This is a genomic window from Veillonella sp. VA141 (genome assembly GCF_003992175.1).
GTDB lineage: Bacteria > Bacillota > Negativicutes > Veillonellales > Veillonellaceae > F0422.
The window spans coordinates 1-57,671 of the sequence record NZ_RQVM01000007.1 but is presented as its reverse complement, the minus strand read 5'-3'; the positions used below and the strand labels follow the sequence as shown (position 1 = coordinate 57,671).

The window sequence follows — 57,671 nt, the reverse complement described above, 5'->3', positions numbered from 1 at the left end:
CAATTTTTTTGAGCTATAAGTCAAGCCGACATCCAGTTGTTTATAGGAAGTGAGAAAGGGATGGAGAATCATTCCGATAAAAATGGCGAAAACAGGTGCTCCCACAACAGGCAGAAAGTCTCCTAAAACCCAAGAGATGATAGAAATGATCAGACAGGCTAACAGTCCTGCCCAATTTTTTGATAGAAATGACATAAAAACCTCCGAAAATAACTACTCCTTATTATAATCTTAATTTATCAGAAAAGTAAAATCGAAAATAGAAAGTAGGAATAAGGTAGTAAATTAACGGAATTTTGCGGTCAGAGAGCTTTTTGTAATATAATAGATAGATCAATTCATCATAAAAAAATGACCAATTTTTGACCTAAATTTATGGGTTAAATTTTTTTTGGCAAATAATATGGATTATACGGATAAAATCTATTGATTTTAAATAATAAATACCTATAAAAAACTAAATAATACATAATAAGAGTTTATGATATAATCAATATATATTTTTATTACTAAATACTATGAGGTACTAACGATGAAATTAATATCTTGGAATGTGAATGGCTTGCGTGCAGCCATGACCAAAGGATTTATGGATGCATTCGATGCATTAGATGCAGATATGTTCTGCTTACAAGAAACAAAATTACAACCAGAACAAATTGAAATGGTCTTGCCAAATCATGAACAATATTGGAATAGTGCGGTAAAAAAAGGGTATAGCGGTACGGCTATTTTCACAAAAGAAAAGCCAATTTCCGTAGTGAATGGCATTGGTATTGAAGAACATGACCAAGAAGGCCGCGTCATCACGGCGGAATATGAAAAGTTCTACTTAGTTACGTGCTATACACCGAATAGCCAACGTGAATTGGCTCGCTTGGAGTACCGCATGGAATGGGAAGTGGCATTCCGTGAGTATTTATTAGCATTAGATGCGAAAAAGCCGGTAATTCTGTGTGGTGACCTTAACGTAGCGCACCAAGAAATCGACTTGAAAAACCCGAAAACTAACCGTAAAAATGCTGGTTTCAGTGATGAAGAACGTGAAAAAATGACAGAACTACTAGCGGCTGGATTTACAGATACATTCCGCTATTTATACCCTGATGCGGTAGATGCCTATAGCTGGTGGTCTTACATGGGCAAAGCTCGTGAACGGAACGTAGGATGGAGAATTGACTACTTTTTAGTATCCAACAGCATTGCTGATAAAATCCAAGAGGCGAAAATCCATGCAGATATTTTTGGATCTGACCATTGCCCAGTAGAACTAGTTATCGATTTATAATGTGTGTGGCGAGCGTATAGTATGTCAGTATTACATTTTGAACATATCTCTTTAGAGATGCATGGTCGTCAGATTTTAAAGGATATTTCTTTTTCTGTCGACGCTGGTGAAAGTATTACCATCGTAGGTCCTTCTGGGAGCGGTAAGAGTACGATATTAAAATTGGCTAGCTCCTTGATATCTCCTACGGGAGGCACGATTTTCTTTCATGGTAGACCTGTAGAAAGCTATGCACCGACGGAGTATCGCCAACGAGTGGCGTATTGTTTCCAACAACCTTACCTGTTTGGACAAACGGTGCGGGGTAATTTAGTATTTCCTTTCACCATGCGAGGTCGTGCTGTTGACGAAATAAGAATCAAAGACCTATTCGATTTGTTTCATATGGATCTACAGTTGTTAGAGAAGTCTAATACAGAGTTATCAGGTGGTGAAATGCAACGAATTTGCTTGATTCGTAGTTTGCTGTTTGCCCCTGACGTGTTGTTATTAGATGAGGTGACGTCTGCCTTGGACACAGAAAATACGGAGTGGGTAGAACAAGGTCTTATGCAGTTGCATAAAGAAGGCTTAACCTTGTTACAGGTGACCCATAATCTAGACCAAAGTGTTCGTATGGGGCAACGTCGTATCACCGTGAAAGATGGTCATATTGCAGATTGTGAGGTGCTACATGGGGAGCTTTAATGCTTTATCGAATGAGTCCTTGTTGATGGCAACAGTACTCATCGCCATGGCTGTCATCGTATCCTATCAGCAAAAAATGCGATTAGAGGTAGAAATCTTACATAGTGCCTTGCGAGCAGTAGTGCAACTAGTGGTGGTAGGCTATGTACTCCATTTCATCTTTGGTGCCGACCATCCGCTCTTTACGGGGGGTGTATTACTGGTGATGCTGATTAGTGCCGCTATCAATGGGGGTAAACGTGGCGTAGGAATCCGGCGTGCATCGTGGATTGCAGGTATTAGTATTGGCATTGGTGCCATCATTACTTTAGTGGTATTGTTGAGTGCAAATGTCTTATCTTTTACTCCCTATCAGATGATTCCCGTAGGTGGTATGGTCATGTCGGGCGCTATGGTGGCAGTAGGACTATGTTTCCGCCAAATTACAACTAGCTTTAAGAGTCGTCAACAAGAGATTCAGATTAAGTTAGCTTTAGGGGCTAGGCCTATGCAAGCTTGTAAAGCCATCTTGCGAGCAGCTCTTATCTTTAGTTTGCAACCTACCATTGATAGTGCGAAAACCTTGGGTATTGTGTCCTTACCGGGGATGATGACAGGCTTAATCTTAGCAGGCATGAGTCCTATGGAGGCCATTAAATACCAGATTATCGTCATTTTCATGTCCTTTTCAACCATATCCATTGCCATTGCTATAGCAGGATACTTGAGTTGTCGACAATTTTTCAATGCAAAAGAACAGCTGATTCTATCTGACTCATGATAGAATCAGCTTCTTTTTTACAATAGTGTTTTTAAAGTTTTAACTTACCTATAAAATAAGTAGGATTTTTTGAAAATTTATAGTCATAAGGAATGAGTTGTGTTACTATTAGGATATACACATTCTATTTATATGTAAAACGAGGTGGTATTATGGCAAATTACAACCCTTATGAAAATATGCTGCAAACATTAGACTTAGCAGCGGACACATTGGGCATTCCACGCAATGACTATGAAGTGTTGCGTCACCCTGAACGTGAAATGAACGTGGCTATTCCAGTACAAATGGATGATGGACATGTGGAAGTATTTACTGGCTACCGCTGCCAACATAGCTCCGTTCTTGGCGCATCTAAAGGTGGTCTTCGCTTTCATCCAGATGCAGATGAAAATGAAGTGCGCGCTTTAGGTGCGTGGATGACCATCAAAAATGCCATTGCTCATTTACCATATGGTGGTGGCAAAGGCGGCATCAAGGTAGATCCGAAAAAACTAAGTGCAAGAGAGTTGGAACGTTTAACACGTGGTTTCGTTCGTAAAATTGCTCCTATCATTGGAGTAGAACGAGATGTGCCAGCTCCTGATGTGAACACAAATCCGCAAATCATGTCTTGGATTGTCGATGAGTACAGTGCGTTAACTGGTCAATGGACACCAGGGATCGTAACAGGTAAACCATTAGCCATCGGTGGTTCTTTAGGTCGTAATGAAGCAACAGGTCGTGGCTGTATGTTTACATTACTTTCCTACTTGGAAAAACAAGGTAAATCTATTAAAGATTTGACGATTGCTGTACAAGGTTTTGGTAATGTAGGATCTGTTGGTGCTTTATTGATGCATCGTGAAGGTGCTAAAATCGTTGCCATCGGTGATGTACATGGATCTCTGTACAATGCAAACGGCATCGATGTAGAAAAAGCTTACGAATATGCAAATTCTCATGGCCGTTCTTTAGAAGGCTACGAAGAGCCAGGTATGACACGAATCCCTAATCCAGATTTATTGTTATTGGACGTAGACGTGCTATACTTAGCGGCCTTAGAAAACCAAGTGAACGAAGCCAATATGAAAGATGTAAAAGCGAAATTAATCTTGGAAGGTGCTAACGGACCATTAACGAAAGATGCAGACTTATACTTCTTTGAAAAAGGTATTCCTGTATTGCCAGATGTATTAGCGAATGGTGGTGGCGTGGTGGTATCCTATTATGAATGGGTACAAAATAAAGCTGGCTTCTACTGGTCTGAGGAAGAAGTAAACGAAAAATTAGCGAAGAATATGAAGAAAAGCTTTGAAGAAGTATGGGCTATGCAAGAAGAATTTAAAGTATACCCAAGGCTGGCTGCGTACATGGTGGCATTGCGTCGTTTAGTAGAAGCATTAAAAATTAAAGGATATAACGGTTAATATATCTGCCCTATCTGCTCATCTTAGATGATGTAATACTTACTAGAGAGCTAGATGTTGTTATCATAACTAGATAGTCAGATGGAAACATAGATTGTAACGGTATATGAGAAAAGGAACTATACAAGATCGAATGATCTTTGCATAGTTCCTTTTTTGTGCTTTGTATAGGTTTTACTAAAGAAGAAAGGTCCTCCGTCTATTTTACAATAGACGGGGACCTATTTAGGTATATATAAGAGTTTTATTTAATATGTTTACTACCACGTTCTGTCATCGGTGTGCCATTTTGGCAAAGTGGGCATGCATCAGCTTCAAATGTTGGTACTGTTAAGTTCAACAAGGCTTGTACTTTTTCTTTTGGCACACCAAAGTCTGCTTTACCACCGCTGCGGTTTACAAGAAGGCCTACGCCAACGATTTCACCGCCAGCTTCGTTTACAACATCTACTACTTCACGAACGGATCCGCCTGTGGTTACGATGTCTTCTACGATAAGAACACGTTGTCCTTTTTCAATGCGGAAACCACGACGCAATGTCATTTTACCTTTTTCTCGTTCTGTAAAGATAGCACGAGTGCCTAAGGCTTTACCTACTTCGTGAGCCAATAAGATGCCACCAGTCATAGGTCCGATCACAAGCTCTACATTTTGATCTTCAAAACGACGAGCTAACTCTTGGCATAATTGTTCTGTATATTTTGGATGAGATAAGACGTTAAATTTTTCTACATACATAGGGCTGTGAAGGCCAGATGTTAGCAAGAAATGTCCTTCTAAAATAGCTTGTGTGTCGATCAATAATTGTTTTACATTCTCTTCTGTCATCATTTTTAAACTGTCTCCATTTCCTCAACAATTAAACGAACTGCTTCTTGTGGACTTTCTGCTTGTGTAATTGGTCGTCCTACCACAATGCGAGAGGCCCCATCTTGTAAAGCGCTACTAGGGGTAGCAATACGTTTTTGGTCGTTAGTAGCGGCAAACGATGGACGGATACCTGGTGTGACGATTAAGAAATCTTCTCCGCAGGCTTCACGAATTAGTTTCGCTTCTAATGGGGAAGCCACAACACCATCTACACCAGCCTCTTTAGCTAGTTTAGCTAGTTTTACTACATGGTCTGAAATTGGTAAAGACCCACCAATAGCGGACCAGTTTTCATCATCAAAGCTAGTTAGCGCTGTAATCGCCAATAGTTTAGGACGCTCAATGCCTAGTTCAGCAGCTTGTTCTTTGGCAGCGTTCATAGCCGCTTCCATCATCACTTTGCCACCTTGACTGTGGATGGTGATTAACTTGGCCCCCAAACGAGTTAATGATTTAATACCATGGGCTACCGTATTTGGAATATCATGTAACTTCAAGTCAAGAAATACGGATTTATTGTGGTCCCGTAAAAATGCTACAGTTTGTTCACCTGCTGCATAAAATAATTCCATACCAACTTTATAATAGCTGACGGAATCGCCTAAGGATGTTACGATGGATTTCATCTCCTCTAGTGAGGACACATCTAAGGCTACAATTAAACGATCATCTGCCATAGGAACCTCCTTGTTTCACAAATCGTACTATTATTTCATAGTTTATAGTGAAAGTCAAGAACTTTATATATTCGTTGAAATTTGAATGACTATAATTTATAATGAAACTACAATTGGATACGTATTTGATAGGAGATGAAACTATGAAATTAGTTGTGACAGTGGTAGGGCAAGACAGAGTAGGTATTATTGCGGGAGTGACTCGTGTATTAGCGGACAATGAAGTAAATGTAGTATCCATTAACCAAACTATTTTGGATGGTATCTTTAATATGATCATGATGTGTGAGGTCAGTGACTCCGCTGATTTAAGTGGTATCCAAAAAGCGTTAGCCGCAGAAGGAGAACGATTAGGGGTTCAAATTTTAGCGCAAAATGCAGCCATCTTTTTAAGCATGCATCGAGTGGGATAAGCGAGGGTACCTATGTTAAGTATTGAAAATATTTTAGAAACGAATCGGATGATTCAAGATAATAAGTTAGATGTGCGGACCATCACGATGGGGATTAGCCTATTAGGATGTATCTCGGAAGATGGGGAGCGTATGTGCACTCGTATTTATGACCATATTACGAAGGAAGCAGAATATTTAGTGAAAACAGGGGAAGATTTAGAGCGTGAACTAGGAGTACCTATCATTAATAAACGTATTTCTGTGACACCAATTTCTTTAATTGGTGGTGCCTCCAACTTACCCAACTATGTGTCCATCGCTCGTGCCTTAGATCAAGCAGCAAAAGCAGTAGGTGTAAATTTCATCGGTGGTTTCTCTGCTTTGGTGTCGAAAGGGTATACAGAGGGAGATCGCAAGCTCATAGCTTCCATTCCTGAAGCGTTAGCTACCACGGATATCGTGTGTAGTTCTGTAGGTATCGGTTCTACAAAGTCTGGTATTAATATGGATGCAGTGGCGGAAATGGGACATATTGTGAAAGAAACAGCTCGCCTCACAGCAGATAGAGATGCGTTGGGTTGCGCGAAATTGGTGATTTTCTGCAATCCTGTAGAAGATAACCCTTTCATGGCAGGCGCTTTCCACGGTGTCACTGAAGGTCAGACAACAATTAGCGTGGGTGTCAGTGGTCCTGGAGTGGTGAAACATGCTTTGGAATCTGTAAAAGGTGAACCATTTGATGTAGTAGCGGAAACGATTAAACGGACAGCTTTCAAAATTACTCGTGTGGGACAATTAGTAGCACAAGAGGCATCACGTAGATTGAATAAACAATTTGGTATTATCGATATTTCTTTAGCACCCACACCTGCCGTAGGGGACTCTGTAGCACATGTGCTAGAAGAAATGGGGTTAGAAGCGTGCGGTACCCATGGTACTACGGCAGCTTTGGCCTTGTTGAACGATGCTGTGAAAAAAGGTGGCCTTATGGCATCTTCTCACGTAGGTGGATTAAGTGGTGCTTTCATTCCTGTCAGCGAAGATAAAGGTATGATTGATGCGGTTACATTAGGCAGTTTGTCCTTAGATAAATTAGAAGCTATGACTTGTGTTTGCTCTGTGGGACTAGATATGATTGCTGTCCCTGGGGATACGTCGGCAGCCACTATCTCAGCTATCATTGCAGACGAGGCAGCTATCGGTATGATTAATAATAAAACGACCGCTGTACGACTCATTCCTGTACCAAATAAGACGGTAGGGGATATTGTAGAGTTTGGTGGACTCTTGGGATATGCACCGATTATAAAAGTGCATCCATTTAGTTCGGAAGAGTTCATTCGTCGTGGTGGTCGTATTCCGGCGCCGGTACGTAGTTTGACTAACTAATACCTGTATACTAAGTATGAAAGTGAGGTTATCTCATGAAACAAATTGTTGTGATGGAACCATTAGGAGTATCCGAAACATTGTTACAATCCCTAGCGGAGCCTTTCAAGGCAGAAGGCTATGAACTAGTCGTATACGGCACAAAGGAAACCAATCAAATAAAATTATTGGACCGTGTTCGTCAGGCGTCTATCATTATCTTGGCGAATCAACCTTTGTCAGGTGAGATCATTCGCCAATGTCCAAAGTTGGAGTTTATTTCAGTGGCTTTCACAGGAGTAGACCATATTGATTTGGCGGCATGTCGTGAAAAAGGTATCGTCGTGAGCAATGCGGCAGGCTATTCCACACAAGCCGTTACAGAATTGGTGTTTGGATTAGCTATTTCCGTACTTCGTCATGTATTGCCTTGCGATGGTCGCACACGGACAGGTGGTACAAAAGATGGATTACCTGGATTTGAGCTACACGGTAAAACTTTTGGCGTCGTAGGAACGGGTGCGATTGGTAGTGCTGTGGCTCGCATTGCGAAAGCTTTTGGCTGTAAGGTTATCGCCTATAACCGTTCAAAAAAACCTGAGTTAGTGGCAGAAGGGATTACTTTTACAGACCTAGACACAGTGGTACAAGAAGCAGATATTCTATCCTTACATGTACCATTAACAGAAGAGACGCGCCATGTAATCGATGCAACACGCATTGATATGATGAAAGATACAGCCGTGTTAATCAATACGGCGCGTGGACCTGTGGTGGATAACGAAGCTTTGGCGAAAAACTTGCATGCCGGTAAATTACGTGGCGCAGGCATCGATGTATTTGAAGTAGAACCGCCAATCCCAACAGACCATCCATTATGCGATGCACCTCGTACAGTATTAACACCGCACATTGCCTTTGCGAGCCAAGAAGCATTTGTTACACGGGCTCATATCGTGATGGATAATATTGTGGCATTCCTAAATGGGGAACCTATGAATCGGGTGTGCTAAGATATTCATAGAAATCACATATAACCATAGCACTATATATACACATCTCCTATAGTGATTGCAATTTCCTTTCAATCGTCCTATAATACTTTGTATTACGTTTTAATATACAATGGTACGCCCTAAATGGACTCATAGAAAGGATGATTGGATGAGACCTGTACATACATTACCAAGCTATAGCTTTGGAGGACACGAAATTTTTGACACCATAGGAGAGTATACGAAACAGTTAGGCAAGAAAACTGTTATTATCGGTGGAGATACATCGTTATCTGTGGCATTACCTTTCTTGCAACCAGCCCTAGAAACAGCTGGAGTTGAAGTACTAGAGGTGGTACATTTTGGCGGTGAATGCGCCTATGCAGTAACGAATGAATTAGCGAAAAAGGAATCTTTGCAGGCAGTGGATTTCCTTATCGGTGTGGGCGGCGGTAAGGCCCTAGATACCACAAAATTAACAAGTATTGCATTAGGGGATATTCCTGTCATCACAGTGCCTACCATTGCCGCTACTTGTGCGGCTACATCCGAGGCGATTGCCATTTATACTTTGGACCATACCTTTGATAGCGTAGCCTTCCTAAAACGTCCTGCAGTGCATACATTTATTGATGCAGACATTTTGGTGAAAGCCCCAAGTCAGTATTTCTGGGCAGGTATGGGTGATACCATAGCGAAGCATTATGAAACGCATATGGCTACACGTGGTCGCGATTTGTCTTACAATGTACAAGTGGGCTTGTCTTTATCCAAGATGTGTGCGGAACCAATTTTCGCACATGGTCGTGAAGCCCTTACGGCTAATGAAAAGGGAGAACGTAACCGCCTTTTTGATGAATTGGTGATGGCCGTTGTACTGACCACTGGTATCGTTTCTGGATGTATGCCGGGAGATTTTAATAGTACCATTGCTCATGCTGTGTGCTATGGCTGCGCCGAAGATCCTCATACGGAAGAACACCACCTTCATGGTGAAATGGTAGCCTATGGTTTATTGGTGTTATTTGCAGCAGACAAGCAAGATGACGAGTTAAGTCGATGGTTGCCAGTGTATCGTCAAATTGGGTGGCCTACGAAACTTTCAGATATGGGATTAACTACAGAACATATCCCGATGATTGTGAAAAAAGCAGCCTCTGTTCGTGATGTGGTCATCAGTCCTTATGTAGTAACAGAAGAATTGCTTACAGAAGCTATTTTGAAAGTAGAAGCCCATAACTAATCATCAACAGGTATCTCTAGTAGAAAGAGGTACCTGTTTGTGCTATGATGGGGGTATGTTTAGGATATACATTGGAATGGTATGGCGTATGTTAGAAACCTGAGTCAGATTTTGGTGCCTATGAAATACTGGTGGTAGATATACAGGTGATGCCTGTTAGTAGAAAGGTTTAAATTCCATGGGATTGATATCTAATGTAGGTAAATTGAAAAGCAGTCTAACAAGCAAATCTAATGAAATTACAATTCAAAGTAGACAGTTTGTACACATTTAGGATACTCAGTGCAAAAAAACGAGAAGAAAGGAGCAGTAAATGACGATGGAACGCATAACATGGAATGAAATAGATTTTGTAAAGGTAGGAAATGCTACAGATGCTGTAGGTAAAACGGGTTTGACCGTATTGCGCTTTCCTCAGGGTGCCCAAGGGGGACTGCATATCAGTGGTGGAGGTCCTGCGGCTCGTGAAAGTGGAGTCCTCGATCCGACGACAGCGCCAACTCCAGTGAATGCCTTGGTCCTAGGCGGAGGATCCGCCTTTGGGCTATGTGCCAGCGATGGGGTGATGCAATCTTTAGAAGCACGGAATATTGGATTTCCCACAGCTTATGGGGTGGTTCCAATTGTTTGCCAAAGTGATATTTACGATTTATCCTATGGCAATCCAAAATCACGCCCTACGGTAGAGATGGCCCGTGATGCTTGTGAAAGGACTTTCACAAGCACAGAACCTATGTCTGGCAATGTGGGGGCTGGTACAGGAGCTACCGTAGGTAAGGTATGTGGCATGGAACGGGCTATGAAGGGTGGCATTGGTTATGCGGCGGCGAAACTAGGGAACCTCGTAGTGGGCGCCGTCGTGGTGGTGAATGCCTTCGGCAATGTGTATGATCGTCATGGACATGCCTTAAGGGGCGTCATGGACGAAGGGCGCCAGAACATATTGGATGCTTGTCAGTTGATGTTTGACCAATATGAGGGACGTAGTGAAAGTAAACCTCTATTAGGTAAATTTGTGAAATCTAAGATGAGGAACGAAACTTTACAGGATGGTAACTCCCCGTGTGAAGCGGGCCTAGGTATGGAAAAAGGAAATACTACTATCGGTGCTATCGTGACGAATGCAGCCTTTCATAAAGGTGAACTAACCAAGATTGCTATGATGGCTACTAATGGCTATGCACGGTCCATTCGACCTGTAGGAACTCTGTCTGATGGAGACACCATCTATGCGTTCTCAGTGGATACTGAAAGCATGAGAGGCCGTAGCGGTACACATTGTCCTAGTACAGCAGTTGATGCAGAAGATGGAAATGGTGTTGCCCATTGTGAACATTCTGTTGTCAGCGAAAGCCTGTGTGGTACAAGTAAGCCTATAGTGGCTGATGTGAATGTGGTAGGCACTTTGGCTGCGGAGTTAATGTGCGAAGCCATCGAAGATGCTATGCAATCTAGCAAGATAGATAATTCCGAGTTTTTAGCAAATACAATTGATTTACACGAAGTGAAAATTTAAAATATATAAAAAATGCTTGCATTTTATATGAAAGTGCTATATAATAACTCTTGTATTATTCCTCGATAGCTCAGCAGGTAGAGCAATCGGCTGTTAACCGATCGGTCGTAGGTTCGAGTCCTACTCGAGGAGCCATACAAGGCCCGTTGGTCAAGCGGTTAAGACACCGCCCTTTCACGGCGGTATCGGGGGTTCGATTCCCCCACGGGTCACCATATGGACGATTAGCTCAGCTGGGAGAGCGCCTGCCTTACAAGCAGGATGTCGGCAGTTCGATCCTGTCATCGTCCACCATAGCTAAGAACCATCCGGAAGGGTGGTTCTTTTTTTATGTCGTTACTTATGATGCTATGTAGCCTGTGGCGTTTTTTACTTAATGGTCAAAAGGGAAGAGCACGGTATACCCCTCTCAAACGGCATTTCATGATGTTTGCTCGGGGCACACCGTGCTCTTCTTGCGTTTGTGAGAGTTAGGTAGTAAGGGAACGCCACAAGGTTACTACGCCTAACTGCGTTCCTCAGGGGGAGGTTGTTTTGGACTACGTTGTGATTTTCTGCGTGTAGGATATTGGTATGAATGCCATAAGGTGTAACTGTATTATAGTATTGTTTCAATGAAAGTATTACAAGGTTATGTATGGTCATAAGTTGGGGAGTTGGTGTATATTTTAGGTAATATAATTAGAGAAAAAATCTAGGAGGGATAGCTATGAGTAGATTTGTACAGTCAGATAAAGAGGCAGAAAAAGCATTTCGGAAGATGGTGAAGGATAGTATTCTATTGATGCTAGCATCGTTATAATAAAAAGCTGTAACACAATGTACTATTGGGTTACAGCTTTTAAATTCATTTATTCGAAAATAATACACATTATGACAAACATATGTTATACTGTTAATGAAGAGTAAAACGTGGTTTAGGTTCATCTCCGAAAGGGGGTGATGCTATGTCAGTATTTGAAATACTTTCCCTAGGGATTAATTTCTTAATGCTCATAGTAGCGATTATCACCTTATATGTAATGCTACAGCGTAAGTAGTGTTCTTATAAAAGAAACCGTGCCTAATGTAAAGAGAAGTATCTCATCACGTTAGGCACAAAAATCAATTTTTTGATGAGCCTAACGCGCCACACGTTTTGCTCTTCTTTATATATAGGATAGCATACTTTGCCAAAAAGGTAAATGTAATCGTCTTTATATAAGGTTAAATATGATAAAATATAGGTAGAATAGCAGAGGAAAATGTAGTATAAAGTGGGAAACCGTGAAAAAGTTTTTTTGTTATATTTTGACCAAAGTATGGATAGACCCAATAAGGTCAAAAAGATACGTATTGGAAGATGGCTTAGACACCAATAACGAAGATGAAATGGAAACTGTATGAAAGACAAACGAACGTTAACATATACAATTGAAAATACGATAGCACCGACGTTAGGGGAATGGCTAGATATTCATCAATTTCCTCGGAAAACGATGAAAGAACTCTTCGGGGCCAAGGCTGTTCGATTAGATGGACAGATTTGTACAGCTAAATCTGAACTTTCAAAGGGGATGGTATTAGAAATTATCCCCTTAAAAGAACGCATCGACCACGACCCAATAGAAATGCCCTTAACGATAGCCTATGAAGATGAAGATATTCTTATTGTAGATAAACCATCGGGAATCACGATGAATTCAAAAGGACAAGTCTCCTTAGCAAATGGGGTAGCTCACTATTTTAAAGTACATAACATCTGCGGAAAGGTACGGTTTTTAAATCGTTTAGATCGAGATACGTCTGGATTGGTGGTAGTAGCCAAGCATGGATTAGCACAACACTTTTACCAACAGCAGATGGATGATAATCGTTTGGAAAAGTGGTACCGAGCGACGTTGAAAGGGCGATTGGCACAACAGCATGAGGTACTAGAATTACCTATCCGCAAAAGTGCAGATGGCATCCATCAAGAGGTACACCCAGAGGGTGTGATGACAAAAACGGAATATGAAGTGCTACACTATGATGCGGCACAAGATACAACAGACCTGCGCATTCGCTTGTGGACGGGCAAGACTCACCAAATTCGAGTGACCATGGCACATATAGGACATCCTTTGGTACATGACCCGTTGTATGCTGATGAGGGAGTGTTGGAACCCAGACAGAGTGCATGGGGGATAGATGAGGCACAATGTCATAAAGGCTTACAACAAGAGGTAACAAATACAGCAAAAGGACAGATAGAAGACATAGGCAAGACGTTTGCTCTTAGGGCTTATCGTTTAGTGTGCTATCAGATGCGAACAGGTGAGCAAATCGTAATAGAAGTACAATAGACGTATATTGTTATAGCTGTAGTTACTAACCTAATTCTTACCAATGCTATAAAAAACGCAAAAAAACACGAAAACTAAAATCGTGCGCGAAATCGCGGTTTTTGTGTGTGAAAATTTTAGAATCGTGCTTTTTTGTTCCATATTTAGTTTCTATGTGTGATATAAGAATCTATCGCTATTATGTTGTAGGGATGACCATGGCACTCTCCACTATTTATGGCAGGTAATGCACACCCAGTTGTTTTCTGTGGTGGTAGATAAATTGATAAATCCAGCCGCTGAGGCTGCATCGATAAGTGTTTGTTCCTCTCCCTCTTGAATGCCACTCATGATGAAGACTCCCTTTGGTTCTAGACAACGGTAGGCATCGTCTAATAAACGTAACAAGATAGGGGTAATAATATTAGCCACGATGAGAGAGGCTGTTTCCGCCACGCCTTCTAATAAATTATTTGTTTGTACAGTCACCACGGATTCCAATTGATTCATTGCCACATGGTTACGAGCGTTGGCTGTGGCTGTTTCATCTAGGTCAAAGGCTGTGACAGACTGAGCTTCAAGGGCTCCTGCGGATAAGGCGATAATGCCAGACCCTGTGCCCACGTCGAAGACCGTACTTTTAGGGGTTAAATGCTGAGACATCGCTTGGATCGCCAATCGTGTAGTAGGATGGTCGCCAGTACCAAAGGCAATGCCTGGTTCGATGCGGATCACACGTTCATCATCGCGAGGACTATACTCCGCCCAATCGGGAATAATCGTCAAATGTTCCGTCATTGAAATCGGAGGATATTGTGTTTTCCAATCATCCCAACCAGACTCATCAGCCATAGTAATAGATAGATTGAGGGGGCCGAAATCCATGGTGAAAGTTTTTTGTAATTGCTGGATCTCACTTTTTATAAGAGTCTCTAATTGGTCAATCTCATATAGGTCTGAATCTACATAGGCTTTCACAGTCACATCAAAGGAATCATACAGCTCCTCACGGTCTGGTTTGATAATACCAAATCCATCATCTGTGAGTTGATCAAATTCATAGGGATCTTCCGTATAGACCCCTTCTGCACCTAGTGCGAGCAATGTATCTGTTATAAGTTCAGACGCTTCATGTGTCGTGGTCAGTGTAATTTCTAGCCATGCCATGGTGGTACCTCGTAAATAAAACGCAAATAAAACACAAATACAACGTAAATATAGTGTATATATAACAAAAGCATAACGTAATCATAAACGGTTATATTATCATGTATACTAACGTATCTGTAGTTCGAAGTCGTGTTCACCGTTACTAATGACGACGTTAGTTATCACTAGTATACTATCATATCTGTCATACTTAGCGAAACCGCTTCTTGTAGGAAATTCTAAATATAGTACTATCTAATACATAGGGAGCACTTTCATTTGCAAAAACTGCGATTTTTTCCATTGAAGAAAATTTCATTTGCAAAAAGTACGAAAATTTCCATTGAAAGTTTGCATTGTTACCAAGGTGGGAAAAATGCTATATTTTAAACTCAATGTAGATATACTCAAATCATACTAACGCCTATAATTTTATACTAGTAGTGATACAAGAAAAGGATAGCCGAGTCAATCTCAGCTATCCTTTTTGCGTTACATATTATTTTTTCTTAAGTCGGTATGCAATGTACAGAGCACCAATCCACACGGGAATGATGTAGATGGATGTGCGCATGGAATCCATTGTTAACATAACGCCTACTGCCATAGCGATGAAGACAAAGCAGAAGTAATTTGTAAACGGATACAAGATGGATTTGAATTTCAATTCATCAAGGCGACCCTCACGAGCAAATTGTTTGCGGAATTTAAGATGCGTCACTGGAATGATGAACCATGCAATGATGAGACCAGCTACGATGATAGCTAATAATTGTAAGAATACATCACTAGCACTTGGGAAGATGTATGTTAAGAATACAACGATCAAGGCTAAGGCTGCACAGAACAAGGTAGCGATCAATGGCACTCCTGTAGCTGTTAAATGCTTAAAGATTTTAGGCGCATCACCAGATAATGCCATGCTGTGCAAAATACGAGAATTACTGTATAGCAAGCTATTGTACACAGATAATGCAGCCACTACAACAACGAAGTTTAAGATATGTGCTGCTGCGGGAATGCCGATGTTCGTAAAGATTTGGACAAATGGACTCGCATGTGTACCTAATTCGTTCCATGGAGATAGTGCCATGATGATAGTCATCGTACCTACATAGAAAATCAGGATACGAGCTAACAACTCGTTAATCGCTTTTGGTAACGTTTTTTCAGGGTTTTCAGCTTCCCCAGCAGTGATACCAATGAGTTCCACCCCACCAAAGGAGAACATCACCACAGCGATAGAGGCGATGAAACCATATGCACCATTCGGGAACAACCCGCCGTGAACCCAAAGGTTAGAGAAGTTTTGCGGGAATGTACCCATATCTCCGAAGAAGATAAGGAAGATACCGAAGCCAATCATAGCAATGATGGCAACTACTTTAATGAGTGATGCAAAAAATTCCACTTCTCCATAGGCACGTACATTGATGAGATTAATCGCTGTCACTAATGTAATACAAGCTAGCGTAGTGATCCAATGGGGAATACCAGGTAACCAGAAATCTAAGTATACTGAAATAGCAGCAAGTTCCGCCATACTGGCAAGCATGTACACAATCCAGTAATTCCAGCCAGATAAATAGCCAGCAAAGGAAGACCAATATTTACTTGCAAAATAAGTAAAAGAGCCAGACACAGGTTCACGAACTGACATTTCTCCTAGCATACGCATTAAAAAGAAAATAAAGATACCAGTTAATAAATAGGAGAAAATAACACCTGGTCCTACTAATTGGATTGTTGGTGCGGATCCGTAGAAAAGACCGGTCCCCACGGAGGCTCCTAAGGCGATCATTTGCATGTGTCGACTTTTCAGTCCACGATGCAATGACGTCTTTGATTCATTATCTTTCATACTATATAACTCCCTTCCCATGTATGTTCTGAAATGATATATCTAATAGAATACCATAAACTATAGAATTAACCTAGTAAAATTTTAGTTTAGTAGAGAAGTAACGGATATATATGTAACTATAAGTGATACTAGTTTTTTCGTACATGACTCTACGTTATGCGTAATTTGCATATATAAAATTCAGTATATTCAAAGGAGTTTATAAAAGTATGTAGAATTACTTAAACAATAGACTGTTTTCGGCTATAAAGGAGGACGATGTTCATGAAAGAATATACTAGTGAATTGATCAGAAACGTGGCGGTGGTCTCCCATGACGGGGCGGGTAAAACAGCATTAGTAGAGGCATTATTATTGTCTTGTGGCGCTGTAGACTTTGTTGGTAAAGGTCAAGATAATAAACATATTATGGACTTTGAGCCAGAAGAAATCAAACGGAATGTCACTATCCAATTAGGCATGGCGCCTTGTGAATGGAAAGGTCATAAAATTAACTTCATCGATACTCCAGGTTATTCTGAGTTTCATGGGGAAGTACGGTCTGCTTTGCGCGCAGCAGACGGTATGCTGATGGTATTATCTGCTGGTACAGGCGTAGAAATCGATACCATTCGTGCTTGGGAGTATGGCGTAGAATTGCAAATGCCTCGTATGGCTTTCATCAATAAAATGGACGTTGAAAAAGCAGACTTCTTTGGGACTTTGGAAAAAATGCGGGAATTATTTGGTAAAGCGATTATGCCATTGCAAATTCCAATCGGTGAAGGGCCTACTTTCAAAGGTGTCGTAGACGTAGCAAAACGAACTGCCTATGTCTATGAAAACGGTAATATGAGAGAAGTGGAAGTACCAGCTGAGCTAGCCGATAAAGTAGAAGAAATTCGTGAAATGACTGTGGAAGCGGCTGCAGAAGGTAATGATACATTATTAGAAAAATATTTAGATGGACAAGAATTGACCTTAGAAGAAATTCGTCAAGGTTTGCGTGAAGGCATGTTGACGGGCCGTGTATGTCCTGTCATGTGTGGTACTGCCTTGAGCCGTATAGGTATGGACCAAGTCTTAGATCGTATGATCCGCTATATGCCAGATGCAACGAAAAAAGTGATGACCGCTATCGGTGTGGACTCTCAAGAGGAACATATCGTGGTGGCAGATAAACCGTTTACTGGTTTCGTATTTAAAACAATCCTTGACCCATTTGCAGGAAAACAAAGTTTTGTCCGTGTATTCTCTGGGGAATTGAAAGTAGGAGATAAACTCTATAATGTGACCCGTGATGTAGAAGAAAAATGGGGTAAAATGGTAACCTTAATTGGTAAACAACAAGTGCCAGTAGAGGTTGCAAAAGCAGGGGATATCGTGGTCATCCCTAAATTAGCAGAAACGAAAACAGGGGATACCTTCGGTACTACTGAATTTAAAGTGAAGTATGCACCAATCCGCTTCCCACAACCTTTATACCGCATCGCTATGGTACCAGAGAAAAAAGGGGAAGAGGAAAAATTAGCGAACGCTTTGGGACGTATTTCTGAAGAAGATCCAACTTGTGAAGTGGTGAAAGATGTGGAAGGTCGTCAAATGCAAGTGCGTTGTATGGGCGATGTTCATTTAGAACATATTTTACAAAAAATGGAACGCAAATATGGAGTGCGTGCTAAATTAGAAACACCGTATATTCCATATCGTGAAACCATTCGTGGCACAGTGGAAGTAGAAGGTAAACATAAAAAGCAAAGTGGTGGTCATGGTCAATATGGTCATGTGAAACTTGGTATTGCCCCATTGTATGAAGGTGAGTTTGAGTTTATCGACAAAATTTTTGGTGGTGCTGTGCCACGTCAATACATTCCAGCTGTAGAAAAAGGTGTTCGTGAAACGTTGGAAAAAGGTCTTTTGGCAGGGTATCCAATGATCGGTATCCAAGTGACATTATTAGATGGTTCCTATCATACAGTTGATTCCTCGGAGTTGGCGTTCAAAATGGCGGCAGCCCAAGCCTTGAAAAAAGGTGTACCTGATGCGAAACCTATCTTGTTAGAGCCAGTCTACAATGTGAATGTCATCGGACCAGAAGAATTTATGGGCGATATCATGGGTGATTTGAATAGCCGCCGTGGTCGCGTACTCGGTATGGACCAAGGTGTACGTGAAGGAATCACTGTGGTGAAAGCCCAAGTTCCATTGGTGGAAATGCTAGATTATGTAACAGTATTACGTTCCATGACACAAGGACAAGGTGTGTTTAATATGGAGTTCAATGGATACGAAGAAGTGCCACATAAACAAGCAGAAACAATCATTGCGGGATTTGCGGGTCATGAAGAGTCGTAACTTGTGATGCTATGTAGTCTGTGGCGGTGTTAACTAGATAAAGGGAAGAGCACGACACATTCCTCCGCAAACTGATACAGTGGTTAGGTTTGCTCCGGAACATGTCGTGCTCTTCTTGGGTTTGTGTGATTTAGTTAGTAAAGGAACGCCACAAGGCTGCTACGCATAATGGCGTTCCTCAGGGAAGAAAAGAGCACGACATATTCCTACGCAAACTGATACAGTGGTTAGGTTTGCTTCGGAACATGTCGCGCTCTTCTTGCGTTTGTGTAATTTAGTCAGTAAGGAACGTCATAAGGCTACTACTCGTAACGGCGTTCCTTAGGGGGTAGGTTTTTTGATAAAAATTAACAGTACGAGTAATTTGTAGTATAATGTTAATTGAAGAGTCAACGACGTGTTGTTGGGCTCATCTCTTTCTAATATGGGAGGGGGTGTTACTATGACTACATATGAAAAATTATCTTTATTGATTCAATTTTCTATGTTAATCGTAGAAGTTATTCGTTGCTTTTATAGCTAATGAAAACGCCTAACGAATAGAGGTTTTGCGGACCTCACACGTTAGGCAATTTCAATTTCCTTATTTTTTGAGATGAGCCTAACGCTAGCTGCACGTTGGTGGCTCTTCCTTTGTTGCTTTTAGTATAGCATAGTTTGTAACAGAATAAAAGGGGAGTTTCTTGTGTTGCATAATTTAGGGAATAATGGAATGCCGTAGGGTGGCTTTGTATTACTAGGATTCTCAGAATTTGTGTTTGACCTTATATGGTGTTGCTAGTATAGTAGATAGAGATAGATACGATTCATAGGGCGCTGTGGGGTGCCTTTTATATACGGAGATAAAGGAGTAAGTCATGATATATCAAAATATTGCTATAGATTATACACAGTTTCGATATCCTAAAGCGGTAGAGAGGGCTCTTGAGTTTTTGAAAGCGAATGATTTTACGAGGTTTGCAGGTGGTCGCTACCCGATTGAGGGTGACTTGATGTATGCCAATGTGGATATTGTGAACACAAGGGTCTATGAGGAGACGAAGATTGAAGGGCACAAGGATTACATGGATGTGCAATTTCTAGTGGCTGGGAAAGAAGAAATGGAAATTCTCATTCGTCAAACTTTTCCGGACGTGGTTGAGGCGTATGATGACAAGGATTGTTACTTTTACGATCCTACAGAAAGTGGCACGGTAAAAATTGATGTACGCCCAGGGGATTATTGTATTTTTTATCCTGGAGAATTGCATCGCACCTTGATTGCACCGAATGAGGTACAAGAAATTCGCAAGGTCGTGGTAAAGATTCATAAAAGTCTATTAGCCGAGTAAGATTAGGCGTTGACTGCACATTATGATGCTATATAATCTTGCACAGACACAGACACAGACACAGACACAGACACAGACACAGACACAGACACAGACACAGACATGATGTAGCGATGATGGTAATTAGATATTCCGTGAATTGTTAATAATTTGTAAGGGTTGTAAAAGGAGGGACTATGAACGCATATGTAATGAAAGGTATGTTACTAATTGCATTAGGCGCCGTTCTATGGGGCTTTTCTGGAATGTGCTCACAATTTGTGCAACAACAGCGGATGATGTCGGCAGAATGGGTAGTAGCTATGCGCCTTGTCATTGCTGGTGTGATTACGGTAGTAGCGGCCTTTTACCAAGGAAGAGCTTCTATTTTTAAGGTTTTTTCTGACTGGAAAGATACATTGCGGTTGGTTATATTTGGGGTCTTTGGTATGTGGATGTGCCAATACACCTATTTTAAAGCGATTGCCTATGCAGGGGCAGGGATTGCGACGGTCTTACAATATGTAGGCCCTGCATTGATTATTTTATACATCTCTATTACACGTTTAACGTTGCCAAGGGTGGCAGAAGTAGTCAGTGTAGTACTAGCTACGGTGGGGACGGCGATTATTGCTTTGCAAGGTGTGTGGGATATATCAGCGTTAGACGATACACTTCTGACCTGGGGGATGCTATCTGCTGTAGCAGTTGGTATTTATACGCTACAACCAGTGCCACTATTGAAAAAGTATGGTACAGCACCCATCGTGGGATTTGGCATGCTTATCGGCGGGGCCTTTGCGTGGATAGTTACACAACCTAGTTCTGAAGGAATTGTATGGGATTTGTGGACCTATGGTGGGTTTTGGAGTATCATCATTTTTGGCACAGTAGTCTCTTTTAATGCATACCTAGAAGGGGTGCGACGAGTAGGTGCTGTGACGGGATCGATACTTTCATCCATAGAACCTATTTCGGCAGCGGTACTGGCATGGTTGTTGTTGGGCAATGAGTTCACACAGTGGGATATCATAGGTATGACCCTTATCATTGTTACAATATTTATCTTGGCCTGGGATAAAGGTCGCGCTACAAATAAAAGTTGACCGAATCTATAATTCGTGGTAGAACTAATAAATACAGAATGAAGGGTACAGATGCTTGTAAAAGTAGCTGTACCTTATTAGTAAGTGGGGGCATCTTAAAGCCTGTATAGGGTAGATAGATACGTTTCTTGAGGTTGCGTGTAGGAGGAATAGATGGCACGAACGGTTGGTATTATTGGATTAGGATTGCTAGGGGCCTCTCTAGCAAAAGCATTACGAGCCTATACGACATATGATGTCATCGGTTACGCGCGGCGTCAGGAAATTTGCGACCTCGCCTTGGCTGATGGTTGTGTGTCACAGGCTTTCACAGCGGTGGAACCTGTTATCATGGGTGCGGATATTGTGGTCTTTGCCTTACCACCACAGACAAATAGTGAACTTTTTGTGAAAGTAGCCCATCTGTTTCAGGCGGGGCAAGTGGTGACCGATGTGTCCAGTGCGAAAGATGAATTTGCTCATGCCGTGTACGCTCATATCCCAGAGGGCGTTCACTTCGTGTCCGTGCATCCTATGGCAGGTTCTGAAAAAGGTGGCTATGAAGAAGGCCATAAAGACCTCTTTCAGAAAATGGGCTGGATTGTCCTAGAAGATGAGGAACAACCAGCATACGATGCCACAGTGGCACAGGAACTAGCCGATATGGGGCGTGCCGTAGGGTCTCGTATCGAATACGTGGACATGAAACGCCACGATGGGTGTTTGGCTATGGTGAGCCATATGCCGCATATGTTGGCATCCGTCATGATTACCGCCGTAGGTAATGATGAACTGGGAGATAAGCGCATGAGCTTGTCGGCGGGAGGCCTACGAGACAGCACTCGTACCGCCAGTGGTTTGCCGAGTATGTGGCAAGAAATTATCTACGGAAATCGTACGAATGTGTTGAAAGCCATTGAACAAGTAGAGCAAGAATTAGTTGCTGTAAAACAGTTGCTCCATGCAGATGATAATGGAGATAGTTTAGGGCAGTACTTAGAGCGAGCGAAACAGATACGAGATCGTTTGCCGAGTCTGACAATCGATAAGAACTAATATATTTGAAAGTGCAACCTCGCTCTTTATCCATGCCTACCCATCGATAAGAACTAATATGCTTGAAAGTACAACCCTGCTATCTATCCATATCTTTGTATAGTAGTGAAATAGCGTGAACGATGCATGTATTGCAATGTAATACGAGGGAAGGCTTTCAACATAGGCTATACGCATAGCCTGTGATATAATAACAATAGATGTTTGAATGAAACATGGCATATCTATGGGAGAACTTTCGGGATGGTCTTCTAAATGTGGAATAGTAAGAGATAGATATAAAAGGCAAACATAGAAAGGAGCGATAGTATGACAGACGCAGCGCAAAACATTGTGGATCAAGTGCTAGAAGAAGTACAAAATACGCCAGGTGTAGGAGTAGACAATCCCTCGGAAGTGGCGAATCAAGCGTTGCAAAACACATTGGTAGCGAGTGTAATCCCTGAGGAGTATTGGCCTGAGATTGTATCTTGGGTATCCGAAACGGGTTTAGATACAGTCTATTTAGACAGTCGTGACCGTATAGGTGCATGGTGGGCGTCTAAAGAAGTGCGCTCCATGGGGTATACCTTGAATTTTACGAAATGTGGCAAGGTACCTAGTGAATGGTTCCCTGTGGGTGAACATTGGAAAGAGGCAGAAGTGGAGGCGCGCTATCGCTTGGTAGCAAGCTGGGAATCTTTAGTGGAGAACGGCGCCTTAGAGAAAGTTGAATTAGAATGAAAGTAACAAAAAGCGTACCTTTATCGGTGGGGGCACTCAGTGTCCCTATCTTTATAGAATTATTTTTACTCATGTTATTGGGCAATGTGGACCAATTCATGCTCAGCCAGTATGCAGAAACGGCAGTGGCTGCCGTAGCCAATGCGAACCAGATTATCAATATTATCTTGTTTTTGCTCATTGTCATGAGTACAGCTACCACCATTTTAATCGCTCAATATTTGGGAGCTAAGCGTGCCGATAAAATTGATGAAGTATATACGATTAGCGTTGCCTTTCATACGGTGTTCAGTGTTATCGCAGGGGCTGTGGTCATTATCTTTCATCAAACTCTCTGCGAATGGCTTGGGGTCCCAGCGGAGATTATAGAAGAAACCGCACTCTATTTAAATATCACCGCTGCCAGCATTCCTATTACGGGTATCTACATGACCTATGTAGCAGTGTTTCGGGGGCACTCCATGCCTCGTATCACCATGTGGATTGCCCTTGTCATGAACGTGGTCCATATTATTCTGAATTACGTACTTATCTACGGTTGGGGTTCCATCCCAAGCATGGGTGTCTTAGGCGCATCCGTATCGAGTGTGATTAGCAAGGCATTGGGACTGGGTCTTATCATCTGGTGTCATCAATCACTGTTGACAGCTCGTCTGAAAGTAGAGTATTTGCGCCCATTCCGTTGGGAAACGCTACGACAATTGCTGTTTATTTCCGTACCATCCGGAGGGGAAACCTTGTCATACCAACTGTCACAGACAGTTATCATGAAAATGGTGAACCTCATGGGGCTCGTGGTGATTACAACGAAAGTGTATGTATATATCATCGCTACTTTCTGCTATATGTATACAATTGCTTTGGCCAATGCAGCGCAAATCGTGGTAGGATTCCTTATGGGGGCTAAACGAGAAGAAGAAGTGTCCCGCCGTGTGTGGCTCACAACGGCAGCAGGCGTTTCCATTGGTGTCGGATTGAGTACCTTCTTTTATTTTGCCTGTGAACCAGTGATGCGACTTGTGACAGATAATCAGGAGATTATAGATCTGGCGAAAGCTGTGCTGTTTATTGAAATTTTCCTAGAAATTGGACGTGGTGCTAATATCGTATTGGTGCAATGTTTACAAGCGGCAGGAGATATTCGAATCCCTATGTTTGTTGGGGTCTTTGGCATGTGGGCCTTTGCGGTGACCTTGTCCTACTACTTTGGTATCGTCCTTGGTTGGGGACTTGTAGGTGTGTGGATTGCCATGGCTATCGATGAGATTATACGAGCGATTATATTTGTGTGGCGGTGGCAGTCAAACAAATGGAGAGGTCGTTCGCTCATATCGGTTTAAATTCCTGTGGTTGTTAAAGCCAGCATATGTCACATAAAAACTGCCCTACGCGAAAGTTTTTATTGCAACATATGCTGGCTTTTCTGTGGAGAATTTAAACGGCTCTGAGCGGGGTGGCGACCTAGGGGAAGAGTGTGGTTTGAGAGCCCCCCCGTGTAGGCCCCGAAAACTGCCCTACGCGAAAGTTTTTGACAGAATACACGGGGGCTCCTTTGCGTTTATCGAGAGAGGGGAATTTAAACCGCTCTGAACAGGGGGCGCCCTGAGGGAAAAAGGATGTGGTTTGAGCCCAATGTAGGCCCCGCAAACTGCCTTACGCGAAAGTTTTTGACAGAACACATGGGGGCTCCTTTGCGTTTATCGAGGAGGAGGAATTTAAAGCGTTCTGAGCGGGGGCGACCTAGGGGAGGGAAGAGTGTGGTTTGAGTCGCTAAAGGAGATTGGTATTGTATAAAAGTATGATATACTGTAGATATGAATAAGAATTGCGGCTGAGGGGTCTCTGTTATGGGGATTTCAGAGATAAGTGAATAATGCATAACGTAAAGTTGACAGCATGGAGGTATTTTTATGTTTAAAGATATCAATTATTGTGACATACCTAATGAAATACTATATTCTTCAGAAGAGTCGATGATAGACGAACAACGCATTCTTGATGCAATACATGCATTACACCAAGAGCCGATATACGATCATGAAGAAGTGTGGAAGGAGCTAGGTGTTTAGTCGTTTAGTGTTTTTTAGTATGCGATAAAATAACTGAAATGGCCAGACCCATACATAGCAAGGATGATAAAATATTGGGGGTAGCGCACCGACGTGAGGTATATAAAAAAGTAACATCTTTTCCCCACCAATTTTCCCCCGGTCTGTTTCAATTTTTATAGTTTCATCTTTGCTACTGTATAGGAAGCCCACATGTATGTTGTCAAAACTTTCGCGTAGGGCAGTTTTTACAACATGCATGTGGGCGACTCCACTCTAACAACGAAATGAATATAAAAATTGAAACTGATCAAAAAATACTTTATAATGGAATCAACTTGGCATAGTCTAGGGCTATGCTTTTTTGTATTCTTATGATGGGTTTCACATAGGAGGACGTATGAGTTTATATGAAAGTACATTGGCACGGATTGTGCCACGGAATAAAGAGATTGAACGAGCAATTGGGGAACAGTGGAGTAAGGGGACTCCATACGGTTCATATGGTAAGTTAGCGACGATGGTAGAGCATTATGCGGCAGCTACGAATCAAGTGAATCCAGCAGCTCCTAAGCCTTGTATGATCATCGCCTCTGGTGACCATGGTGTGGCAAAAATCGGTGTCAGTGCCTACCCGCAAGAGGTAACGGTGCACATGACTATGAACTACTTGATTCCAAAAGGGGCCGCAGCCAATGCGCTAGCGAATTATTGTGGTGCTCAAATTGAAGTCATCGACGTAGGGGTAGCGGCAGATATGTCCGCTGTGCCAGGCTTACATCATCACAAAGTAATGCCGAATGGTACGAACAACATGCTAGAAGAACCAGCTATGCCTATGGATAAAGCTATTGAGGCCGTTGAGGTGGGCATTGCTTTCGTAGAAGAGAAGGTGAAAGAAGGTTTCAACACCTTCCTAGTGGGCGAAATGGGCATTGGTAACACTACGTCCAGTGCAGTCATTACAGCGAAGTTCTCCGGACTTTCAGCGGACGAAGCAACGGGACGAGGTACGAATATTTCGGACGAACGGTTGAAAGTGAAACAAAAAGTCGTCTACGATGCACTAGTAAAATATGCAGATATTCCACCTACAGATGGATTGGGTGTTTTATCTGCCGTAGGGGGCTTGGAGTTTGCTTGTCTAGTAGGTGTTATCCTAGGGGCGGCAGCGAATCATGCGTTGGTAGTTATTGATGGATTCAATACTACCGCCTGTGCTTTGATTGCTCATGCTATGAACCCGCACACCATGGATTACGTGATGGCATCTCATTTGTCTGCTGAGAAAGCTCACAAAGATTCGCTGAAAACATTGGGCTTAGAAGCTTATGTAGACCTTGGATTCTGCTTGGGGGAGGCCACTGGGGGATCTATGCAAATGCAAATGTTGAACTTAGCTGTGGACATGTTCCACGAAGTTGCAGGAGGTGAGCACCATGCGTAATTTTGTCATCGAACCATTGCACAAACCGTCCATGGAGGAATGCCGTTTGCGCATCGACAACCTAACAAAACCATTGTATTCCTTGGCACGTCTAGAGGGGATTACAGAGCGTATGGCAGGGATTCTGAAAGAGGAAAAACCTAATAATCTTCGTCATGCTGTTGTTATCGTAGGAGCTGATATCGCTGTAGATGGACCACAAAACCAAACACATGGCGTGGAAAGCTTGAAAGCTATGGAACGGTTAGCCTCTGGACACTCTGCTACCCATGGAGCAGCGAAGAAAATTGGTGCTCCTGTGTTCTTAGTGGATGCTGGTCTAGAATTGGATACTAGCCATATCGAAGGTGTGCGCCAGCATAAATTAGCCAAAGGGTCTAAATTTTTCCGCATGCATGCGGCGTTGACACCTGACATCGTAGAACAAGGCTTAGAAGTAGGCTTTGCCTTGGCAGATGAATTGAGCCACAAGGGGTACCAAACGATAGCTATCGGTACTGTCGGTGAAAGAAACTTACTTTCAGCCTTGGCAGTCACAGCAGGAATTACAGGATATCCGATGGCAGAGTTGTTAGCAGAGAATAATTGCACCTTGAGCATTCAAGAAAAAGCAAAACAGTTGACGGCAAGTTTGGCAGAACACGATTTGCCGAGCCAAGACGGCGTGCATGTATTAGCCACCGTAGGCTCTCCAGACGTGGTGGTCTTAACAGGACTCATCTTGGGGGCGGCTAGCCATCGTATGGCAGTGGTCTTCGACACGGCGGAAACAGGAGCAGCCGTACTAGCTGCAAAATGTATCAACGAAGCAGTCATGGACTACGTGTTCCCATCTGTTCATACAGGGGAACCAGTGCAAGCAGCACAAATGAAATACTTGGGAATCAAGCCGCATCTGTTCTATGGCTTTGAAATGGATGAAGCCTTAGGATCTACTATGGGGTTGTCTGTTCTTGATGCGGGTATGCACATGTTAAATGATATGAAAACATTCGGTGAAGCTAGTGTAAACGTGGCTGTCGATGGACCGGGATCTAAGCGTCAGGATGGACGGTAATAGTTACTAATTATGTGGTATAATATAGAAAAGGAGGAAGTAGTATGAAAACACTTGATGAGATTCGTAACTTAATTGCTCCGGTTCTAGAGCTATATCACGTGAAATCAGCCTATCTTTTTGGCTCTTATGCTCGTGGTGAGGCTACAGAAACTAGTGATGTAGATTTGTTTGTAGTTTTTGATAATGATAGTATTAGTTTGTTTGAAGTGGGCGGTCTTTTAGAAACTTTAAAAGAAGTGTTGCAAATGGATGTAGATTTGCTTACTGATGGAAATAAATTGACTAAACGATTTCAAGAAAATTTATATAGAGATATGATTCATATATATGGTGATATCTATGGAGAACAAAGATATATTAGTTGATGTATTGGATTTAATAGATAGGTTAGATGCGTCTGTTAAGCTATATAAAATTCAAGTAATTGCAGAGACATTAGGAAAGGTTTCTCAAGATTTTAAGGATAGCCATACTGAAATTCCTTGGAAAAATATTAAAGGCATGCGAAATCAGTTGTCTCATAATTATGGGCAAAATAACTATAGACTTATTTGGAGCACGTATAAAGAAAAGTTACCAGAATTGAGAGAACAATTGGTGGCCATATTGGACGACGAATATGGTTTTGAAAATGAGATGTTTTAAAAAAATAGTAAAGATTGTAGCAAGCTATATCCCTGATAGTGTGCTACAATCTTTTTTGTATCTTTTCTATCAAGGTTGTCTAATATATTGAAAATATAACAATATTATATGTTGATAGGATGAAGTTATCATATGCTGTTTAAGAAAAAATATTTGTTAAAAATATGTTGACAACTATCCAAATTTTTTGGTATTATAAATGAGCAGTCGCAAGAAAGAAAACCAGGATTGCATACATGCGGAAATAGCTCAGCGGTAGAGCACCGCCTTGCCAAGGCGGGGGTCGCGAGTTCGAATCTCGTTTTCCGCTCCAGTTTGTTCATTCCTCGATAGCTCAGCAGGTAGAGCAATCGGCTGTTAACCGATCGGTCGTAGGTTCGAGTCCTACTCGAGGAGCCAACTTACTTTCGGTTAGTATACTATCATGACCCACTAGCTCAGTTGGCAGAGCACCTGACTTTTAATCAGGGTGTCCCGCGTTCGAGTCGCGGGTGGGTCACCACTTACAACATGGCCCGTTGGTCAAGCGGTTAAGACACCGCCCTTTCACGGCGGTATCGGGGGTTCGATTCCCCCACGGGTCACCATATGGACGATTAGCTCAGCTGGGAGAGCGCCTGCCTTACAAGCAGGATGTCGGCAGTTCGATCCTGTCATCGTCCACCACGCTAGGAACTACCTAAGGGTAGTTCCTTTTTTATAGGTAAAAGTATGAATAGTACTTTTAAAGATACACATAAATCGGTATAATAAGGATAGTAAAGACAGATAACATTGCAGTATAACTAGGAGGATTTTCTATGGATGGATTAATAGAACTTTCATTGCGATATGGACCATATGTGGTTATTTTAGGAGTGATTTGTCTATTTCTTTTATGTTGCTACTTCTTATTTCGGGATAAGAAAGGAAGTACTAGCAACAAAATAGTGGATTCGCTATCATATGATGATCCTTATGAACACCAAAGAAGGACATTTCAAAATCCCTATGCTCTTCGAGACGAAGAACTATCCGTAGATCCTGTGGAAGATGATTTTGTAGAAGGTATAGTCTCAGAAGAATTAGTCCGTGCTGTGAAAGAACAACCGCCGGAAGAAGCAGAAGATGCGACTAGAATTATGCCAAAAGTAACGGAACGTATGATTACCGAGACGATAGAGGCTCAACCAGAGGCGTCTATTAAACTAGCTGTAAAAGAGCAAACATTACTAGATAAAGCGGTAGCTCAATATAAATCTGCATTCGGTATTTTAAATCCTGAATCTGAAGAAAAGGTTACTGAGATTACAGAAGCCATATTGGCGCAATTAGATACTGAATCAGAGGAAGAAACTACGCATTTATTTGAAAATATAGCGTTACAAGAAAGTTTATTACATGTACAAAAGGCGTATGTAGCGAATTCTACTGAGTGGATGAAAGAAATCCTCTTAGAAACTTTCAAAGATGTGGTGGAACAACCTCAATCTAGCACATTATATTTGGTAGCTGTTGATGCATTGAAGAGTTTAGTACATTTACAAGTGGGACATTTGCAAGCATTAGCTATCTCATTGATCATACAGTATTCTAAAAATTCTAATAACTATTCGGTAGAAAATTTCCGCCATTATTTGGAAAAGTATATTGAACCATTCATGAGTGATTTGCCACGAAAAGAAGATATGTATCAACAATTAGAATATTTGCGTTGTATTTCTTTTGGGGACACTTTATCATTTCAACAAATTATGAGAAATTCCTATCCTCTTGTATTTGATTACCGTGGATTTAGTCATGAAGAGTTAGCTTTTATAGTACAAGATACGCCAGTTAAGATGCCTATTGTCGTAGAAAGTATTAACTCTTCATTATTGAAATTGATGGCTGTCGATGAATATATGTTACCTAGCTTATTCAAACGAGCTGGACTCACAGATATTAGTATCCAAAATGGGTTAACTCGTCTTGCTTTTGGTAAGGCCGTTGATTGGGATAGTACATCGTTTGATGAAGTATTGGAACGTATCTCTCCATTATTAGTGGATTTTAGTCATATTTATGATCGAGGACCGCTTAGTCGTTTGCATCTCACTTTGCTAGGCATTTATTTGGGCAGTGCTATGGTACGTGCTACTATTCACGAACAATTTGATGTATCTCCTTGGTTTGATACTTCTGGACGACACTAGAAATAAAATTGAATACAATAATCCCCTACACTTCCGGACGAAGGAATCGGATGCAGTAGGGGATTTTATGTTGATAGATGCAGAATTTACGTAAGAGAAGTGTCAGTTTAGAAGGAAAAAAGGATACTGCTAAGGCAGCATCCTTTTATATTAAAATGAAAAATCTTCGATGGTTTCAATATCCACTAACTCTACTTCTTTGCCGTGGAATTGGATAATCCGTTCGTCTTGTAAACGTCCCAGTTCACGACTGAGTGCGGTGCGGCTTACGTTGAGGACGTCTGCCATTTCTTGCCGATTGTGTGGCAAGGTGAGGATGTTCTTTTTTTGCACTCGGTGAAGATCCATAAAGTAGGCAAAAATTTTCTCGCGCATCCCTTTGAGAGATAGATAATGTACTTTGCGGGTCAGTTGCATAGCCTTTTCGGATAGGTCGTGCATGAGGTTCGTGAGCAATTGGATTTGGCAAGTTTGACAGTCCGGAAATGCTTTGGTGAAAGTTTCAATCGGTAAAAACAAAACGATCGCATCTTTTGTAGCTTCAATCGTAGCAGGCCACAGAGGATGGTTACTAAAGAGCAAGGCTTCCCCGAACATAGAGGACGGCTCTAGCTCCGTTACGATAGTTCGTTGTCCTAACATGTTTTCTCGCGTTAACAAAGCACGACCTTCCAATAAGATGCCAATGCCTTCCATAGGATCACCGGCGATGGCGATGAAGGAGTTTTTTTTGAAACTTTGCACCTTCACATTTGCATGGGATAAAAAAAGTGACAAATTTTCTGGTGTAATATGTGCACATAAGGGGGATTGTTGAATCGTATTCATGTATGTTTCTAATGTAGGATGTAATGTCGACATAGGACCTCCGTTAAATTAGAGAGTATACTTTATTTTTGTACTTTTATTATAGCATGAATAAAAGTATAGGGAAAACTATATAAAATGTAGCCAAGGATACGTTTTTTCTGCTTTCAGTATACTATACTAAATGCATAGATAACAAGATAATGCTATGCACTCCTGTTGTAGGATGGTTGTGTATAGAAACGATATCTAAAACAAAGTATGTTGTAGAAAACATGTTTATGGGCAAAGTTCCCAAGGAGGTTATTATGAGTATGTTCTGTTTCCAATGTGAACAAACAGCGCAACCAAATGGTTGTACAGTACAAGGTGTATGTGGTAAAACAGCACCGGTTGCAAATTTACAAGACGAATTAACAGCAGCCTTGATCGGTTTAGCTCGTGCAATGCAAGCTACAGAAGTAACGTTAGAAAACGTACAATTGTTAAAACGTGGTTTATTCATGTGCGTAACAAACGTAAACTTCTCCGAAGATCGTGTACAAGAGTTTATCGATGTGATCAACAATGCGCACAACAAATTAGATGCGAACATTCCTAACTTTGATTGGGAAGAATTGTGGAAAGGTCATGAAGACATCGTATCCTTACGTTCCACATTGTTATTAGGTATGCGTGGTATGGCTGCGTACGCATGGCATGCAGCAGTATTGGGCTATAACGATCCAGAAGTTGACGCTTGGTTCGTAAAAGGCCTTGTAGAAATGGCGAAAGACCACAGCGCAGAAGAATGGTTAGGCCTATTGATGGAATTCGGTGGCATCAACCTTGCTTGCATGGCGTTGTTAGACAAAGCAAACACAACTACATACGGTACTCCAGTTCCAACAACTGTACCTTTAACAGTAGAACCAGGTCCTTTCATCGTAGTAACAGGCCATGATTTACATGACCTTAAAATGTTATTGGAACAAACTGATGGCAAAGGCGTTAACATCTATACACATGGTGAAATGCTTCCATGTCATGCGTACCCTGAATTGAAAAAACATCCTCAATTGAAAGGTAACTTCGGTACTGCATGGCAAAACCAACAAAAAGAATTTGACGGCGTTCCAGGTGCATTCTTGTTCACAACAAACTGCATTATGCCACCAAAACAAACATACATTAAAAACATCTTCACAACTGACATGGTTGGTTTCGATGGCTGTGGTCATGTGGAACACAACGAAGATGGCACAAAAGATTTCTCTGCAGTCATCGAACGCGCTATTGAATTAGGCGGTTACAAAGAGCCACAACAATTCACTGGTATCAACGGTGGTACAGAAGTGACAACTGGTTTCGGTCATGGTACAGTACTTGGCGTAGCTGATAAAGTAATTGATGCGGTGAAAGCTGGCGCTATTAAACATTTCTTCTTGGTAGGCGGTTGCGACGGTGCTAAAGTAGGCCGTAACTACTACACTGAGTTCGTAAAACAAACTCCAGAAGATACTATGGTATTGACTCTTGCTTGTGGTAAATACCGTTTCAACGACCTTAACATCGGTGAAATCGGTGGCTTGCCTCGTATCCTAGATATGGGTCAATGTAACGATGCATACTCTGCGATCCAAGTAGCGGTAGCATTAGCAGGCGCTTTTGAATGTGACGTAAACGAATTACCATTGACATTAGTATTGTCTTGGTACGAACAAAAAGCGGTATGTATCCTATTAACATTATTGTCCTTAGGCATCCGCAACATCTACATCGGACCATCCTTGCCAAAATTCTTGTCCGGCACAGTACTTGGCATCTTAGTTGAAAAATTCAACTTACATCCGATTACAACACCAGAAGAAGATATGAAAGCGATCTTAGGCTAAGACGTCTCTTATTTCGCTATGCAGCCTTGTGGCGGTGTTAACTAAATAAGATGAAGGGAAGAGCACGGTATACCCCCTCACAAACGGTATTTCATAATGTTTGTTCGGGGGCACACCGTGCTCTTCTTGTATTTGTTTGATTTAGGTAGTAAGGAACGCCACAAAGGCTGCTACACCTAACGGCATTCCTCTGTCATTTGCAAACTTGCGCTTTGCTTAGTTTGCTGTTAGTAATGGCGTTAAGTCAATATAAACAGTACGAATAGATTATGTTATAATAAAATTACAAGAGTCATTAACGTGTTGTTAGGCTCATCTCTTCCTATTATGGGAGGAGGTGGTTGCTATGACTAAGTATGAGAAAATCTCTTTGATGATTTCTATTGCTGGTTTAGTAATTCAGCTCATTGATCTACTTAAGTAGACAATGAAAAAGCCTAACGTAAAGAGGTCTGACTACCTCACACGTTAGGCTGATTTCATCTTTATTATTGTCTTGAGATGAGCCTAACGCCAGCTACACGTTGATGGCTCTTCTTTTATTGTCTTAATTATAGCACAGGTTATAGGCACAATACAATCGTTTCTTGTTTCTCTATGCAGCCTTGTGGCGTCTTAACTAAATAGGGCAAAGGGAAGAGCACGACATATTCCGACCCGAACTGATACAATGGTTAGGTTTGCTCTGGAACATGTCGTACTCTTCTTGCATTTTCGTAATTTGATCAGTAAGGGGCGCCACAAAGGCTGCTACTCGTAACTACGCTCCTTAGGAGTAGAGGGGAGCTGTAAAGGCATCATTTTTCAGTCTGTGAATACAGTAAAAAAGGATAAAGAGTGAAAAAGTTATCTTAGCATAATTTTAATGTAGCATAGTAAGTAAATTCTGTGCATAGAATGAGCATTTTTGTGTAATACTATATGAATACATGATGCAATAAAAGAATGAAGTAGTAAATCCTATGCGTTTTAGGTATATTTAAGATAAAATAGCAGAAATTAATATATAATGTGATTTTCAAGTCTGTATTAAGTCGTTTATAAATATTCAAAGAATATATAAATTAATCTATTTTTTTGCAACAAAATACATAATTAAAAATAAAAATACATATATAAATTGCTGTTTTGAAATGCTTGTATTTCTAGGATAAAATCAATCTATACTAATTTAATATGCATATTATAAATGGCTTGTATTCTTTTTATTTGTTGTATATAATTTTATGCATAATGTAATATAGGTATATTAGTCAATGAAGGAAACTAGAGTGCTAGTTTAAGTTTGCTAATATACCTTATATTAGTTTTATCAGTAGAAGATAACAATACCATAGTTTATGAGCTATAACTTAAAAAGAGATAGAAACTATGGTTTTTTTGTGTTTCTTATATACAAGACAGTTAATGATATTAAAATCATATGCGTATAGATGATAAATGAAAGGTGAGGAATTACATGGCATTGAATCGTATTTATAAAGTTGTGTGGAGTAAAACAAAGGGCTGTTATGTGGTTGTATCAGAACTGGCAAAACGGGTGGGTCGTAATAAGGCGAAAGCTATTGTGATTAGTTCTGCTGTCATGGCTATGGCGGTGAGCCCTATCTTGACAAGTACAGTAGGTGCAGTTAATACCCCTGGTACAGGTCGTGATAATGCTGTAGCCTTGGGACAAGAATCAAAAGTTGAGGATAACAATGGTGTGGCCATAGGTAAAAAAGCACAATCTACAAAAGACAGTGCAATTGCCCTAGGTTTTGAATCTAAATCTACTGGTGACCAGTCAGTTGCTATTGGGTTGCAGACTAAAGCAACTAATGAACAAGCAGTGGCAGTAGGTTCTAAAAGTCAAGCAACTGGTAAGAATTCCATTGCTATCGGTAATGAAGTAAATGCATCGAATGAATTCAGTGTTGCCTTAGGTAGTAAAACACAATCAACGAATAAGTACACCACAGCGGTCGGCGCAACAGCTTCTGCGAGTCAAGAAGGAGCTACAGCTTTAGGATATAAGGCTAGCGCTACGGCTAAAGATACAATTGCTATAGGTAACTCAGCGAAGGCAGAACAAGAAGGCGTCTTAGCCTTGGGAGCGCAAGCATATGCAAAAGCAGCTGATACAATAGCAATTGGTAACTCAGCAACTGCCAAACAAGTGGGAGATATCATCATTGGTAAGGATGCAAAAAGTCGTGACCAAGGTGGGGGACGTAGTGTTGCCCTTGGCTTTAAAGCAACTGCGGGTAGCAGTAGAAGTAATTATGAAAAAGATGATGCTAGTACGGGGAAACGAGGAGATGACGGTAGTGTGGCTATTGGTACGAATGCCTATACAGGACTTAATAGGACTAATACTGCCGTTAACAGTTCCGTTGCGATTGGTGCTGGTGCGGGGGTAGGCTATCGTTCCGTAGGGCCTGATGGAACTCCTCTTGGCGTTGGTACAGATGCAGATGATAATGCAACCGTGCTGGTGAAAGCTTTTGGAGGTACTACTAGCAAATTAGATTATTATAAACCTGCAGGAGATGCTAACAAGGATGGATTCTTCTCATTTCAAGGCGTAGATATTAATGAAGGTACAGCTTTAGGTCGTAACACTCGTGCTATAGGGGACCAATCGGTAGCGATAGGCGCTCAATCCGTAGCAGGTCAGGGTTCTATCGTTATCGGTGGTAATGATATTCAAGCCTATGACCAAAAGAAATATTTTAAAGCAGCAAATCCAAATAATGGACCAGCGAATACTGTAAATGATTACGATGCGCCCACAACACCTGGCACAGGAAAAAATGGACAGCCTATTACAATTAGCAAGAAATATGAAGAACTGGTAGGTGCAGGCCTAGATAGATCTTGGCGTGCTAGCTATGGTCAAGATGGTTCAACGGTAATCGGTATGCAGGCCCATTCAACGACTCCATTAGGCGTGGCGATTGGTACAAACTCTATCGTTAGAAAAGGTGCCTTTGGTGCCACAGCCATCGGTTCTGGAGCATCCGTATTGGCGAATGCGGAGGCAGCAGTAGCCATCGGTATGGGATCGGAAGCACAAGGTAACTATGCCGTAGCGGCTGGTACAGCAGCGCGTGCAGCAGAGTCTGCTGTAGCTGTTGGTTATAGTGCTACGGCAACCGATGCTTCCGTTGCTGTAGGTCAGTTAGCAAAAGCAACGAAAGTAGCAGACATTGCGGTAGGTCAAGGTGCCGTTGCTTCTGGTGAACAAGGTGCCATTGCTATGGGTCTTGGTACACAGGCACAAGGTCATTCTTCCATCATGATTGGTGGTTCTGAAATCACTAAAGTGGCTGCGCAAACTGTTAAATACCAAAAAGAAAAGAAGGAAAATGGCAAGACAGTTATCAAAACAACAACTAAGGTAGAACATATTGGTGGGGAAGATGTACACCGTACGATTCGTTCTGTAGAAATGGAAAGCGCTAGTGGTACTATTCAACAAGCCTATGGAGAATTAACGAATGGTGGCACCTTGAATACAGATACCTTAGATTATTCTTCGGCGGCGAATAAAAATGGTCATGGTTCTATTTCCATGGGGGTTCACTCCTTGTCGACTGGTGATCTAGGAACTGCTATTGGTACTGGTGCTCGTGTGACGAAATTAGGTGGTGTGGCCCTAGGTACAGGAGCGATTTCTGAGTTACAAAATGGCGTAGCTATCGGTACTGGTTCCAGAGCTGACAAAGACTCCATTGGTACTCGACAAACAGATATTTCCTATGATAAAGAAGGTAAAATTGTACCATTTGATAGTCAAAAAGTAGCCTATACATTCTATTGGGCAGGTGGAACAAATACGTCTGAAGGTGACGTAGTATCTTTTGGCTCACCAGGGGCAGAACGTCAATTGAAAAATGTAGCCGCTGGTCGTATTGCAGATGATTCTACAGATGCCATCAACGGTTCTCAGTTGAATTCCGTTACAAAGCGCATGTCCAGTGGTTGGGCTGTAGAAGCTGAAAAAGATAAGGACAGCTCTGGTGTATTGAAATTTAATGGAGCGACAGCTACAGAAGGAACTGAAGTACATACTGCTGATGGTAAAACAACAACACGAGAAAATCCAGGTACGGCTACAGGTCATATAGATAAAGTACGTCTTAATGATGAAGTGAAAATTCGTGTAGGCGATAATTTGGTATTACATCAAGAAGATGCATCTAGACCAGTGTATGATGATCCAGATAATCCGACGCGTAAAACAGGAACACGTGTAACTTCTAAATTCACCTATTCTTTGAATCCAGAGTTAACTGGATTAAAAAGCGCTCAGTTTAAAAATAATGCAGGTGATACGACTAATATCAATGGTGCTGGGGTGACAGTCACTCCAGTAACTGTAGGAAAACAACCTGTTTCGTTAACGACTGCAGGTTTGAATAATGGTGGTAATGCGATTTCTAATGTGGCAGGTAATTTATCGAGCACTAAAAATAACGATGCTACCACAGGGGCAAGCAATGCCACTACATCCCAAGCGGCGCCAACCTTAGGGAATGCTGCCAATCAAGTAAATCCGATGAATGCAGCCACTGTATCTGACGTATTGAATGCAGGTTGGAATTTACAAGGTAATAACAAAGCTGTAGATTTTGTGAAGCCTTATGATACTGTGAACTTTGTTAATGGAGATGGCACAACAGCTACTGTAGAAAGTGCAGATGGTAAAATATCTACTGTAAAATATAGCGTAAACCTTGGCGATGGCTTGAAAAAGGATGATGCGACCAACAAAATCACTGTGAGCGCAGCTGACAAATCCTTAACTGTAGGAGCAGATGGAGTTAAGGTTAATCCAGGAGATAAGTCATTAAAAACAACAAATGCTGGTTTAACCGTTAATACAGCAGATAAGTCTTTAGAAGTAACTAATGATGGTTTAAAAGTTAAAACAGATGGTACTACGATTACCACTGACGATACTAATGGATTAAAAGTTGTCACTGGTGCAATCGAACCTGTTAAAACTGGTGCTAACCCGGGCACTGTGAAAGTAAAAGATAACGATGCTGGTAAAATTGCTACCGTAGATTCTGTAGTTAATGCTGTAAATAGTGCGGCTTTTACATTGAAAGCAAGTGCTGATGGTGGTACAAGAAATGCAGGCAGTGGTGTTACTACCGATGGTGAATCCATTAAAGCAGGCAGCACTATAGAAATGATCGCTGGCAAAAACCTAGATGTAAAACATGATGCTAGCGGTAAAATCACATTTGCTACGGTAGAGAATCCTTCTTTCAACACTATTCAAGTAGGTGGCGATCAAGGACCTAAGTTGTCTAAAACAAATGATGGAGACTTGAAAGTGTCTGGCCCTAATGGTACGGATCCAGTGAAAGTTACTAATGTGAAATCTGGATTGGATACGTATGGTGGTAATGTAGCAGGTACAACTAATAAAAACACTGGTTTGGTTGACTTGTCTAAGCCTACCGCAGGAGAACCTAAAGTAAGCGACAATACAGCCGCTACTGTAGGCGATATCCGTAACATGGGTTGGATTGTATCTTCTAATAAAACTACAGGTGCAGATGGTGCAGTTACTGATACAGAATACTCTGGTACAGTGAAAAATGCGAACGAAGTGCGATTTGTTGGTACAGGAAGTGCCATCGTCTCTGGTAAAACAGAAGGCGATGTTCGTACGATCACTGTGAAAGTAGATGACCAAACATCCACTAACAATGCGGTAACACCTATTATTTACACAGATGAAAGTGGCAACCAAGTATATCCAACTGGCAAAAAGGATCCAGATGGAAACCAAATCTTTAATACAAAACCAGATGGAAGTGGTAAACAAGTAACAGGTCCAGTTAAAACAACTGTTAACGGACCAAAAGGTACAAGTACACCAACTACATTATCTAACGTAGAAGGCAACTTGGATGGAGCTAAAATAGGAACAACAGCACCAAAAACAGACGCGGTAGCGCCAAATACAACGAATAAAGCTGGAGATAAGTTTATCAATCCAAATAATGCGGCAACCGTAGGTGATGTATTAAATGCTGGCTGGAACTTACAAAATAATGGCACTGCGAAAGACTTTGTAAAACCATATGATACTGTAAACTTTATCAATGGTCTAAATACAACAGCGGTGGTAACAACATCTGATGATGGTACAACAAGCAATGTAACGTACAACGTAACAGGATTGCCTGTAACTTATACAACAGCAGATGGTACACCAGTGACTAAAATTGGCGATAAATACTATAAAGTTAACGATCAAGGTCAACCAGTAGATGGTACAGGTGCGCCAGTTACGAAGTTCAACAAAGATGGTAAACCAGTTGATAAAGATGGACATGAAGTTCCTGATGTGAACATTACAGATAAACCATTAAAAACATCCTTGGTAAACCCAGCACCGGGAGCTAATAAAACTGGCACAACAAGTCCTACTACATTGGATAATGTGACAAGCAAGTTGGAGAATTACAAAGCGGCTCCAGTGAATGGTAAAGAACCAGCTAAAAATAGTTTGCGAGATTTGACGAATACAAATGTAACGGATAACACAGCGGCTACTGTAGGAGATATCCGTAACATGGGTTGGATTGTATCTTCCAATAAAACTACAGGAGCAAATGGAGCAGTGACTACTGATGAGTATTCAGAGGCTGTAAAAAATGCGAACGAAGTGCGTTTCATCGGCGAAGGCAGTGCTATTGTATCTGGTAAAACAGAGGGTAATGTGCGTACCATCACTGTGAAAGTAGATAATCAAACAGGTATTAATAAAACTGTAACTCCTGTGAATTACACGAAAGCAGATGGTACTAAAGTATATCCTCGAGAAGTAGACAATGGAGATGGAACTAAGACAGTTAAATTCTTTGAAAATCCAGATGGTACAGGTAAAGAAATTCTAAGCACAGAAGTCATTACCTCTGTGAACGGACCAAAAGGAACAACCACTCCAGCAACATTGTCTAACGTAAAATCTAACCTTCCTGATACGAAGAATAACGATGCTACAACAGGTCCAAGCAATGCTACCACAGCTCAAGCAGCACCAAATACAACAAATAAAGCTGGTGACAAATATATCAATCCAAATAATGCCGCTACTGTATCTGATGTATTGAACGCTGGTTGGAACTTACAAAACAATGGCACAGCGAAAGACTTCGTGAAACCATATGACACTGTAAACTTCGTGAACGGTGCAAATACGACAGCAGTAGTGACAACGAATGCTGCAGGTACTGCAAGCGATGTGACTTTCAACGTAACAGGATTGCCTGTGACATATACAACAGAAGATGGTGCACCAGTATCTAAAGTAGGAGATAAATACTACAAAGTTAACGATAAAGGTCAACCTATCAGTGATGCAGGTAAACCAGCAGTAGGCAAAAATAATGATGGTAAATTAGTTGATGAAAATAACAATGTAATTGAACCAATTGATACAACAAAACCATTAAAAACTGCGTTAGTTAATCCAACACCAGCAGGAGATAAACCTAATACAACAACAGCTACACAATTAGGCAATGTAACATCTGGCTTGGACAAATATGGTGATCAAGTAAATAATGCTGATGTACCAGGAACAACGGATAAAAACCGTGGCTTAGTTGATTTATCCAAACCAGCAAATGGAGATCCAAAAGTAAGCGATAATACAGCCGCTACTGTAGGTGATTTGCGTAACATGGGTTGGATTGTATCTGCAGATAAAAAGACAGATGATTTGACTAAGGCGTACTCCGATACAGTGAAAAATGCAAACGAAGTGAAATTCGTTGGCGAAGGTACAGCTATCGTATCTGGTAAAACAGATGGCAATGTACGTACAATCACTGTAAAAGTAGATGACCAAACGTCTACAAACAATGCAGTAACACCTGTGGTGTACACAGATAAAGATGGTAAGCAAGTGTATCCAACTGGTAAAACAGATAACGATGGTAACCAAATCTTCAATACCAAACCAGATGGAAAAGGCGAGGATGTAACTGGTCCTGTTAAAACAACAATTAATGGATCAAAAGGAACTACAAGTCCAACATCTTTGAGCAATGTGAAAAATAACATTCCAGCAGTGAATGATGCTGATAAAAAAGTAACAAATCCTGATGGAACAGATAAACCCGATGCAGGTAATGTAGCAAACATTAACAAAGCTCCATTGACAGCAGAAGAAGCAGCGGACTTGTTGAAACCAACAACAAAAGATGGCAAACCAAATCCTAAGTATATTGGCAACAATGCAGCCACAATATCTGACGTATTAAACGCAGGTTGGAATTTACAAAACAATGGCACTGCAAAAGACTTCGTAAAACCATTCGATACTGTGAACTTTGTAAACGGTGTGAACACGACAGCCGTGGTGACTACATCTGAAGATGGAACCACAAGCAATGTGACATACAATGTAACAGGATTACCTGTAACATACACTACAGCAGATGGTACACCAGTATCCAAAATTGGAGACGATTATTATACAGTGAATGATAAAGGTCAACCAATTGATGCAAATGGTAAGCCAAGTACGAAGGTGAATAAAGATGGTAAACCTGTGGATGAAAATGGAATTGTTATCAAACCAATTGATACAAATGCAAACCCATTAACCTCTTCTTTGGTGAATCCAAATGTTAAAAATACAGATGCTAAACCAAATAAGAAAACTACAGATCCTACACAATTAGGAAATGTAACATCTGGCTTACAAAAATATGGTGATACAGTAGATGGAAAAGAAGTTCCAGGTTCCACAAAAGCTAACAATGGTTTAGTTGATTTATCCACACCAACAGATGGGTCAAAACCTAAAGTAAGCGATAACACAGCTGCTACAGTAGGTGATTTACGTAACATGGGTTGGATTGTATCTTCTGACAAAACAACAGGTGAAACAGACAAGGCCTATACAGATACAGTGAAAAATGCAAATGAAGTGAAATTTGTAGGCGAAGGTACAGCTACCGTATCTGGTAAAACAGATGACAAAGGTGTACGTACAATCACTGTAAAAGTAGATGACCAAACGTCTACAAATAATGCAGTAACACCTGTGGTGTACACAGATAAAGATGGTAAGCAAGTGTATCCAACTGGTAAAACAGATAAAGATGGTAACCAAATCTTCAATACTAAACCAGATGGAAAAGGAGCGGATGTAACAGGTCCTGTTAAAACAACAATTAATGGACCAAAAGGAACCACAAGTCCAACATCTTTGAGCAATGTGAAAAGCAACATTCCAAATGTAAATGATGGATCCAAAACAATTACAAATCCTGATGGTACAGAAAAAACAGGCGATGTAGAAAATATCAACAAAGCGCCATTAACAGCAGAAGAAGCTGCAGCATTAGCAAATCCAAAAACAAAAGATGGACAAACAAATCCTAAGTACATTGGTAACAATGCAGCCACAGTATCTGACGTATTAAACGCAGGTTGGAACTTACAAAACAATGGAGAATCTCGTGATTTTGTAAAACCATATGATACAGTGAACTTTGTAAATGGTCTTGGTACTACCGCGGTGGTAACAACTCGTGAGGGTAACACGGCAAGTGATGTTACATTTAATGTAAAAGCGGCTAATGGTTCTGTAACAGTTGACGAAAATGGCGTAAAAGTAACTATAGGTGAAATGAAGCCAGCAGTAGGTACTGATAATAAGGAAACAGGAGCTATTGCTACACCTGCAGATCCAGCTACAGCTAAGCAATTAAAAGACACCTTAGCAGCTGCTGAAAAAGACTTGTCTGCAGCAAGAGAAGCTTTAAAAGAAGCAGAAAAAGCATTAGCGGCAGATCCGAAAAATTCAGCATTACAACAAGCGGTGGCAGATAAGAAAGCTGATGTAGCTGCTAAACAAACACCAGTAGATGCAGCACAGAAAGCGCATGATGAGGCAGGATTGAACAAAGTTGCTACCGTACAAAATGTAGCAGAAGCAATCAACAATGCAGGCTTCAACTTGAAAACATCTGCTGGCGGGGGAGAAAAACTTACTGGAACTAAGGATGATGGGGAGTTAATTAAACCAAGTAATACTGTGGAAATGGTAGCAGGCAATAACTTGACTGTGAAGCAGGATGCAAATGGTAAAATTACATACGCTACGAAAGATAATGTGACTTTCACCAATGTGGATACAGGCACGTTGAACGTAGGCAGTCCAAATACCTATACAGATGGCAAAGGTAATACGTACACGAAAGTGGGCGCTAACTATTACAAACCAACTGATGTAGTGAATGGCGCTCCAAAACCAGATGCAACACCGGTGGATGTAACAACCCCTGTTACACCAGTGAACCCTGTGACAATGAAAGCAGAAGCGGCGAAACCAGCTACGAATAATGCATCAGATGCACAACCATCTTCTGCATTAAATGTCACATCTAAGGATGGCAAACCAACACAAATTACAGGTGTAGGTTCCACGTTGAATACTAAATCTGTAGATACTACACCACAAGGTACAGCACCAGAAACTATACCAGGAACTACACCTAACACAACACCAGCAAACTTAGTTGATTTGGAAGGTACAGCCGATGCACCTGTGAATAAAAACGCAGCAGCTACGGTAGGTGACCTACAAAATATGGGCTGGGTTGTATCTGCCAAAGATGGCAATGGCTACAAAGATGTGGTGAAAAACGCAAATGTAGTTGATTTCAAAGGTGATCAAGGTGTGACCGTTACTGGTAAAACATTGGCAGATGGTACTCGTGAAATTACAGTAGGAATCAAAGAGGGAGAGGTTACGAATAAAGTAAACATCACCCATGGCAATGGTACAAAAACAGATGCCGTTAAAATCGGAGATAATTACTACAAGGTAGATAAAGATGGTAAACCAGTAGGATTCGAAAAAGGTCCAGATGGTAAACCAGCAGGAACTCCATTGAAGGTTGATCCTAAGACTGACAAAGTAACGAATGCAGGTGCAGGAGTTGTAACAGGCAATGCAGTGGCGAATGCAATCCAAGATTCTGGTTGGAATGTAGGCATTGGTTCTACTGATAAAGATTTCAGTAAAGATACAAAAGTGTATGACAAGGTAAATCCGAATGACGATGTGAAATTCGCAAATGGAGCCAACACCAATGTATCTATGGTAACTGTGGATGCTATTAACGAGGATGGTACTAAGAAAGCAACGACGTATGTGAAAGTAGATGTGAATAGAGATCTTAAAATTGATTCTGTCACAACTGGTGGCACAGCGACTGATAAAAATGGTAATAACCTTGTGAAAGTGGGCGACAAGTACTACAAAGAAGGCGATGTAACAGTGGTTACAAATCCAGATGGAAGTACGACAGTAACACCTAAGAAGGATACCAAACCAGTTCCTCCAGCAGATGTTATTCCAGCTAAAGATGGCGCTATGATCGTGAAAAATGCTGACGGTAAAGATGTGGTATCTGCTACAGTTGGCAAAGACGGCAGCGGTGTCTTCGGTGTGAATGGCAAAGATGGCAAAGATGGTGTATCTATTACAGCCAAAGATGGAGAAGGTGCTATCGGTGTCAATGGTAAAGATGGTGCTACTACAACCATAAAAGGTGATACCATTACTATCAAAGATAAAGAGGGTAATACCAACACAAGCACATCGACTACTGTTATTTTGGCAGATAAGGATAAAAATACTAATACATCTACAGCAGCAGGAACTACGTATAAAGATAAGGATGACAACAAAACTGTAGTAGGACCTAAAGAAATCTCCTTACGAGATAAAGAGGGTAACAATACAGCATCCCTAACGAATAAAGATTTACTCTTGAATGCGAAGGATCCAAAAACTGGCGTAGAAAAAACATCGCATGTATCTGGTGATAAGATAGCTTTCTCAACTACGGATGAAATGGAAAAGGTAGTGGACAAAGACGGTAAACCGGTGATTGATCCTGCTACTGGAAAACAAAAAGAAAAGATTAAAACTCCTGGTAACTCTACGGAGTATACGAACGAAGGACTGAAAGTCATTCCAAATAGTACAGTAGCTCGTGATGTAAATGGTAATCTTACTTTCAAAGATGAAAAGGGTGAGCCAGTCATGAAAGACAAAGACGGTAACTTTGTGTACATGGATAAAGATGGAAAACCTAAACCAGGCGAGAAATATGCGGGCGCTGTAGGAGCGTTGAAACCTAATGTAGTAGATAATACTCGTGTTATCTCTTTCGGTATGGATAAACCAGTGTTAGACAGCAATGGTAACCCTGTGAAAGGTCCAGATGGCAAACCAGTTATGACAGAAGGTATCTCTGCAGGTATGCAACAAATTCACAATGTAGCACCAGGTACAAAAGATACAGATGCAGTTAACGTGTCTCAATTACGAGGTACAACGATTAACATCAATAATCGTATCAATCGTTCTGGAGCACAAGCAGCTGCCTTAGCAGGCTTGCAATCCATCCAGTACGATCCATTGGAGCCAACTCAAATTTCTGCAGGCCTGGGTTACTATCAAGGAGCTAGCGCTTTAGCACTCGGCGTGAACCATTACAAAAATGAATCTACTATGTTCCATGTAGGGGCATCCTTCAATGGTTATGGTAGTGAAGTGATGGCTAATGCAAGTGTGACTTGGAAATTTGGTGCTCGTGCTGATGAAACCGCAGTGAAGGATACATTCCGTCAAGGACCAATCAGTGCCTCTTACACATTACAAGATAAGGTATCTGCCTTAGAAGCACAAAATAAAATTCAAAAAGATCAATTGAATGAACTGCGTGCGACAAACGCTGCTCAAAAAGCAGAGAATGAAGCACAACGTGAAGAATTGGCATTGATGAAAGCGCAAATTGCAGAATTGTTCAAACGCATGAATGGATAATCTTAGACACTAAGAGTATCTATACATCTTGTTGCTATATACCTTATGAAGTTCCTAATTGAATAGGATATAGGGAAGACCGTAACACACCCCTTCTCAAACTATACAGTGATTATGTTAGTTCAGGGGGGGATGTTACGGTCTTCTTGTATTTGCGTGATTTAGGCAGCAATCTTTTTACGAGAAGGGTCAATATATGTTATGATATAAGATACAGATAATCGATAGAATATTCCTACATAGATAATAGGAGGTACCTACGTTGAGTAGTATATTTGATATTATTGGACCCGTTATGATAGGTCCATCTAGTTCACATACAGCAGGGGCGGCGCGTTTGGGAAAGATGGCTTTGTCTATTTTTCGTGAGCGTCCTGACAGTGTGACTATGACCTTATATGGTTCTTTTGCCAAGACCTATCGTGGACATGGTACAAACCGTGCTTTGGTGGCAGGATTACTGGGAATGGATGCAGATGATGCACGTATTCGTGAGTCCTTGGAGATAGCAGAACGTGAGAACTTTCAGTATACCTTTATTGAATCGGAAATAGACGCAGGCCATCCTAATACAGTGCGATTCAATATGTACAGTAAAGATGGAAAACACATGTCTGTTACAGGCTCATCCCTCGGTGGAGGTCGTGTGGCAGTGACGAATATTGATGGCATCGATGTAGATATTACTGGGGAAGAGCATCAAATTATTGTGTTCCATACGGATCAACCTGGTGTCATTGCAGGGGTTACGCACATTTTAGGCTTGGAAGGCATCAATATTTCTAGCATGCGGGTATTCCGTAAGCGAAAAGGGTCAGAGGCAGTCATGCTTATTTCTACGGACTCTGATGTAGATGCAATGGCATTGCAGCAAATTAAAGAAGTGCCGGGCATTTCCTCGGTTATGTATTTTGAACCATTGGAATAGAGGATACTATGAGTTATTTATACGATACAATTGAAGACATTGTTCGCTTGGCTGATCGTGAAAGTATTTCTTTTTCCGAAGTGGTCTTGCGTTCAGAAATAGAAAGTACGGGCTCTACGAAAGAGGAAGTCCTAGCTGAGATACGACGTCGTATTCAGATTTTTAAGGAATCTGTTCGTGATGGCATCGCTGACACCAGAAAAAGTAAGAGTGGTATGTCTGGAGGACAAGCGAAACAATTAGATGAAAGACAACCTCTTTTTTTAAGTGATTTAGCTTATCGGGCGCTACGTTATGCCATTTCTGTGAATGAAGCAAATGCAAAGATGTTCCGCATTGTGGCATGTCCCACAGCAGGAGCCTGTGGTATTTTACCAGGTGTGATGCAAGCAGTAGGAGAAGTCTACGAATGCAATGACGAAGCGTATGTGAATGGATTTTTAGCGGCAGCTGGTGTAGGTAATGTAGTGACAAATCAAGCCTGTGTAGCGGGGGCTGTTGGTGGTTGCCAAGCCGAAGTTGGTACAGCGGCTGCCATGGCTTCTGCCTGTGCTGTAGCGATGATGGGCGGCACTACGGAAGAAGTGGTAACGGCTATGACCCTCTGCATGAAAAATGTCTTAGGTTTAGTTTGTGACCCTGTGGCAGGGCTGGTGGAAGTGCCTTGCGTGAAGAGAAATGGAATCTATGCAGTGCATGCGTTGGCATCCGCAGAAATGGCTATGGCAGGATTGCGTAGTCGCATTCCTGCAGATGAAGTGATTGGAGCGATGGATTCCATTGGACGGGCTTTACCAGAAGCGCTTCGTGAAACGAGCGAAGGCGGTTTGGCGAAAACTAAAACAGGTGTGGATATCACAAATCGGTTGGCCCATCAGAAATAGAGAGGTGTAAGTATGGGCATAGAAGCATACAAAGAGACTTCTATCTACAAAGGAGCTCTGCGCATTTTGCAGACCTTACAAGCAGCGCATTATGAAGCGTATATTGTGGGTGGTGCGGTGCGAGATATACAGATGGGACGGATTCCTCACGATTATGATATTGTCACTTCCGCTATGCCGGAGGTGGTCATCGACGTACTACGAACTGAGGGCTTTATTACGACGAATGTAGTAGGCGCCTCCTTTGGGGTGGTTGTGGTTACAGTGGGTGATGATACCTATGAAGTAGCAACCTATCGAAGTGAACAATATGGTGAAGATAGTCATCGACCGGTGGCAGTGCAATTTCCTTCTACGTTTTTAGAGGATGTACAGCGGCGAGACTTTACGATCAATGGTCTTGCTCTTACTGAAAGTGGTGAGGTCCGTGATGAAGTAGGCGGTTTACGAGATATTGTGGCACGCCGTTTATGTACCATTGGATCTAGCCGAGAGCGATTTCAAGAAGATGCGTTGCGCATGTTCCGATTATGTCGATTTGCTGGGCAATTAGGGTTTTCTATTGATCCTGCCACCTGGGCGGGCATAGAGCCGAACCTATATCGTGTGGAAGGATTATCTTTAGAACGAGTGCGTATAGAAATCGAAAAAATGTTGCTTAGTGAGTATGTAGATCTCTCTTTAGATGCGTTGGTGCGCAGTCATTTAAATGAGCAATGTTGCCAACAAGCGATAGAGGGTCAGTCTCGACGGATTCCTATATTGCCAGAGCTAACTCATCTAGTAGATTTACCGCAAGCACCAGAGCACCACGTACATGATGGATGGTGCCACACTGTAACAGTAGTAAAAGGGGTGCCGCCGAATCTAGTATTGCGGTGGGCTGCTTTGCTCCATGATGTGGGGAAAGGCATGGAAGGAGTCCGCGGCTTTCACAATGGGCGCATTACGGATCGTAATCATGATAGGGTGGGTGCCACTATGGCACGAAATATCTTGACCCGTTTAGGCTATGCTAAAGAATTTGTAAATCTTGTGGTATGGCTTGTGGAGCGACATATGCGGTTTCACTTTTATGTGTCCAATGGTTCTGCAGATTTACGTAAATGGTTGCAGAAGGAATCTCATGAAAATTTATTTAGAGAAACCAAGGATTTAGTGGAGGCTGTGGACTATCTAAAAACCTTAGGTGTGGCAGATGTATTAGGAGGAGGCACGAAAGAGGCAGAACCTACAGTCCAGTATGGAACACGTATGATGGATATGGCAAAACAGATGCCTGTACATACGAAGGATTTGTGCTATGATCGCACATTGCCCAATTTAGTAGCACCTTATACGAAGGAAGTAATGCAGACTCTCTTACAGAGAGTACAAGCGGGAGATATTCCCAATACACCAGAAGCCTTACATAAGGCGGGAATGGCAAAATACGAACGAGTAAAGAAAAAGGAGTACCATGCATGAAAGTGCAAGCAGCAAGAAAACGATTAAATTTGAATGCCGGTTCGTGGTTCTTAGTTCTATTTTTTATATCATTAGGAATTATATTGCGATATACCTATGTACAGATTGTGGCAAAAGATACCTATTCTGAACGATTTTCTAATCAATTTTTAACGGATAGAGTTTTACAATCTCCACGGGGAACTATTTTTGACCGCAATGGCAATCCCTTGGCATTGAGTGTAACAGTTAACTCTGTTAGCGCAGACCCAACCATGATGCGTGTGGTAGCTAAAAAAACGCCAGAAGAAGTGGCAGATGTATTAGCTCCTTATGTGCGCATTTCTAGAGAAGAGATTATTAAAAAGTTAAATGAAGATACAGCCTTTGTTTGGATTGATCGACTGTTAGATGTACCTAATTCTAATGGTGTGGAAGCAGCCATAAAAGAAGCAAAGTTTAACTTCATTACTTTACATAAAGAAAGCCGTCGCTATTATCCAAATGATACTTTGCTAGCACAGGTCCTTGGATTTGTGGGCTTTAATGAAGATGGGAAAGCAGATGCAGAAGGTAAAGCTGGTTTAGAGGCTACTTTGGATGATGTGATACGCAGTAATGAAGTAAAAGTAAGCATTTTTAATGATACAGCAGGAAGACCTGTTTTTGAATCTGTAGAATCTCAGTTTTTGCCAGACCAAGAGAAATCTGTTAACTTAACCATTGATACGACAGTGCAATTTATTGCTGAACGTGCCTTAGATAAAGCTATGGGTGAAACAAAAGCTCGTAGTGCAGCGATGATTATTATGGATCCTAAAACAGGGGAAATCCTTGCTATGGCTAATCGAAATCGTGGAATGGCTATGGATGTGAACAAGCTGAAATATGAAGATTATCGTAATAATGCTGTTGTTAGTATCTATGAGCCGGGATCTACATTTAAACCGATTATTGCAGCTTCTGCCTTGGCTGCAGGAAAATGGCAATTAGATACAGTCTATAATGATGTAGGAACCATTGTCATCGACGGACACCCAATGAAAAACTGGGATGGTAAGGGCAGTGGTAAGGTTCGCTTGTTGGACATTTTGAAATATTCCATTAATACAGGGATGGCCTATATAGGTACCACCACAGGTGGAGAGATTTTGACAGATTATGTGAAACGATTTGGTTTTGGTAAGGCTACAGGTATTGAATTACCAGCAGAAGGGGATGGTATCCTTTTTGATCCTAAGACCATGAGTAAGCTAGATACAGCTACTATGTCGATTGGGCAAGGGGTGGCGGTTACACCATTACAAATGGTACAAGCTTTTGGAGCATTGGCAAATGGTGGCAAGATGATGAAGCCTCATATTATCAAATCTATTGTGAATCCAGATGGAACTATCTATAAAGAAGCACAAGATGTAGAGCAAGGCCAACCTGTACCTGAAAGTATTGCTAAGCAAATTACAGATATTTTAGAAAAAGAAGTCTCTGAAGGGGGCGGGCATAAAGCCTATGTGGAAGGGTATCAATTTGCAGGTAAAACAGGGACAGCAGAAAAATTAGATGCCGAGCATGGCGGTTATTTAAATGGCCGTTATATTGCTTCTTTCATTGGCTATGGACCAGTAGAAGATGCTAGATTTGTGGCGCTTGTAGTAATTGATGACCCAGGAGGAACTTACTATGGTAGCCAAATTGCAGCGCCTGTATTCCAAGATGTAATGACGCAACTGGTGCGGTATTATAAAATTTCACCTACACGAAGCAAACATAGTGATAAAGATAAAGACAAAGGTGTAAACAAATTATTAGAAGTAAAACGTAATCAAGATGGATCTGTAATTGTACCAAATTTTGTAGGTCATGCGTATGGTGAAGTACGGGATTGGGTGCATGAAGCAGGATTAACCTTTAAACCTTATGGAACAGGCTATGCTGTTTCTCAAGAGGAAGCAGTGGGTAGTACTATAGAACAGGGAGGATCCGTTACAGTGTATTTCAAGCGGTAAGATACGTGGGCTATGGGATGTGAAATAATATTACATCCTAGGCCTATTGATACTGCAGTAGGGTATTTGTAATAGGAGACGCTCAAGGAGAGGATAGGATGATAGAATTATTAGGTAAGCCTGTAGCTCAGGCGCGAAAAGCGGTGCTGCAGGAAAAAATGCAAGCTTTGGTGGACCAAGGTATAACGATTACCCTAGGTATTTTGCTAGTTGGAGACGATAGTGCTGCCAAGATGTATGCTACCTTTATGGAAAAAGTAGCAAAGGGTGCTAATTTTAGTACAGAGTTAGTAGAATTGCCAGAAACCGCTTCTCAAGCAGAAGTGGAAGCGGTGATTCACAGATTTAATGCAGATGAACGCATCTATGGCGTACTGCCCTTAATGCCAATGCCAGCACATATCGATAGTGAAGCGGTGATTGGAGCCTTAGATTCAAGAAAAGATATTGATGGCTTAACTACCTATAATATTGGTTTAGTTAGCTCTGGTAAAGGTGGTTATGTACCATGTACGCCAAAGGCTTGCATGGCAATCGTAGATCATTATGGCATCTCCTTATCTGGCAAAAAAGTTGTTGTTCTAGGTCGTAGCCAAGTCGTAGGGAAACCAGTAGCACTATTGGCGCTAGAACGCAATGCCACAGTGACAATCTGCCATTCTAAAACGGAAAATTTAGAAGCTGAATTGTTGCAAGCTGACGTGGTGATTGCTGCTGTGGGTAAAGCGCATATGGTACATGGGTCCATGTTGAAACAGGGTTGTGTAGTGATTGATGTGGGAATCAATGACCTAGATGGACAAACCGTGGGTGATGTGGACTTTGCCTCTGGTAGTGAGGTGGCATCAGCTATTACACCTGTACCTGGTGGCGTTGGTTCTGTGACGACCACTATGATGTTAGAAGGATTATACGAGGCGTATTATGCACGAAATGGCCATTGCTGAGGGAATTGTAGATGTAGCATTAGATACGTTGAAAGCTAACGAAGGCAGTATCATTCATGCTATACAAGTGCAGATTGGCGCTTTATCTGGGGTAGAACCGGAAGCGTTACATTTTTGCTTTGATGCAGTGACACAAGGGACTGCAGCACAAGGAGCGAAGCTAGATATAGAAACGATCCCTATGAAAGGGCGTTGTTTAGATTGCTATCAAGAGTTTTCAATGGACCGGTATCGCCATGTATGTCCACATTGTCATAGCTTTGCTGTAGAAGAATTGCAAGGTCGTGAATTGCGTGTGGCATCCATCGATATGGATTAAAGGAGTACCATGGAAGTACAAGTAATGACAAATGTATTGGCTAAAAATGATGCCATTGCAGAAGAGCTACAAAAACAATTTAAAGATAAACGCATTTTGGTGATGAACTTATTAGGGTCGCCAGGGGCAGGTAAAACATCTTTGTTAGAAGCCACCTTGCAAACCTTGTCCCAGGAGTATGGGATTGCGGTTATCGAAGGTGATTTATTTACCGATAAAGATGCGGAGCGCATTCATGCCACTGGTGTTCCAGTGATTCAAATCAATACAGTCGGTGGGTGCCATTTAGATGCGAACATGATTCGCGAGGCTATCGGAGAATTGGATTTGGATACATTGGACCTAATCATCATTGAAAATGTTGGTAATTTGGTATGCCCAGCAGAATTTTTTATTGGTGAAGATATGAAAGTGACTGTTCTTTCTATTACAGAAGGGGAAGATAAGCCATTAAAATATCCATTGATTTTTAAAGAGTCAGCAGCAGTATTGCTGAACAAAGTTGATTTATTGCCTTATGTACCATTTAAAATGGATGAGGCTATTCGAGATATTAACTCCTTACAACCGGGTGTGCCTATTTTTCAGGTGAGTTGTACTCAGGAGGCAGGGCTTTCACCTTGGATTACTTGGGTGAAAGAAAAATTAGAGGAGCGACGTAACAATGAAAGCTAATTGGAAAGCTGCCCTAGGGGCAATGGTAATAGCAGGAATAGTGGTGTTACAGCCACAGGCTGTACTGGGTTATGAGGTATCTATCAATACCAGTGCTGACACTACACGGATGTCAGAAGAGTTGGCTCTTAGAAAATTTATAAAAGAGAAGAAAGCTTCCTTTCAGGAAGGTGAAGCAGAACAACTTGATCTAGTGGGAACTGCATTTACAGCTAAACGAGTGCCCCCTCTTGTGATTACAGATACATTTGTGAAAGCCCTTGCAGGGGAAGCAAAAGCTCGTGTAGAGGGGAAACAACATGAACCGTGGGTATTTCCAGATGTGGATGTACTGAAAGAAAAGCTAGAGGCTATAGGTAAACAAAAAGCTGTTGAAACACATGCTGATAATATGTCGGATGTGGATTCCGCTGTGGAAAGTACGCTAGAAACAGGTAGCGCTGAGAAAGCTAAGGAAACTAAAGTATCTAAAGATAATAAGACCAATGGTAAAGAGGAACAGAAGGCATCTAGTGAGTCTAACAAGGCGGTAGAAGATACGGAAGATGCAAAAAAGTCTAAAGTTTCTAAAGCTTCTAAATATCCCATTGAGTTATTGTGGACAGATAAGCCTAGTATTTTCTTACATGAAGATGTTCATGTAGGAGCGACGCGTAGTGAAGTGCTCTTTGCTTGGGGTGCACCACGAGCTATGTGGCGAGACAATACAGATGGTTCTTTGTTGTGGCTATATGAAGGCGTAATTGGTAAAGAAAAAACTATAACAGAAAATAAAAAAATCTCTATTCAAAAAGAGGAGTTTTCACAGTTGGTGAAGAATACTTATACTAGTGACTCTTTAGCAGGTTCTAACAGTTCTGTGGGTTATGTATGGCTTTCATTGAAGCAGGGGAAAGTCACGCATTTGGGAATGATTGCGGGTCATGACTGGCCTCGTTTTGCTATACCAGCCACTACATTAGAAACGTTTAAGCCTAATACCATGACAGAATCAGATTTCTCTTTGATGGGATACCGATTAGGTGATACCTTTACCAATGATCCAAATCGATCTTGGGAAGAAAGAGGCAAGGTGTATGGTCAGGAATTTTTAGGCTATAAGGATGTAGTAATCGCATATAACAAGGAACACGAAATCACTCGTGTCATGATCAACTCATCGCTTGGTACGACGAAACGCGGCATTTCATTAGGAGATTCTAAATATTTACTGCTCTATCTCTACGGAGTGCCAGATTTTGAAGAACCTGCTAATTATCATGATAGTAGTAAAGGTGTAGTGTATGGCTATCGCCATCCAGTACTAGAACATACCTATTTGTTGTTTACATTGGATGATACATTCATTAGAGAAATATTATTGTCCAACCAAAAGAAAAGCGAACTTGTTTCGGCTATGTAGCCTGTGGCTTTCTTAATTAAATTATATAAAGTGAAGACCGTAACACACCCCTTCTCAAGCTATACAGTGGTTATGCTTGTTCAGGGGTATGTTACGGTCTTCTTACATTTGTGTGATATAGTCAGTAAGAGAAAGCCACAAGGCTGCTACGCAAAATTGCGTCGCTTGGGGGGGCCGTGCTCTTCTTGTGTTTGTATAAATTTGATATAGCAACGCCATAAGGCTACTACGTAAAACTGCGTTCCTAGGGCCTGTTAAATTTTCTGAAAAAAGTTAAAAAATTTTTTATAAAACACTTGCGTTAGGAATCATAAATGTGGTATTATATCAAAGTAGTCAAGGACAGGACTACGGAGTAGAAAAAAGTTCTTGACAAACTATATAAAGACATATATAATGTGTATGTAAATGTGCTGGCGTAGCTCAATCGGTAGAGCAGCTGACTTGTAATCAGCAGGTTGTGGGTTCAATTCCTATCGCCAGCTCCATTTTTTTGGAGGGATTCCCGAGCGGCCAAAGGGAGCAGACTGTAAATCTGCCGTCTTCGACTTCGAAGGTTCGAATCCTTCTCCCTCCACCATTTTCATCGCGGGGTGGAGCAGTTGGTAGCTCGTCGGGCTCATAACCCGAAGGTCGCAGGTTCAAGTCCTGTCCCCGCAACCATGTTAATTCGTTAGTGATTGAATAGTGCTGGTGTAGCTCAGTCGGCAGAGCGTATCCTTGGTAAGGATAAGGTCACCGGTTCAATCCCGGTCACTAGCTCCATATACTTGGCGGCATAGCTCAGTTGGCTAGAGCAATCGGTTCATACCCGGTGTGTCCGCGGTTCAAATCCGTGTGCCGCCACCAATAACCTCACTTAGGTGGGGATTTTTTTATGTCCGAAATATAGTTAATAAAAGGTGGAGATACCATTATATGAGTATCTCCACCTTTTATTATAGAAATTTTATTAAATCTTTTTTAAAGATAGGGAGGAAAGTGAGCTTATAAGTTGGATTGTTCATCGATATAGCTCCTGGCGACATTAAATACTTCAGCTTTAGAAAGTCGCGTAGTTGAACTTCTAGCTAATGTATCTGCTTCATCAAGTTTTTCTTCTACATCCATGGTCAGTGTGGAATATTGCTCGATGCTCATTAGCACCATGGTACCATATCCATTTTTAGTGAGAAATACAGGTGAGTTTGAGTTGATCACAGTTTCTTCAATTTCAGGAAATTTATTTCGTAAGTCAGAGACTGGGCGAATATGAATCATAATAAACACCTCCTTATTATCATAATTATATCTTTATTTTATTAGAGTATTACAAAAAGATAAACTAGTGTATTAAGTTTTATTTTTACTCTTGGTTAGATAAGCATTGAAATTCATAGATTGACTTTGTATAATGAGAGTATAGAAAGGTGGTGGCTCTATGGCTAAAGCGATAGATGTGGCAAAATTTTTTATTGAATTAGTTGCTAATACTCCTAATGAAGATGCGATAACTAATTTACGGTTAAATAAACTGCTGTACTTTGCTCAAGCTGGGAGCGTTTCATCATTAGGTTATACTCTTATTGAAGAAGATTTTGAAGCATGGGATTTAGGCCCGGTTGTTAAATCTGTTTATAAAACCTTTAAAGAATATGGAAGAAATGGGATTGTTAATCAATCATTTGATCGACAAGCGTTGACTAAAGATGAGCAATTATACTTGTTAGATATTCTACGTAAATATAGCACAATGTCTACATCTTCTTTGGTGAATAAATCTCACGAAAAAGGGACCCCTTGGTATGAAGTGTACTATTCTACTGAGGATAAAATTATTCCGAAACATCGAATTACAGAATACTATGGACATATTGAAACTGTTGATAAATTTACATTGCCGTTTACAGAGAAAGACTTCGTTGGGACAAGAGATGAATCTAACCATTTAGTGTTACCACAGGAGTATGACTATGCCGAATAGTTGGGAAGTATGGTGGGCTAACTAAGCCATCAACGGTTAGGTTGAGTCAACCGTTGCAGTTAATAATAACGGACTTCAAAAACAAAATTGGTGATTTAGATGCAGTGGATATCTACGCGATACAGCAATTGATAGCGTATTATAAATGAAATATATCTAAGCAAGAGAGAAGGTACATATGACAACATGGTTTAATGATTTAAAAGAATTAATTTGGCATCCTAAAAGTAGGGGATTCGATCGAATTGCAGAGCATGGAACGATAAAAAAAGGTTTACTTACCTATTTTGGTCTGGAAGTGGTATTTTGCTTATTGGTGGCTACTTTAGTACTGCCGTTAGTAGGCTTTTTCATGCCTGCCTATTATCGTGAGATTGACGCCTTAGGGTCGGCCATTATCATAGGTTTGGCCATCGTCTTTTTCCTATTTCAAGCGGTGTCCATTTTGTTTAACAGTGCGATTTTCTTCGGCTTATACAAATTGACAACAGGTGAGGCGACTTGGACCGATGTGGTGAAAGGATTCATCTACGGCAAGGTTATCACCAATGTATATGGCGTAGTATTAGGCTTGCTCTTGTTGCCGTTTTTTGGGACAGGTTTTTTCTTAGCAACATCCTACGGTATGGAACTTATTTGGCTCTTCTTAGGGGCTTTCTTTGCAGTGGCCATCTGGATTTTCTACATGAATCTATCCCTGATGGCTCGTATTATTAAAAGTACCCTAATGAAAGTATTTCTATTATTGCTAGGTACTGGTATTGTGCAAATTATTTTAGAATATATGCTGAGATATTTGTAAGTTATGCGCTAGAATACTATATTGTGCCGCCTATATAGTATGTTCTCGGAATATATGTTGAATTACTTATATAAAATGTAATGAGGAACAGAGGTTAGACTTTCATAGAAATATCCGATAAGTGGAATGAAAGCAGCTGTAATTCCTATAAAATAAGTAAAGTGTATTTGTATTTCTCTATTTAATCATATATAATAAAGGTAATTAGTTTTTTTGTAATGAAGGAGGCTATTTTAACAATGGCAAAAGCAAAGTTCGAACGTAATAAACCACACGTTAACATTGGTACTATCGGTCACGTTGACCATGGTAAAACTACTTTAACAGCAGCAATCACTAAAGTTCT

General features: G+C 41.2%; 44 protein-coding genes and 13 tRNA genes (1 of these 57 running past the window's edge). 50 read left to right on the top strand and 7 right to left on the bottom strand.

Features of this window, described 5'->3' with window-relative positions:
- Window positions 1-195, bottom strand: partial view of a YeiH family protein gene (locus EO112_RS07840; RefSeq protein WP_126940806.1) — the 5' end (the start) only. 816 nt of this gene lie to the left of the window's left edge; 195 of the gene's 1,011 nt are visible here — the first part of the coding sequence; the start codon lies at window positions 193-195; its stop codon lies beyond the left edge, outside the window.
- Between the two features lie 337 nt (window positions 196-532).
- Here EO112_RS07840 and EO112_RS07835 point away from each other — a divergent pair, with 337 nt between their 5' ends.
- The 4 genes from EO112_RS07835 (at window position 533) to EO112_RS07820 (ending at window position 4,144) form a co-directional block, all read left to right on the top strand.
- Window positions 533-1,288, top strand: a complete 756-nt coding sequence (locus EO112_RS07835) for an exodeoxyribonuclease III (protein WP_126937749.1) — start codon at window positions 533-535, stop codon at window positions 1,286-1,288.
- 21 nt (window positions 1,289-1,309) lie between these two features.
- The gene (locus EO112_RS07830) at window positions 1,310-1,975 is read left to right on the top strand and encodes an ATP-binding cassette domain-containing protein (RefSeq protein WP_127163802.1); all 666 of its coding nucleotides are present in this window, start codon (window positions 1,310-1,312) and stop codon (window positions 1,973-1,975) included.
- Window positions 1,962-2,735 carry an iron export ABC transporter permease subunit FetB gene (gene fetB, locus EO112_RS07825; protein WP_127163800.1) on the top strand — a complete coding sequence of 258 codons (774 nt, stop codon included), beginning with the start codon at window positions 1,962-1,964 and terminating at the stop codon, window positions 2,733-2,735. Before EO112_RS07830 ends, fetB begins: the two co-directional genes overlap by 14 nt.
- A 152-nt stretch (window positions 2,736-2,887) precedes the next feature.
- The gene (locus EO112_RS07820; RefSeq protein WP_127011020.1) at window positions 2,888-4,144 is read left to right on the top strand and encodes a Glu/Leu/Phe/Val dehydrogenase; all 1,257 of its coding nucleotides are present in this window, start codon (window positions 2,888-2,890) and stop codon (window positions 4,142-4,144) included.
- A gap of 244 nt (window positions 4,145-4,388) precedes the next feature.
- On the opposite strand, the gene pyrE is transcribed toward EO112_RS07820, so the two are convergent.
- Both pyrE and pyrF read right to left on the bottom strand, forming a co-directional pair.
- Window positions 4,389-4,976 (bottom strand): orotate phosphoribosyltransferase, encoded by a 588-nt coding sequence (gene pyrE / locus EO112_RS07815; RefSeq protein ID WP_126939506.1) that lies wholly within the window; start codon window positions 4,974-4,976, stop codon window positions 4,389-4,391.
- A gap of 2 nt (window positions 4,977-4,978) precedes the next feature.
- Window positions 4,979-5,692 carry an orotidine-5'-phosphate decarboxylase gene (gene pyrF / locus EO112_RS07810; protein ID WP_127163798.1) on the bottom strand — a complete coding sequence of 238 codons (714 nt, stop codon included), beginning with the start codon at window positions 5,690-5,692 and terminating at the stop codon, window positions 4,979-4,981.
- 143 nt (window positions 5,693-5,835) lie between these two features.
- On the opposite strand from pyrF, the gene EO112_RS07805 reads away from it, so the two are divergent.
- The 10 genes from EO112_RS07805 (at window position 5,836) to EO112_RS07765 (ending at window position 13,533) form a co-directional block, all read left to right on the top strand.
- Complete coding sequence (locus tag EO112_RS07805; RefSeq protein ID WP_009353203.1) at window positions 5,836-6,105, top strand: ACT domain-containing protein; 270 nt, start codon at window positions 5,836-5,838, stop codon at window positions 6,103-6,105.
- 12 nt (window positions 6,106-6,117) lie between these two features.
- Window positions 6,118-7,476, top strand: a complete 1,359-nt coding sequence (locus EO112_RS07800; RefSeq protein WP_127163795.1) for a PFL family protein — start codon at window positions 6,118-6,120, stop codon at window positions 7,474-7,476.
- A 35-nt stretch (window positions 7,477-7,511) separates the two neighbouring features.
- Complete coding sequence (locus tag EO112_RS07795) at window positions 7,512-8,468, top strand: 2-hydroxyacid dehydrogenase (protein ID WP_127163793.1); 957 nt, start codon at window positions 7,512-7,514, stop codon at window positions 8,466-8,468.
- A gap of 151 nt (window positions 8,469-8,619) precedes the next feature.
- The gene (locus EO112_RS07790; protein WP_127163791.1) at window positions 8,620-9,693 is read left to right on the top strand and encodes an iron-containing alcohol dehydrogenase family protein; all 1,074 of its coding nucleotides are present in this window, start codon (window positions 8,620-8,622) and stop codon (window positions 9,691-9,693) included.
- A 319-nt stretch (window positions 9,694-10,012) separates the two neighbouring features.
- Window positions 10,013-11,209 (top strand): P1 family peptidase, encoded by a 1,197-nt coding sequence (locus EO112_RS07785; protein ID WP_164723977.1) that lies wholly within the window; start codon window positions 10,013-10,015, stop codon window positions 11,207-11,209.
- Between the two features lie 59 nt (window positions 11,210-11,268).
- Window positions 11,269-11,344 (top strand) — tRNA-Asn (locus tag EO112_RS07780).
- 5 nt (window positions 11,345-11,349) lie between these two features.
- A tRNA-Glu gene (locus EO112_RS07775) sits at window positions 11,350-11,424 on the top strand.
- Window positions 11,425-11,427: 3 nt separating this feature from the next.
- Window positions 11,428-11,503 (top strand) — tRNA-Val (locus tag EO112_RS07770).
- A gap of 653 nt (window positions 11,504-12,156) precedes the next feature.
- A complete protein-coding gene (locus EO112_RS08390; protein WP_240629366.1) occupies window positions 12,157-12,249 on the top strand; it encodes a putative holin-like toxin in 93 nt (30 codons plus the stop codon).
- 342 nt (window positions 12,250-12,591) lie between these two features.
- Entirely contained in the window at window positions 12,592-13,533 is a 942-nt protein-coding gene (locus EO112_RS07765) for an RluA family pseudouridine synthase (RefSeq protein ID WP_240629365.1), read from the top strand.
- Window positions 13,534-13,743: 210 nt separating this feature from the next.
- Here the strand turns inward: EO112_RS07765 and prmA are convergent, their stop codons facing one another.
- Together prmA and EO112_RS07755 are read right to left on the bottom strand one after the other, a co-directional pair.
- The gene (gene prmA, locus EO112_RS07760; protein WP_127163789.1) at window positions 13,744-14,679 is read right to left on the bottom strand and encodes a 50S ribosomal protein L11 methyltransferase; all 936 of its coding nucleotides are present in this window, start codon (window positions 14,677-14,679) and stop codon (window positions 13,744-13,746) included.
- Window positions 14,680-15,160: 481 nt separating this feature from the next.
- Window positions 15,161-16,522, bottom strand: a complete 1,362-nt coding sequence (locus tag EO112_RS07755) for an amino acid permease (protein ID WP_127163787.1) — start codon at window positions 16,520-16,522, stop codon at window positions 15,161-15,163.
- 267 nt (window positions 16,523-16,789) lie between these two features.
- On the opposite strand from EO112_RS07755, the gene fusA reads away from it, so the two are divergent.
- From fusA to EO112_RS07675, 18 genes are all read left to right on the top strand, one after another.
- Window positions 16,790-18,859, top strand: coding sequence for an elongation factor G (gene fusA, locus EO112_RS07750; protein ID WP_127163785.1), 2,070 nt, complete (start codon window positions 16,790-16,792; stop codon window positions 18,857-18,859).
- A 424-nt stretch (window positions 18,860-19,283) separates the two neighbouring features.
- On the top strand, window positions 19,284-19,382 hold the full coding sequence (locus EO112_RS08445; protein ID WP_370106795.1) for a putative holin-like toxin: 99 nt from the start codon (window positions 19,284-19,286) through the stop codon (window positions 19,380-19,382).
- A gap of 334 nt (window positions 19,383-19,716) precedes the next feature.
- A complete protein-coding gene (locus EO112_RS07745; RefSeq protein WP_062403667.1) occupies window positions 19,717-20,190 on the top strand; it encodes a YhcH/YjgK/YiaL family protein in 474 nt (157 codons plus the stop codon).
- A gap of 176 nt (window positions 20,191-20,366) precedes the next feature.
- The gene (locus tag EO112_RS07740; protein WP_127161113.1) at window positions 20,367-21,275 is read left to right on the top strand and encodes a DMT family transporter; all 909 of its coding nucleotides are present in this window, start codon (window positions 20,367-20,369) and stop codon (window positions 21,273-21,275) included.
- 153 nt (window positions 21,276-21,428) lie between these two features.
- Window positions 21,429-22,310 carry a prephenate dehydrogenase/arogenate dehydrogenase family protein gene (locus EO112_RS07735; RefSeq protein WP_127011013.1) on the top strand — a complete coding sequence of 294 codons (882 nt, stop codon included), beginning with the start codon at window positions 21,429-21,431 and terminating at the stop codon, window positions 22,308-22,310.
- Between the two features lie 309 nt (window positions 22,311-22,619).
- Window positions 22,620-23,033 carry a hypothetical protein gene (locus EO112_RS07730; protein ID WP_127163783.1) on the top strand — a complete coding sequence of 138 codons (414 nt, stop codon included), beginning with the start codon at window positions 22,620-22,622 and terminating at the stop codon, window positions 23,031-23,033.
- Window positions 23,030-24,373, top strand: a complete 1,344-nt coding sequence (locus EO112_RS07725; protein WP_127163781.1) for an MATE family efflux transporter — start codon at window positions 23,030-23,032, stop codon at window positions 24,371-24,373. Before EO112_RS07730 ends, EO112_RS07725 begins: the two co-directional genes overlap by 4 nt.
- A 570-nt stretch (window positions 24,374-24,943) precedes the next feature.
- On the top strand, window positions 24,944-25,102 hold the full coding sequence (locus EO112_RS08315) for a hypothetical protein (RefSeq protein ID WP_164723976.1): 159 nt from the start codon (window positions 24,944-24,946) through the stop codon (window positions 25,100-25,102).
- Window positions 25,103-25,481: 379 nt separating this feature from the next.
- On the top strand, window positions 25,482-26,528 hold the full coding sequence (gene cobT / locus EO112_RS07720; RefSeq protein WP_127163779.1) for a nicotinate-nucleotide--dimethylbenzimidazole phosphoribosyltransferase: 1,047 nt from the start codon (window positions 25,482-25,484) through the stop codon (window positions 26,526-26,528).
- Window positions 26,521-27,585 carry a nicotinate-nucleotide--dimethylbenzimidazole phosphoribosyltransferase gene (locus EO112_RS07715; RefSeq protein ID WP_127163777.1) on the top strand — a complete coding sequence of 355 codons (1,065 nt, stop codon included), beginning with the start codon at window positions 26,521-26,523 and terminating at the stop codon, window positions 27,583-27,585. Before cobT ends, EO112_RS07715 begins: the two co-directional genes overlap by 8 nt.
- 44 nt (window positions 27,586-27,629) lie before the next feature.
- Window positions 27,630-27,953 (top strand): nucleotidyltransferase family protein, encoded by a 324-nt coding sequence (locus EO112_RS07710; protein ID WP_009352801.1) that lies wholly within the window; start codon window positions 27,630-27,632, stop codon window positions 27,951-27,953.
- Window positions 27,928-28,233, top strand: coding sequence for a DUF86 domain-containing protein (locus EO112_RS07705; protein WP_009352799.1), 306 nt, complete (start codon window positions 27,928-27,930; stop codon window positions 28,231-28,233). Before EO112_RS07710 ends, EO112_RS07705 begins: the two co-directional genes overlap by 26 nt.
- Before the next feature lie 238 nt (window positions 28,234-28,471).
- Window positions 28,472-28,546: transfer RNA gene (locus EO112_RS07700), tRNA-Gly, on the top strand.
- A 10-nt stretch (window positions 28,547-28,556) separates the two neighbouring features.
- A tRNA-Asn gene (locus EO112_RS07695) sits at window positions 28,557-28,632 on the top strand.
- Between the two features lie 27 nt (window positions 28,633-28,659).
- Window positions 28,660-28,735 (top strand) — tRNA-Lys (locus EO112_RS07690).
- A gap of 10 nt (window positions 28,736-28,745) precedes the next feature.
- Window positions 28,746-28,820: transfer RNA gene (locus EO112_RS07685), tRNA-Glu, on the top strand.
- Window positions 28,821-28,823: 3 nt separating this feature from the next.
- Window positions 28,824-28,899: transfer RNA gene (locus tag EO112_RS07680), tRNA-Val, on the top strand.
- Window positions 28,900-29,033: 134 nt separating this feature from the next.
- A complete protein-coding gene (locus EO112_RS07675; RefSeq protein WP_062401226.1) occupies window positions 29,034-30,407 on the top strand; it encodes an LPO_1073/Vpar_1526 family protein in 1,374 nt (457 codons plus the stop codon).
- A 150-nt stretch (window positions 30,408-30,557) separates the two neighbouring features.
- Here EO112_RS07675 and EO112_RS07670 read toward each other — a convergent pair whose 3' ends face one another.
- Complete coding sequence (locus tag EO112_RS07670) at window positions 30,558-31,268, bottom strand: Crp/Fnr family transcriptional regulator (RefSeq protein ID WP_009352800.1); 711 nt, start codon at window positions 31,266-31,268, stop codon at window positions 30,558-30,560.
- Between the two features lie 254 nt (window positions 31,269-31,522).
- Here EO112_RS07670 and hcp point away from each other — a divergent pair, with 254 nt between their 5' ends.
- The 15 genes from hcp (at window position 31,523) to EO112_RS07595 (ending at window position 55,409) form a co-directional block, all read left to right on the top strand.
- Window positions 31,523-33,088 carry a hydroxylamine reductase gene (gene hcp / locus EO112_RS07665; RefSeq protein ID WP_009352798.1) on the top strand — a complete coding sequence of 522 codons (1,566 nt, stop codon included), beginning with the start codon at window positions 31,523-31,525 and terminating at the stop codon, window positions 33,086-33,088.
- Window positions 33,089-34,547: 1,459 nt separating this feature from the next.
- The gene (locus tag EO112_RS07660; RefSeq protein WP_127163775.1) at window positions 34,548-45,953 is read left to right on the top strand and encodes an ESPR-type extended signal peptide-containing protein; all 11,406 of its coding nucleotides are present in this window, start codon (window positions 34,548-34,550) and stop codon (window positions 45,951-45,953) included.
- Window positions 45,954-46,215: 262 nt separating this feature from the next.
- Window positions 46,216-46,881, top strand: a complete 666-nt coding sequence (gene sdaAB, locus EO112_RS07655; protein ID WP_127163773.1) for an L-serine ammonia-lyase, iron-sulfur-dependent subunit beta — start codon at window positions 46,216-46,218, stop codon at window positions 46,879-46,881.
- A gap of 8 nt (window positions 46,882-46,889) precedes the next feature.
- Window positions 46,890-47,765, top strand: coding sequence for an L-serine ammonia-lyase, iron-sulfur-dependent, subunit alpha (gene sdaAA, locus EO112_RS07650; RefSeq protein WP_127163771.1), 876 nt, complete (start codon window positions 46,890-46,892; stop codon window positions 47,763-47,765).
- Window positions 47,766-47,777: 12 nt separating this feature from the next.
- On the top strand, window positions 47,778-49,232 hold the full coding sequence (locus EO112_RS07645; RefSeq protein ID WP_240629364.1) for a CCA tRNA nucleotidyltransferase: 1,455 nt from the start codon (window positions 47,778-47,780) through the stop codon (window positions 49,230-49,232).
- Window positions 49,229-51,217: a penicillin-binding transpeptidase domain-containing protein gene (locus tag EO112_RS07640; protein ID WP_127163769.1), complete on the top strand. Its 1,989-nt coding sequence runs from the start codon at window positions 49,229-49,231 to the stop codon at window positions 51,215-51,217. The genes EO112_RS07645 and EO112_RS07640 overlap by 4 nt, the downstream gene beginning before the upstream one ends.
- 98 nt (window positions 51,218-51,315) lie before the next feature.
- On the top strand, window positions 51,316-52,164 hold the full coding sequence (locus EO112_RS07635) for a bifunctional 5,10-methylenetetrahydrofolate dehydrogenase/5,10-methenyltetrahydrofolate cyclohydrolase (protein ID WP_127163767.1): 849 nt from the start codon (window positions 51,316-51,318) through the stop codon (window positions 52,162-52,164).
- Window positions 52,142-52,483 carry a hydrogenase maturation nickel metallochaperone HypA gene (hypA, locus tag EO112_RS07630; RefSeq protein WP_127163765.1) on the top strand — a complete coding sequence of 114 codons (342 nt, stop codon included), beginning with the start codon at window positions 52,142-52,144 and terminating at the stop codon, window positions 52,481-52,483. Before EO112_RS07635 ends, hypA begins: the two co-directional genes overlap by 23 nt.
- Window positions 52,484-52,492: 9 nt before the next feature.
- Entirely contained in the window at window positions 52,493-53,158 is a 666-nt protein-coding gene (gene hypB, locus EO112_RS07625) for a hydrogenase nickel incorporation protein HypB (RefSeq protein WP_127163763.1), read from the top strand.
- Complete coding sequence (locus tag EO112_RS07620) at window positions 53,148-54,560, top strand: hypothetical protein (RefSeq protein ID WP_127163760.1); 1,413 nt, start codon at window positions 53,148-53,150, stop codon at window positions 54,558-54,560. The genes hypB and EO112_RS07620 overlap by 11 nt, the downstream gene beginning before the upstream one ends.
- Window positions 54,561-54,972: 412 nt before the next feature.
- A tRNA-Thr gene (locus EO112_RS07615) sits at window positions 54,973-55,048 on the top strand.
- A 7-nt stretch (window positions 55,049-55,055) separates the two neighbouring features.
- Window positions 55,056-55,140 (top strand) — tRNA-Tyr (locus tag EO112_RS07610).
- A gap of 7 nt (window positions 55,141-55,147) precedes the next feature.
- Window positions 55,148-55,223, top strand: a tRNA-Met gene (locus tag EO112_RS07605).
- A gap of 26 nt (window positions 55,224-55,249) precedes the next feature.
- Window positions 55,250-55,325, top strand: a tRNA-Thr gene (locus EO112_RS07600).
- A gap of 7 nt (window positions 55,326-55,332) precedes the next feature.
- A tRNA-Met gene (locus tag EO112_RS07595) sits at window positions 55,333-55,409 on the top strand.
- 138 nt (window positions 55,410-55,547) lie between these two features.
- Here EO112_RS07595 and EO112_RS07590 read toward each other — a convergent pair.
- Window positions 55,548-55,820, bottom strand: coding sequence for a type II toxin-antitoxin system Phd/YefM family antitoxin (locus tag EO112_RS07590; protein ID WP_009353465.1), 273 nt, complete (start codon window positions 55,818-55,820; stop codon window positions 55,548-55,550).
- Between the two features lie 160 nt (window positions 55,821-55,980).
- On the opposite strand from EO112_RS07590, the gene EO112_RS07585 reads away from it, so the two are divergent.
- The 3 genes from EO112_RS07585 to EO112_RS07575 all read left to right on the top strand — a co-directional run.
- A complete protein-coding gene (locus EO112_RS07585; RefSeq protein WP_127163758.1) occupies window positions 55,981-56,523 on the top strand; it encodes a Panacea domain-containing protein in 543 nt (180 codons plus the stop codon).
- Between the two features lie 178 nt (window positions 56,524-56,701).
- On the top strand, window positions 56,702-57,325 hold the full coding sequence (locus EO112_RS07580) for a hypothetical protein (protein WP_127163756.1): 624 nt from the start codon (window positions 56,702-56,704) through the stop codon (window positions 57,323-57,325).
- Between the two features lie 239 nt (window positions 57,326-57,564).
- Window positions 57,565-57,671: GTP-binding protein (locus tag EO112_RS07575; RefSeq protein ID WP_149306083.1), on the top strand; the 107-nt coding region annotated here is incomplete at its 3' end.

Excerpts from the sequence above, each read along its gene's own strand:
- EO112_RS07835 (WP_126937749.1), top strand. The coding sequence starts at position 533 with ATGAAATTAATATCTTGGAATGTGAATGGCTTGCGTGCAGCCATGACC.
- EO112_RS07830 (WP_127163802.1), top strand. The coding sequence starts at position 1,310 with ATGTCAGTATTACATTTTGAACATATCTCTTTAGAGATGCATGGTCGT.
- fetB (WP_127163800.1), top strand. The coding sequence starts at position 1,962 with ATGGGGAGCTTTAATGCTTTATCGAATGAGTCCTTGTTGATGGCAACA.
- EO112_RS07820 (WP_127011020.1), top strand. The coding sequence starts at position 2,888 with ATGGCAAATTACAACCCTTATGAAAATATGCTGCAAACATTAGACTTA.
- pyrE (WP_126939506.1), bottom strand. The coding sequence starts at position 4,976 with ATGATGACAGAAGAGAATGTAAAACAATTATTGATCGACACACAAGCT.
- pyrF (WP_127163798.1), bottom strand. The coding sequence starts at position 5,692 with ATGGCAGATGATCGTTTAATTGTAGCCTTAGATGTGTCCTCACTAGAG.
- EO112_RS07805 (WP_009353203.1), top strand. The coding sequence starts at position 5,836 with ATGAAATTAGTTGTGACAGTGGTAGGGCAAGACAGAGTAGGTATTATT.
- EO112_RS07800 (WP_127163795.1), top strand. The coding sequence starts at position 6,118 with ATGTTAAGTATTGAAAATATTTTAGAAACGAATCGGATGATTCAAGAT.
- EO112_RS07795 (WP_127163793.1), top strand. The coding sequence starts at position 7,512 with ATGAAACAAATTGTTGTGATGGAACCATTAGGAGTATCCGAAACATTG.
- EO112_RS07790 (WP_127163791.1), top strand. The coding sequence starts at position 8,620 with ATGAGACCTGTACATACATTACCAAGCTATAGCTTTGGAGGACACGAA.
- EO112_RS07785 (WP_164723977.1), top strand. The coding sequence starts at position 10,013 with ATGGAACGCATAACATGGAATGAAATAGATTTTGTAAAGGTAGGAAAT.
- EO112_RS08390 (WP_240629366.1), top strand. The coding sequence starts at position 12,157 with ATGTCAGTATTTGAAATACTTTCCCTAGGGATTAATTTCTTAATGCTC.
- EO112_RS07765 (WP_240629365.1), top strand. The coding sequence starts at position 12,592 with ATGAAAGACAAACGAACGTTAACATATACAATTGAAAATACGATAGCA.
- prmA (WP_127163789.1), bottom strand. The coding sequence starts at position 14,679 with ATGGCATGGCTAGAAATTACACTGACCACGACACATGAAGCGTCTGAA.
- EO112_RS07755 (WP_127163787.1), bottom strand. The coding sequence starts at position 16,522 with ATGAAAGATAATGAATCAAAGACGTCATTGCATCGTGGACTGAAAAGT.
- fusA (WP_127163785.1), top strand. The coding sequence starts at position 16,790 with ATGAAAGAATATACTAGTGAATTGATCAGAAACGTGGCGGTGGTCTCC.
- EO112_RS08445 (WP_370106795.1), top strand. The coding sequence starts at position 19,284 with ATGGGAGGGGGTGTTACTATGACTACATATGAAAAATTATCTTTATTG.
- EO112_RS07745 (WP_062403667.1), top strand. The coding sequence starts at position 19,717 with ATGATATATCAAAATATTGCTATAGATTATACACAGTTTCGATATCCT.
- EO112_RS07740 (WP_127161113.1), top strand. The coding sequence starts at position 20,367 with ATGAACGCATATGTAATGAAAGGTATGTTACTAATTGCATTAGGCGCC.
- EO112_RS07735 (WP_127011013.1), top strand. The coding sequence starts at position 21,429 with ATGGCACGAACGGTTGGTATTATTGGATTAGGATTGCTAGGGGCCTCT.
- EO112_RS07730 (WP_127163783.1), top strand. The coding sequence starts at position 22,620 with ATGACAGACGCAGCGCAAAACATTGTGGATCAAGTGCTAGAAGAAGTA.
- EO112_RS07725 (WP_127163781.1), top strand. The coding sequence starts at position 23,030 with ATGAAAGTAACAAAAAGCGTACCTTTATCGGTGGGGGCACTCAGTGTC.
- EO112_RS08315 (WP_164723976.1), top strand. The coding sequence starts at position 24,944 with ATGTTTAAAGATATCAATTATTGTGACATACCTAATGAAATACTATAT.
- cobT (WP_127163779.1), top strand. The coding sequence starts at position 25,482 with ATGAGTTTATATGAAAGTACATTGGCACGGATTGTGCCACGGAATAAA.
- EO112_RS07715 (WP_127163777.1), top strand. The coding sequence starts at position 26,521 with ATGCGTAATTTTGTCATCGAACCATTGCACAAACCGTCCATGGAGGAA.
- EO112_RS07710 (WP_009352801.1), top strand. The coding sequence starts at position 27,630 with ATGAAAACACTTGATGAGATTCGTAACTTAATTGCTCCGGTTCTAGAG.
- EO112_RS07705 (WP_009352799.1), top strand. The coding sequence starts at position 27,928 with ATGGAGAACAAAGATATATTAGTTGATGTATTGGATTTAATAGATAGG.
- EO112_RS07675 (WP_062401226.1), top strand. The coding sequence starts at position 29,034 with ATGGATGGATTAATAGAACTTTCATTGCGATATGGACCATATGTGGTT.
- EO112_RS07670 (WP_009352800.1), bottom strand. The coding sequence starts at position 31,268 with ATGTCGACATTACATCCTACATTAGAAACATACATGAATACGATTCAA.
- hcp (WP_009352798.1), top strand. The coding sequence starts at position 31,523 with ATGAGTATGTTCTGTTTCCAATGTGAACAAACAGCGCAACCAAATGGT.
- EO112_RS07660 (WP_127163775.1), top strand. The coding sequence starts at position 34,548 with ATGGCATTGAATCGTATTTATAAAGTTGTGTGGAGTAAAACAAAGGGC.
- sdaAA (WP_127163771.1), top strand. The coding sequence starts at position 46,890 with ATGAGTTATTTATACGATACAATTGAAGACATTGTTCGCTTGGCTGAT.
- EO112_RS07645 (WP_240629364.1), top strand. The coding sequence starts at position 47,778 with ATGGGCATAGAAGCATACAAAGAGACTTCTATCTACAAAGGAGCTCTG.
- EO112_RS07640 (WP_127163769.1), top strand. The coding sequence starts at position 49,229 with ATGAAAGTGCAAGCAGCAAGAAAACGATTAAATTTGAATGCCGGTTCG.
- EO112_RS07635 (WP_127163767.1), top strand. The coding sequence starts at position 51,316 with ATGATAGAATTATTAGGTAAGCCTGTAGCTCAGGCGCGAAAAGCGGTG.
- hypA (WP_127163765.1), top strand. The coding sequence starts at position 52,142 with ATGCACGAAATGGCCATTGCTGAGGGAATTGTAGATGTAGCATTAGAT.
- hypB (WP_127163763.1), top strand. The coding sequence starts at position 52,493 with ATGGAAGTACAAGTAATGACAAATGTATTGGCTAAAAATGATGCCATT.
- EO112_RS07620 (WP_127163760.1), top strand. The coding sequence starts at position 53,148 with ATGAAAGCTAATTGGAAAGCTGCCCTAGGGGCAATGGTAATAGCAGGA.
- EO112_RS07590 (WP_009353465.1), bottom strand. The coding sequence starts at position 55,820 with ATGATTCATATTCGCCCAGTCTCTGACTTACGAAATAAATTTCCTGAA.
- EO112_RS07585 (WP_127163758.1), top strand. The coding sequence starts at position 55,981 with ATGGCTAAAGCGATAGATGTGGCAAAATTTTTTATTGAATTAGTTGCT.
- EO112_RS07580 (WP_127163756.1), top strand. The coding sequence starts at position 56,702 with ATGACAACATGGTTTAATGATTTAAAAGAATTAATTTGGCATCCTAAA.